The organism is Streptomyces sp. NPDC030143 (assembly GCF_055573695.1).
Genome location: NZ_JBVIAY010000014.1, coordinates 169,259 through 226,929 on the forward strand (window position 1 = coordinate 169,259; position 57,671 = coordinate 226,929).

Genomic DNA, 57,671 nt, shown 5'->3' on the forward strand with positions numbered 1-57,671 from the left:
ACTTCGCCGACGACCCGGCCGCCTACGTCGCGCTGGTCACCGGCGAGATGCTCGACGCCTGCGCCCCCCACGCCCGCTGGATCGACGTCTTCTGCGAGAAGGGCGCCTTCGACGGCGACCAGGCCCGCGCGATCCTCACGGCGGGCAGGGCCAGGGGCCTGCACCCCCGCATCCACGCCAACCAGCTCTCCTACGGGCCCGGCGTGCAGCTCGCCGTCGAACTCGACGCCGCCAGCGCCGACCACTGCACCCATCTGACCGACGACGACGTGGACGCGCTCGCGAACGGCGACACCGTCGCCACGCTGCTGCCCGGCGCGGAGTTCTCCACCCGCGCCGAGTGGCCGGACGCCCGCCGCCTCCTCGACGCCGGTGTCACCGTCGCCCTGTCCACCGACTGCAACCCGGGTTCGTCGTTCACGTCGTCCGTCCCGTTCTGCATCGCGCTCGCGGTCAGGGACATGCGGATGACCCCGGACGAGGCGGTGTGGTCGGCGACGGCGGGCGGGGCGGCGGCCCTGCGCCGGGACGACATCGGCCGCCTGTCCCCGGGCGCCTACGCCGACCTGACCCTCCTCGACGCCCCCAGCCACGTCCACCTGGCCTACCGCCCGGGCGTCCCGCTGGTGTCGCAGGTGTGGCGACGGGGAGTACGGCTGACCTGACCCGACCTGACCTGACCCCGGATCCATACCCGGCCTCGGAACCGGACCCGCCTTCGATGAACCCGGACCCGACCCCCACCCGGCTCCGGGCCCGACCCCCATCGCCCCGGACCGGCCTCGGCCCCGGACCCGGAAAACCTGGATCCGGTCCCCGACCACCTCCCGGGCCCGGACCCGGCCCCCAATTCCGCCCCGCGACCCAAAGCCGGATCAGGCCCCGGCCTCGGACCCCACTTCGGCCCCGGACCCGGACCCCACTTCGGCCCCGGACCCGGACCCCACTCCGGCCCCGGACCCGGGCGTCCCCCCGGGTGTGAGGTGGCGTTCCCGCTCGTCCCCGCGGGCGGGTTCCGTCCCGCGCTCGCGCTCGCGCCCGTGGTCCGCCACCGCCCGGCCCCACCCCGTTCCGACGAGGACGAGGGCCGCGCCCGCCAGGCCCCACCACCCCGGGCGGTCCCCGGCGAGGACGATGCCGACGACCGCCGCCCACACCGGCTCCGTGCCCAGCAGCAGGCTGACCCGCGAGGGGGAGGTCCGGCGGACCGCCCACATCTGTACGAAGAACGCGAACAGCGTGCAGAAGACCGAGAGGTAGACCAGCCCCAGCCAGTCCCCGGCGTCGAAGGCGGCCGCGGCGGCCCACGGTGAGGCGCCGGTCCCCGGCACCGCCGCCAGCACCGCGAACACGGCCACCGCGCCGCCCAGCTGGACCGTCGTCAGCGACAGCGCGTCCGCACCCCGCACCGACTCCATCCGCGCCATGGCCAGGACGTGCACCGTGCGGGCCACGGCCGCCGCCAGCATGAGCAGATCGCCGAGGGACGGGGCGGTGAAGCCCGCGCCCTGTGTCAGCAGCGCCACGCCGAGCACCGACAGGCCCGCGGCGGCGAGGAACGACCCGGGCAGCCGCACCCCGCGCGCCCGGCTGTCCGCGAGCGGCGTGAACACCATGGTGAGACTGATGATCAGCCCGGCGTTCGTCGCCGAGGTGTGTACCACGCCGTACGTCTCCAGCAGGAAGATGCCGGCGAGGACCAGGCCGAGCAGACCGGCGCCGCGCAGCTGCCGGCCGCTCAGTGAGCGCAGCCGCCGCCATCCCGCGAGCACCAGCACCGGCAGTACGACGGCGAACCGCAGCACCAGCACCGCGAGGACGGTGTCCGCCGTGGTGACGCCCTTCGCGGCGAGATAGCTGGAACCCCACACCACGGCGACCAGGAGGACGGGAAGGTCGGCGAGCCGGCCGAGGCGGGCAGGGGTGACGCGCATCGGGCTCCTCATGAGCAGATGACGTGGCTGGCCCAGCGGCTCTGCTGGTCAGAGGGCTGGGCCAGAGTAATCGCCCGGGCGGGAGCCGGCCGGGGTTTTCACGATGAGGACACGGTGGGCGCCGCGGGAAGGGCCGTGCCGGCGGCGAGGAGGCCACGGCAGACCCGTGAGGGAGGGGCTGCGGCGTGCGGGCGGGCGCTCGGCACAAAGCCCGCCCGGTGAGCGGAGTCCGCTCACCGGGCGTGGCCCGCACTGGTCTTCGCAGCGGAGGTGCGCCGTCCGCCGCCTCACTCCTCCAGGGTCAGCCCCTTGCGCAGTCGCACGAGGGTGCGCGACAGCAGGCGGGAGACGTGCATCTGGGAGATGCCGAGCTCCTCGCCGATCTCCGACTGGGTCATGCCGGCGACGAAGCGGAGCGAGAGGATCTGCCGGTCCCGGGGCTGCAGCTCGGCGATCAGCGGCTTCAGCGACTCGACGTACTCGATGCCCTCGATGCCGTGGTCCTCGTAGCCGATGCGGTCGGCGAGGGCGCCCTCGGCGTCGTCCTCCTCGGGCTGGGCGTCCAGCGAGGCGGCGGTGTACGCGTTCGACGCGGCCATGCCCTCGACGACCTCCTCGTTGGAGATGCCGAGGCGTTCGGCCAGCTCCGCGACGGTGGGCGCGCGGTCGAGCTTCTGGGCCAGTTCGTCACCGGCCTTGGCGAGGTCGAGACGGAGTTCCTGGAGCCGGCGCGGGACCCGCACCGACCACGAGGTGTCGCGGAAGAACCGCTTGATCTCGCCGATGATGGTTGGCATCGCGAAGGTGGGGAACTCCACACCTCGGCTGAGCTCGAAGCGGTCGATCGCCTTGATCAGGCCGATCGTGCCGACCTGGATGATGTCCTCCATGGGCTCGCTGCGGGAGCGGAAGCGGGAGGCGGCGAACTTGACCAGGGCGAGGTTCAGTTCGACGAGGGTGTTGCGCACGTACGAGTACTCGTACGTGCCTTCCTCCAGCGACTCCAGCCGCTCGAAGAGGGTCTTGGACAGGGCCCGCGCGTCGACGGGACCGACCTCGTCGAACGGGGGGATCTCCGGGAGCCCGATGAGACCGTCGGCGGGATCGCTGTCCTGCGTGAAGGGATTCAGATGATCCGGTGGGGGTGTCGACGGCGCCCTGTGGGTATGCGGAGCGTCGAGCCGGGATGACATGATGTCCTCCATCGTTCTCGGCATATGGCTGCCGAAGCCAGTGCGTGCACTACGGTGTGCGGCGCCTCCAAAGCCGGCCGTGTCGGGTACGTGTTCCATCTAGCCCTACCCGCTTTACTCGACCGATCGCAAGTGCATTTTGTTCGATTGTGTCCGTTTGTGGGTGATTGTTCGGCTGTCGGAGTGCGTATCGAAGGCGTAGTGTTCGAGGGCGTCAGCAAGCAGTTACGACCTCGGGAGAAGAGACGGCATGGACCGCGGGACGGTCGGCAGCGCACAGTCTGGCCGGCTTCTGGTGGAGGTGCGGGAAGAGGGCTCCAGCGCCGTCGTGACCCCCGCCGGTGAGTTGGATCACCATACGGCCGATTTGTTGCGCGAGCCTCTGGAGGAGTGCCTCTCGGCGGGGCTGAGCCGGCTGGTCGTCGACTGCACCCGGTTGGAGTTCTGCGACTCCACGGGGCTCAACGTGCTGCTCGGCGCGCGCCTGAAGGCGGAGGCGGCCGGTGGCGGAGTGCATCTGGCCGGCATGCTGCCGGTGGTGGCACGGGTCTTCGAGATCACCGGGGCGGACGCCGTCTTCACCGTGCACGACACGGTCGAAGCGGCCTTGGCGGACGCCGGCGGCGACCGGGAAGGCTGACCGGTGGGCAATCGGTGGGCGACCGGCGGCACGCCTCCGGCCGTCCCGTCGGCCTGTCCGGGTCCGGACCGGGACGGTGCCCGTCCTGAGCGCCCCGCCTGCCTCGCCGGTCCCGTGAGCCCCGCCGGCCGCGGCGCCCGCGGCGGTCACCGTGCGTCACGGCACTCGTGGGTGGACGGGATGGGGCACATACGGGCGAACGGGGGGTGTTCCGCCGGTTCCGTCGGGCAGGAGAACATCCTGAACATGTCGGTGGCACAGTACGAGAAGGGGGGCGGGATGCGCAGACCGACCGTGCGGCGGTGCGTGACCGTGTGTACTGAGATGTGTGTGACTGAGTCCTTCATTGGTGAAGTTCCCCTCCGTGGGCAACGTGAACAGGTGAATCGGTGAGGTGAAGCGCTGATGAGCACCACCCGGCCTTGCTCGCCGGGCGACCGCGGCCCGGAGCCCAGCGGCGCTTCGGGGGCGTCGGCGGGTCGTCAGGTCCGCAGGCTGAGCTTCGACGGCGAGAGCGGAGTCGTTCCGCTCGCCCGCGACTTCGCCCGTCAGGCGCTGTACGCGTGGGGATGGCTGCCCGCCGCCGGCGCCGACCAGCGGGCAGCCGCCGAGGACGTGCTGCTCGTCGTCTCCGAACTGGTCACCAACGCCTGCCTGCACGCCGAGGGCCCCGACCAGCTCGTCCTCGGCTGCGACAACAAGGTCATCCGCGTCGAGGTCTCCGACCGCGGCACCGGACAACCGGCCCCCCGCACCCCGCACCGCGCGGGCCGCCCCGGTGGACACGGCATGTTCATCGTGCAGCGGCTCTGCCTGGACTGGGGGGTCGTCCGCAACCCCGGTGTCGCGGGCAAGACGGTCTGGGCGGAACTGGGCGCCCCCGCGTGAGACGGACGGCGCCGGCGGCCCTGCCGGAAATTCGTTTCTCCCCGTGCGTCGCGGGCGCCTACGCTCACCTGCAACGCGCTGACGGAGACAAGTAGCCCGGACCCCGCGAGTCGAGAGAGCCGCCGGTAGCTGGAAAGGCGGCCTCGCGCTCCGAGGCGAATCCCCTCCCGAGTGCGGGGAGGCAATGCCCCGCCGGCCGGCCCCCGTCATCGGGCCCGAACGAGACCGTCGCACGCCGTGCGGCAGCCGGGTCCGCCCGCGCACGGCACACGGCGGTGAAGGCGTGGTGGCACCGCGAGCACCCTCTCGCCCACGCCCCGAGGGGCCACCCCGGGGCGGCCACGTCCGTCCCGATCGACCGGACGGAGCGTGTTCCGGTGCTCGACGTCACCCTCATCCGCACCCATCCCGACCAGGTCCGCGAGGCGCTGCGCAAACGCGCCGTGGACTTCGACGTACCGGCCTTCCTGGCCCTGGACACCGCCTACCGCGAGGCCCGCGCGACGGTGGAACACCTGCGCGCGCAACGCAACCACCTCTCGGCCCGCATCGCGGCCCACCGCCGGGCCGGGGCGGAGGGCGGGGCCGCGGCCGCTGTTCGCCCCGGCCCTGCGCCGGACGCCGCGACCGGGGCCGGCCCCGACACCCGCCCTGCGCCCATCACGGGGAGCGCCCCGGCGCCGGACGCCGACACCGGCCCCGCGCCGGACGCCGACACCGGCCCTGCGCCGGACCCAGGCACCGGCCCCGCGCCGGACGCCGACACCGACACCGGCCCTGCACCCGACGTCGCGCGCGCGACCGGGACCGCGCCCGACACCGCCACCGAAGCCGGCCCCGACACCCGCCCTGCGCCCATCACGGGGAGCCACCCGGCGCCGGACGCCGACACCGGCCCCGCGCCGGACCCAGGCACCGGCCCCGCGCCCGCGACCGGGCCCGCGACCGACGCAGCCATCGGGGCCGGCACCGGCACCGTCCCTACCCCCGAAGACCTCCGTCGGCAGGCCGCCGATGTCGGGGTTCGGCTGGCGGGGGCCGAGGCGGAGCTCGCCCGGTTGGCCGCGCGCCATCGGGCTTTGCTCGACGGCCTGCCGAATCTGCCGGACGACGACGTGCCCGCCGGCGGGAAGGAGGCCAACGAGGTGGTCCGGGTGACCGGACTACGGCCCGCGTTCGGGTTCCGGGCGAAGGACCACGTGCGGCTCACGGAGGAACTGCGGCTGGTCGACCACCGGCGCGGCACGGCCCTCGCGGGCAGCGGGCACTGGGTCTACCGGGGGCAGGGCGCCGCCCTCGAGTGGGCGCTGCTCAACCACTTCCTCGACACGCACCGCCGGGCCGGCTACGAGTTCGTGCTGCCGCCGCACGTACTGACGTACGAGGCCGGATACACGGCGGGGCAGTTCCCCAAGTTCACCGACGAGGTCTTCGTCACCGAGCGCGGCGAGGACGGCCGGCCCGCGCGCTTCCTCCTGCCCACGGCCGAGACCGCGCTGGTGAACCTGCACCGCGGCGAGACGCTCGACGAGCGTGACCTGCCGCTCAAGTACGTGTCGTACACGCCCTGTTACCGCAGGGAGGGGGGCGCCCACCGGACGGCGGAGCGCGGCACCCTGCGCGGCCACCAGTTCAACAAGGTGGAACTCGTGCAGTTCGTCCGGCCCGAGGACTCGGAACGGGCACAGCTCGACCTCCTCGCCCGCGCCGAGGAACTGGTCACCGGGCTCGGCCTGCACCACCGCGTCACCCGGCTCGCCGCCGGGGACACCAGCCCCGCGCAGGCGAAGACGTACGACGTCGAGGTGTGGCTGCCGAGCCTCGGGGCGTACGCGGAGGTCAGCTCGGTGTCGAACGCCCGGGACTACCAGGCCCGGCGCGGCGGCATGCGCTACCGCCCGGCGGACGGCGGACGCTCGCGGTACCTGCACACCCTCAACGCCTCGGGCCTGGCCACCAGCCGGCTGCTGCCCGCCCTGCTGGAGCAGCACCAGCGGGCCGACGGGACGGTGGCCGTGCCGGAGGTGCTGCGCCGCTGGGGCCTCCCGGACGTCCTGACGGCCCCGTGACGAGCCCCGGAGGCCTTCCTGAACGGGCCACGGAGGCCCTCTGACGGCCGACGGCACGCGCGCCGGGTCCCGCGAACTCCGGCGCGCACCGTCTCTTCCTTCCTCACGGCCCCGGGCGTACCTTGACGGCTCGGTCACCCGATCTGATGCATCGTCAGTAATGGTCGGCGACGCATCGTCAGGAACTGTCAGGAAGGAGGGGACCGTGCCCCACGGGAAGCGAAGCGCCGCGCTCGCGACCGCCACGGCCCTGGCCGGCGCGGCCGTGTGGACGGCCGCCCCGCCGGCCGCGGCCGAGGCCGTCGACGTCAACTACTCCTGCAAGACGCCCATCGGCGACAAGAGCGCCGTCTCGCCCATCGACATCAAGGGCGTCCGCAGCGGCGCCGGCTACCGCATCACCATGTCCTGGCAGAAGGGCGTCTCCTCCAGTCCGGTCGAACTCGGCAAGGGCTCGATGAACCCGAGCGCCACGATCAGGCTCGGCGGCGCCGACAGCGGGACCCTGACCGTCACCGGCCCCGCCAACCAGGCGGCCGTCCCGGCCGACACGCCCATCAAGATCAGCGACCTGAGCGGCACGTACACCCCGGAGAAGACCGGCAAGGTCACCTTCACGGCCGGTGTGCTCACCATCAAGGCGCTCGGCACCACGACGACGTGCACCCCCACCAACAGCCCGGGACCCTCGCTCACCCTCGACGTGACGGCCCCGGGCGGCGGCGGGTCCGGCGGAAGTGGCGGAAGCGGCGGAAGCGGCGGAAGCGGCGGTGCGGGCGGGAGCAAGGGCGACGGCGGCACGCTCCCGCAGACCGGCCCGGAGGACTCCGCGATCGCCCTGGCCACCTTCGGCGGAACGGTCCTGCTGGTCGGCGCCGCGGGCACCCTGTGGCTGACCCGCAGACAACGCCCGCACTGACCGACGCGACGCCCTCCGCACCGAGCCGCGGAGCCGCGACTGCGCACCGAGCCGCACCCTTCCGCACCGAGCCGCGGAGCCGCGCCCTCCGCACCGAGCCGCGGAGCCGCGGAGCCGCACCCTCCGCACCGGAACGCTCAGCCGCGCCCCCGCGCCGAGCCCGTGGAGGCGCGATCCTCCGCACGAGCCGCACCCAGCCGCTGGAGCCGCCGATGCCGCCCACGCCGTACGCCGCCGTCTGTGCCCTGCTGCTGGCCCTGCCGCTGCTGCCGGCCGCAGCCGAGGGCCCGGCCGCCGGCAGTCGGTCCGCCCACGGCCGGCCGGCCGACGGCTGGTCCCTCGCGCCCACCGGTGGCGGGCGGCCGTCCTTCTACGCCGAGGGGGTGCCCGGGGCGGTGCTGCAGGACACGCTCGCCGTCACCAACCGGGGCAGCCGGCCGCTCACCGTCCAACTGCGCGCCACCCGTCTCCCGGCCATCCTCGCCAGGACCACCGTCCGCGTCCCCGCCCGCACCCGGGCCGAGATTCCGTTCACCGTCGCCGTTCCCCCGGACGCCGCCCCCGGCGACCGCGCGGGCACGCTCGTCGCCCGGGACTCCGCCGGTCGCGAGGCGAGCGTGGGGATGCTGCTGCGGGTCGGCGGGCCGCGGCTGGCGGCGCTGACCGTCGAGCACGTCGCCGTGCGCGCCGACCGCATCACGTACGAGCTGGTCAACCGGGGTACGACGGCCCTGGTGCCGCGGCTGGCGGTGCGTGCGGACGGCGTTCTCGGCGCCATCCTCGACCGCGCACCGCGTGCCCTGCCCGTCCGTCTGCCCCCGGGGCACCGTCTGCGGCTCAGCGAACCCTGGCCGGACCGTCCCGTCCTGGACGCCGTCACCGTCCGGGTGACCGTGACCGCCTCCGGCGGCGCGCACGCCACGGGTGAGGCGTCGGCGCGGTTCGTGCCGTGGGGCACGGCGGCCGGTGCCGCGGCCGGCACCCTGCTGGCCGGCGCGCTCCCCGTCGCCCTGCACCGCCGCCGACGGCGCGGAAAGGACACACGCCGGGAGGCGACGCGCCCGGAGGACACGCGTCCGGAGGGATCGCGCGGAGAGGACACGCGCCGGGAGGTGGCTCACGGCGCGGACGCGCGCCGGGAGGCGGCCGAGGAGGTGCGGCCGGCGTGAGCGGCGAGCTGCGGGTCCCGGTGCGGGCGGTCCTGCGGGCGGTCCGGGCGGTCGTGCTGGCGGTCGTTCCGGCGCTGCTCCTGGTGCCCTGGGCGGCGGGGCCGGCCGCCGCGGCGGGCCCCCCGACCGTCCGTCTGTCGGCCTCCCAGGCGGGGACGGGCGGCTCGATCACTATCAGCGGCAGCGGCTGGCGGGCGCGCGCGCTGCTGATGCTGCTGATCTGCGGGCAGGCCGACCCGTCGAAGGGGATCGTCGGCGGCACCAACTCCTGCGCCAACGCGGACGGCCGGGCCGTCACCACCGACGCCGCCGGCACCTTCAGCCGTGCCCTGCCGGTGTCCGAACCGCCGGTGCCCTGCCCCTGCGTGGTCCACGTGACCACCGCGACCGGGCCCAAGGCGCAGGCCGACGCGGTGTTCCAGGTGGCCGGGCACCCCGTCGAACCGCTGCCCGCCGATCGGGCGGGCGGACGCCTGTCGGTGCTCGCCGGCCCCCGTCTGGAGGGCTCTGACGGGCTGCTGACCTGGTTCGGTGCCCCGCCTTCCCGCACCCTGGTCGTCACCGTGGGCAACGTGGGCACCGCGGAGGTGCGCGACCCCGTCTTCCAGGTGGGCACCGCCCACGGCGTGTTCGCCCCGCAGTGGGACGAACGCCGCTGGCGCGGCACCATCGCGCCCGGCGCCAAGGCCCGTGTCACCCTGCCCGTCGAGCTCACCGCGGGCGCGCACGGCGCCTACACCGTCTCCCTGAAGTACGGCGGAAAGGTCCTCGCCGACCAGCCGTGGGGTGTGGACCGGCCGTGGGGCGTGACCCTGTTCTGGATCCTGCTCTGTCTGGTCGTCCCGGCGGCGGTGTTCCGCATCGGGATGGCCGTGGTGGACAAGGTCCGCCCCCGCCCGCCCACGCGGGCCTCCCGCCCGCGGCCGCGCGCCCGCACCACCCGCGCGTCCCGGCCCCGGCCGCACCGGCGCGCCACCCCCGCCTCCCGGCCCCGGTCCGTCCGCCTCCCGTGGCGCCGGGCCGACGTCCTCGAGGAATCGCCCGCTCCGGACGCCACCCCCGCCTCGACCCTGCCGTGGTTCACCCCGGACCGCGTTCCGGGCCCGGCGGGCCGGCTCTCCGCACCGCACGACGACCACCCGACCACCCCCACGACTCCCGGCAGGAAGGGAACCCCGTGAGCAAGCGCGACAGACGCGAGAGAGCCGTACCCCGGGGGCGGCGCGGAGCCGCCGCGGCGGCGGCCGCCGTCCTGGCCTGCGGGACCACCGTCCTGCTGACCGTGGCCGTGCCGCAGGCTCGGGCCGCCGAGGTGTCCTACGCCACCCGCTGCATCCCGCCCGCCGGCGTCGGCCTGCCCGAGGTCGACGGCACCACGGAGGTCGAGATCACCGCCCCGGCCGCGGCGAAGGTCGGCGACACCGTCGACGTCGTGTGGACGTTCACCCGGGCCGCCTCCAAGAACCCCGACCTCATCGACCTGCCCGCGAACTCGGTGCAGCCGTCCGGGACGCTGAAGGCGGCCGGGGCGCAGACGGCCGACGTCGCGATGCGGGGCCCGCGCGAGAACCCGCCGATCCCGAAGGGCGGCACGATGGTGCTGGCCGCGATGAAGGGCTCCCTGAAGCTGACGACGGCGGGGCAGGTGACGCTGACGCCGGACGCGTACGTCGTCAACGCGCTGTCGACGGACACCAGGTGCGCGCCGAAGGAGCCGGTGCAGCCGGCGGCCACCATCACCGTGACGGCGGGGGAGGGCGGCCCGTCGAGCGGTTCCCCGAGCCCGTCCACGTCCCCGTCGCCGTCGCCGTCGGCCTCACCGTCCCCGTCCGGGTCGCCGTCCGCCTCCGCGAGTCCGTCCGCGTCGCCCTCGCCCTCGGGAAGCGGTGGGGGCCGGACCGACTTCACCGGCAAGGTCGTCGACATCCCCTACACCTGTGCCTCGCCCATCGGCGAGAAGAAGGCGACCTCACCGGTGCAGATCGACGCACGCAGGAACGGCGGGAGCTACGACCTCACCGTGCAGTTCAAGAAGTCGGTGATGAACAGCCCCATCGACATCCCCGCGAACGCGGTGAAGCCGTCGATGCAGATCGTGATCGGCGGTGCCGACCGGGGTGCGGTGCGGGTGGAGGGCCCCACCAACGCGGCCCCGTTCACGTCGGGCGCCCCGATCGAGATCCCCGACCTGACCGGCACGTACAAGCCGGGCGCGACGGGTGAGTCGACGCTCTCGCCCGGCGTCCTGACCGTCGAGGCCCTCGGCACGACCACCACCTGCACCCCCGACCGGACGCAGGTCTCCCTCACCCTCGACACCACCGAGCAGGCGAGCGGCGCCTCCGGCGGCGGCAACGGCGCCGCAGGCGGTTCGTCGTCCTCCACAGGCGGTGCGTCGACCGGCGGCGGCCTCGCCGAGACCGGCGCCGACGACCACGGCACCCTGAAGGCCCTCGGCCTGGTCGCCGGCACGGCGATCCTGCTCGGCGGGGCCGTGTTCACGTTCCTGCCGGGACGACGGCACCCGCACTGAGCGCAGCGAGCACGAACCACGGCACCGGCGCTGAGCGGACGGAACGCGCGGAGGGCCGCCGCGACCAGGTCGCGGCGGCCCTCCGGGAGCGTCGGACGTCAGTGGGCACCCATGGCCGTCAACGGACGACGGCGGCCGTCAGTGGACGTCGCCCATGAGCTCTTTGACGCGCTTGCGGTACATCCACACCGCCGTACCGGCGACCACGGCGAGCACGGCCTCCAGGGCCACGACGCCCGTCCGGTTGAGGTCGACGCCGGCGATGGAGAGCAGACCGGTCGTGGCGTCACCGGCGGTGACGGCCAGGAACCAGACGCCCATCATCTGCGAGGCGTACTTGGCCGGCGCCATCTTCGTGGTGACCGACAGGCCGACCGGGGAGAGCGTCAGCTCACCGACGGTCTGGACGAAGTAGATGCCGACCAGCCACATCGCGGCCGCCTTGTGACCGCCCTCGGCGATCGACAGCGGGGCGAGGAACAGGAGGAAGGACGCGCCGATCAGGACCAGGCCCATCGCGAACTTCACCGCGGTGCTCGGCTCCTTGCCGCGCCGCGCCAGCGCCAGCCACGCCCAGGCGAAGACCGGGGCCAGCGCCATGATCATGACCGGGTTGACCGACTGGTACCAGGAGACCGGGAACTCCCAGCCGAAGACGCTGTTGTCGGCCGAGGCCTCGGCGAACAGCGAGACGGTCGAACCGCCCTGGTCGTAGATCATCCAGAACACGGCCGCGGCGACGAAGAACCAGATGTACGCGGACATCTTCGACTGCTCGGCGCGGTCCAGCTCCTTGTCCCGCTTGATGCGGGCGATGACCATCACCGGGATGACGAGACCGGCGACGGTGATCGGGACCAGCAGCCAGTTCAGCGTGTAGTGGCCGGAGAAGCCGACGATCGCGTAGAACACGGCGGCGACGGCCGCCCACAGCGCCGACTTGCGCAGCGTGGCGGTCTTCTCGGCGGCGGTCATCGGCGTGGGGACGATGTCCGAGCGGGAGCTGAGGTGGCGGCTGCCGAACAGGAACTGGGCGAGGCCCAGCGCCATGCCGAGCGCGGCGAGCGCGAAGCCCAGGTGCCAGTTGACGTTCTCGCCGACCGTGCCGATGACCAGCGGGGCGGCGAAGGCACCCAGGTTGATGCCGATGTAGAAGACGGTGAAGCCGCCGTCACGGCGCGGGTCGTCCGGGCCGTCGTAGAGGTGGCCCACCATCGTGGAGATGTTGGCCTTCAGCAGGCCGGACCCGATCGCGACCAGGCCGAGGCCGGCGTAGAAGGTGCCGGAGTTCGGCAGGGCCAGGGTCAGGTGGCCCAGCATGATGATCGCGCCCGCGACGGCGACCGTCCTGCGGGGGCCGAGCACGCGGTCCGCGAACCAGCCGCCCGGGAGGGCGAGCAGGTACACGAGGGACAGGTACACCGAGTAGATCGCGGTCGCGGTGGCCGCGCTCAGGTGCAGGCCGCCCGGTGCCACCAGGTACAGCGGGAGCAGAGCCTTCATGCCGTAGTAGGAGAACCGCTCCCACATCTCGGTCATGAAGAGAGTGGCCAGTCCGCGGGGGTGGCCGAAGAAGGTCTTCCCGGAGCCGGGGGTGTCCGGATGGACCGAGTCCTTCGTCAGGCTGGACGCCATGGTCGTTCCTTGCTGGTCGGGACGCACGGTGTGGAGCCGGTGGATGTCGGCCCGCACACAGAAGAGACCCCCAGCGTCGAACGGCCGCCGAAGGTCGCTGCGTGCTACATGCGTCTTTCACCATAGGGCAGGACACTGCCGGATATAGAAGGACTTGAGACAGGCATCACAGGCGATCATGGAACCGTATGCCCGGTTTCCAAGGTCCATACCAGGATGACATCCCGTGACCGCAGGTCCGTACCAAGATCCCGGCGGGACGCGGAGCCGGTTGTCCGGCATGTCCACAGGTAAGAAAGAGCGGCCGCCGTCACACCTCTGGGTGCGCCCCACCCGGACTACCATCGGCTCATGACCCGTGTACTGCTCGCCGAGGACGACGCGTCCATCTCGGAGCCGCTGGCCCGCGCACTGCGCCGGGAAGGGTACGAGGTCGAGGTGCGCGAGGACGGACCGTCCGCGCTCGACGCCGGAATGCAGGGCGGTGTCGACCTGGTCGTGCTGGACCTCGGCCTGCCCGGCATGGACGGCCTGGAGGTGGCCCGCCGGCTGCGCGCCGAGGGCCATGCCATTCCGGTCCTCATCCTGACCGCGCGCGCCGACGAGGTGGACACCGTCGTCGGTCTGGACGCGGGCGCCGACGACTACGTCACCAAACCCTTCCGCCTCGCCGAGCTCCTCGCCCGGGTCCGGGCCCTGCTGCGGCGCGGTGCCTCGGAACCGCAGCAGCCGCCCGCCACCCACGGCGTGCGCATCGACGTCGAGTCGCACCGCGCCTGGATGGGCGAGGAGGAGCTCCAGCTCACCGCCAAGGAGTTCGACCTGCTGCGGGTGCTCGTGCGGGACGCGGGGCGGGTCGTCACCCGCGACCAGCTGATGCGCGAGGTGTGGGACACCACGTGGTGGTCCTCGACCAAGACGCTCGACATGCACATCTCCTGGCTGCGCAAGAAGCTGGGCGACGACGCGGCCAACCCCCGGTACATCGCCACCGTGCGCGGGGTCGGCTTCCGGTTCGAGAAGAGCTGAACGCCGTCGCGGGCGGACCGGCCCCGGGTGGGCCGCACCCACCCGTCCCGTAGAAACACCGTCCGGAGAAGCCCGTGCGCCGCCGTCTGATCCAGTCCACCCTCGCCGTCGTGCTCGTCGTGATCGCCGTGTTCGGGGTGTCGCTCGTCATCGTCGAGACACGCACGATCAGCAACAGCGCGCAGGAGCGGGTGGAGCTGGAGGCGGCGCGGCTGGCCAGCATCGTGGACAGCCGGCTGCTGGGCGAGGAGACCGTGAACGCCGAGGTGCTGAGCGACCAGGTCACGCAGGAGCGGTACGCCGTCATCCGCATCCCCGGTCAGCGGGCCATCGAGGTCGGCTCCCGGCCCGAGGGCGACGTCATCAGCGGTGATGCCACCGGCGAGAAGGGCGAGACCGTCGTCATCGAGGAGCCGCGCTCCTCCGTGACCCGGGAGGTCGGCCGGACACTGCTGATCATCGGACTGGTGGCGCTGCTCGCGGTGATCGCCGCGGTCCTGCTGGCCATCCGCCAGGCCAACCGGCTCGCCTCCCCCCTGACCGACCTCGCCGAGACCGCCGAACGCCTCGGCTCCGGCGACCCCCGCCCCCGCCACAAGCGGTACGGCGTCCCCGAGCTGGACCGGGTCGCCGACGTCCTCGACGCCTCCGCCGAGCGCATCGCCCGCATGCTCACCGCCGAGCGCCGTCTGGCCGCCGACGCCTCCCACCAACTGCGCACCCCGCTGACCGCGCTGTCGATGCGGCTGGAGGAGATCACCCTCACCGACGACCCGGACACGGTGAAGGAGGAGGCGACGATCGCGCTGACGCAGGTGGAACGCCTCACGGACGTCGTGGAGCGGCTCCTGACGAACTCCCGCGACCCCCGCACCGGCTCCGCCGTCACCTTCGACCTCGACGAGGTCATCCAGCAGCAGCTCGCCGAGTGGCGCCCCGCCTACCGGGGGGTGGGCCGCGCGATCGTCAGCTCCGGCAAACGGCACCTGGAGGCGGTCGGCACGCCCGGCGCGGTCGCCCAGGTACTGGCGGCACTGATCGAGAACTCCCTGATGCACGGCGGCGGCACGGTCGCCCTGCGCACCCGTGTCACCGGCAACCAGGCCGTCATCGAGGTCACCGACGAGGGCCCCGGCGTCCCCGCCGACCTCGGCGCCCGGATCTTCGAGCGGGCCATCAGCGGCCGCAACTCCACCGGCATCGGTCTCGCGGTCGCCCGCGACCTCGCGGAGGCCGACGGCGGGCGGCTGGAGATGCTCCAGGCACAGCCCCCGGTCTTCGGCCTGTTCCTGTCGAGGACGCCACCGGAGAAGAAGGGGTCGCAGGCCGAGGAGCCGACGGTCAGGTGACCGTCAGCCGACCCGCTGCGGCGGCTTCGGCTTGCGCGACTCCGCCTCCAGCATCGACTGCGCCCCCGCCACGGCTTCCCGCACGGGCAGCGCGCGGAACACCCACGTCCGGTACGACCAGAACCGGAACAGCGTGGCGACGCCGATCCCGATGAACTTGAACACGTTGCTCTGCAGCGGGCTGTCCCACCCGAAGCCGTACGTCGCCAGGAACAGGAGCCCGTTCTCGATGACCAGACCCACCGCGCTGAACAGCAGGAACAACGTCATCTCGCGGGTACGGCCGCTCTTGTCCCGATCGCGGTAGGCGAAGTAGCGCAGACCGACGTAGTTGAAGGCGATGGCGACGACCGTCGCGATGACGCTGGCCCGCACCACCTGGAGGTCGGTGACGTGCCGCACGAGGTTGAACACACCGAGGTTGACCAGCAGCCCCGCTCCGCCCACCGCACCGAACTTGGCGAGCTCACGGGCGAGCCTGCGCAGCCTTCCGTCCGCCGAGGAACCATGTCCCATGGTCGTACAGGCCCCCGTCCGGGTGTCGGTTTCGTCAACCCAGCCATGCTAACCACCCCTCCTGAAGGTTTCCTGTGCTGCGGCTCACGGCCGGGCGGCGGCTCGGTGAGAAGCCGGGAAAGCGACGGTATGAGGCAGGAAAGAGGCGGGTGAGAGGCGCGGGACCGGGCCGGTCCGCGGCGGCCGATACCCTAGGGGCGTGACGTTCCCGGTAGTCGGCATGGTCGGCGGGGGCCAGCTCGCTCGTATGACACACGAGGCGGGCATCCCGTTGGGCATCAGGTTCAAGCTCCTCAGTGACACCCCTCAGGATTCCGCGGCCCAGGTGGTGAGCGACGTCGTCATCGGCGACTACCGCGACCTGGACACGCTGCGTGACTTCGCGCGCGGGTGCGATGTGATCACTTTCGATCACGAACACGTACCCACCGAGCACCTCAGGGCACTGGAGGCGGACGGCATCCCCGTCCGCCCCGGCCCCGACGCGCTCGTGCACGCCCAGGACAAGGGCGTGATGCGCGCGAAGCTCACCGAGATCGGCGTGCCCTGCCCACGCCACCGCATCGTGACCGGCCCACAGGACGTGGCGGCCTTCGCGGCGGAGGGCATGCCCGAGGGCGCCGCGGGCGACGGCTTCCCCGTCGTCCTGAAGACGGTCCGCGGCGGTTACGACGGCAAGGGCGTGTGGGTCGTCGGCAGCGCGGCCGAGGCGGAGGAACCCTTCCGGGCCGGCGTGCCCGTCCTCGCCGAGGAGAAGGTCGACTACGTCCGCGAGCTCGCGGCCAACGTCGTCCGCTCCCCGCACGGCCAGGCCGTCGCCTACCCGGTGGTGGAGTCCCAGCAGGTCGACGGCGTCTGCGACACCGTGATCGCCCCGGCGCCCGACCTCGACGAGGCCCTCGCGCTCAAGGCCGAGGAGATGGCCCTGACCATCGCCAAGGAACTCGGCGTCGTCGGCCACCTGGCCGTCGAGCTGTTCCAGACCCGCGACGGCCGCATCCTCGTCAACGAACTCGCGATGCGCCCGCACAACTCGGGCCACTGGTCCATGGACGGCGCGGTCACCAGCCAGTTCGCCAACCACGTCCGCGCGGTCCTCGACCTGCCGCTGGGCGATCCGCGCCCGCGCGCCCCGTGGACGGTCATGGTGAACGTCCTCGGCGGGGACTACCCGGACATGTACTCCGCGTACCTGCACTGCATGGCCCGCGACCCCAGGCTGAAGATCCACATGTACGGCAAGGACGTGAAGCCCGGCCGCAAGGTCGGTCACGTCAACACCTACGGCGACGACCTCGACGACGTGCTCGAGCGCGCCCGTCACGCTGCCGGCTACCTGAGAGGCACGATCACCGAATGAGCCCGGTTGTAGGCATCGTCATGGGGTCCGACAGCGACTGGCCCGTCATGGAGGCCGCCGCCAAGGCCCTCGACGAGTTCGAGATCGACTACGAGGTCGACGTCGTCTCCGCGCACCGCATGCCGCGCGAGATGGTCGCCTACGGCGAGCAGGCCGCCGACCGCGGCCTGAAGGTGATCATCGCCGGCGCCGGGGGAGCGGCCCACCTGCCGGGCATGCTCGCCTCCGTCACGCCGCTGCCCGTCATCGGCGTGCCCGTGCCGCTGAAGTACCTCGACGGCATGGACAGCCTGCTGTCGATCGTGCAGATGCCGGCCGGAGTGCCCGTCGCCACGGTCTCGGTCGCCGGCGCGCGCAACGCGGGCCTGCTGGCCGCCCGTGTCCTCGCCACCCACGACGAGGACCTGCTCGCCCGCATGCGCGACTTCCAGCAGGACCTCAACGACCAGGCCACCGAGAAGGGCAAGCGACTGCGCACCAAGGTCGAGGGGTCCGCCGGCGGCTTCGGCTTCGGGAAGTGACGCCGATGACCCGGCTGGACGAGGCCCGGGAGCTCCTGCGCGCGTTCCCGGTCGTCGACGGACACAACGACTTGCCCTGGGCGCTGCGCGAACAGGTCCGCTACGACCTCGACGCCCGCGACATCGCCACCGACCAGCGCGCCCACCTGCACACCGACCTGCCCCGCCTGCGCGCGGGCGGCGTCGGCGCCCAGTACTGGTCGGTGTACGTCCGCGCGGACCTGCCCGACGCGGTCCCGGCGACCCTGGAGCAGATCGACTGCGTACGGCGGCTCGTCGAGCGACACCCGGCCGATCTGCGGGCCGCGCTGACCGCCGCCGACATGGAGGCGGCGCGCGCCGAGGGCCGTATCGCCTCGCTGATGGGAGCCGAGGGCGGCCACTCCATCGCCAACTCGCTGGGCACCCTGCGCTGTCTGTACGCGCTCGGCGTGCGGTACATGACGCTCACCCACAACGACAACGTGGACTGGGCGGACTCGGCGACCGACGTGCCCAGGGCCGGCGGCCTGACGGCGTTCGGCCGCGAGGTGGTCCGGGAGATGAACCGGCTCGGCATGCTGGTGGACCTCTCCCACGTGGCGGCGACCACCATGCGTGACGCGCTGGACGCCTCCACCGCCCCGGTGATCTTCTCCCACTCCTCCTCGCGGGCCGTGTGCGACCACCCGCGCAACATCCCCGACGACGTGCTGGAGCGGCTGCCCGCCAACGGCGGCGTCGCGATGGTGACGTTCGTGCCGAAGTTCGTGCTCCAGGCGGCCGTGGACTGGACGGCCGCGGCCGACGAGAACATGCGCGCCCACGGCTTCCACCACCTCGCCACCACCGCCGACGCGATGCGCGTCCACCGCGCCTTCGAGGAGCGGCACCCGCGTCCCGTCGCCACGGTCGCGACGGTCGCCGACCACCTCGACCACATGCGCGAGGTCGCCGGCATCGACCACCTCGGCATCGGCGGCGACTACGACGGCACGGCCTTCACCCCCGAGGGCCTGAACGACGTCTCCGGCTACCCCAACCTCGTCGCCGAGCTCCTCGAGCGCGGCTGGTCGGCGTCCGACCTCGCCAAGCTGACCTGGCAGAACGCGGTACGGGTACTGGGTGCGGCGGAGGACGTGGCGCGCGGCCTTCAGGCGACGCGCGGGCCGTCGGACGCGACGATCGAGTCCCTGGACGGCTGACCGTCCTCGTGCAGGGCGGGGAAGCCGGCACAGCCGTCTCCCCGCCCACGTACATCGGATGCCGCTCCCGCACCTCAGGGTGCGAGCCCGTGGGGAGGGGACGCGGATCGGCGAACCGGCCCGGCGCACGGACATCAGCGAGCGCTCCAGGCGCCACCACGAGCCCCAGGGGCCGCTGCGCGCCGACCGCACGCCCGGCGGGCACCGCGCGTACCCGGAGCCGGCCGCGGACCGACTCCTGCGGATCCAGGTGACGCGGGGCGGCCGACCGGCTCGCGCGTACCCCCGAACGCGCCACCCACCAGGAAGGCCCCCGCCCGTCGTGCGACCGTGACCGTACTGCTGACCGACGTACGGAGACCGCCATGGCCGACCTCCAGGACGCACTGCACACCACTCCGGAAGTCGGCGAGCTGCCCCCCGCGGACGCCCTGGCCGCCGAACCCCGCGCCCCCGCCGCCCTCGGCCCCGTACCCGGCGCCCCCGCCGCCGCCCTCGGCCCCGACGCCGCACCCCGCGCCCCCGTCACCGCCCTTGGCCCCGACATCGACGTCGACATCGCACCCGACGCTCCCGCCCCGGACTCCACCGCCGTACCCGGCGCTCCGGCCAGGGGCTCCACCGCTGTACCCGGCGCTCCCGTCCTGGATTCCGCCGCCGTACCCGGCGCTCCCGCCCGGGACTCCGCCGCTGTACCCGGCGTCCCCGCCCCGGACTCCGACGCCGGACCCAGCCGCCCCGCTCTCGAACGCGACGCCGACCCCCTGGACCGGGCCCGTGCGCTGCTGGCCGCCCACCCCGTCGCCGACGGGCACAGCGGCCTGGCCCGCGCCCTGCGCCGCCTGCCCTGGTACGAGCTCCAGCTCGGCGAGAGCGCCCTCGCCACCGACCTGCCCCGCCTGCGCGAGGGCCGGGTCGGGGCCCTGCTGTGGTCGCTGCACCGGCCCGAGGACCTCGCCGCCGACCGCGCCCTCGGCGCCACCCTGGAACAGCTCGACCTCGGACGGACGGTGATCCGCGCGCACCCCGAGGCGCTCCAGCCCGCCCACAGCGCCGGGCAGGTCCTCGACGCCCGCAACCGGGGCCGGATCGCCGTCCTGCTGGGCCCGGCCACGGCCGCCGCGGTCGACGACTCCCTCGCCGTCCTGCGCGTCCTGCACTCCCTCGGCCTGTGCGCCCTCACCCTCGCCGGGACCTCCTGGGCGAGCGAGGCGGGGCTGAGCCGGTTCGGCGAGGAAGCGGTGCGGGAGATGAACCGGCTCGGCGTCCTCGCCGACCTCTCCGGTGCCTCCGACGCCACGATCGCCCGCGCCCTCACCGTCTCCCGCACCCCGGTCCTGTGCACCCGCTCCGCCGCCCGCGCGCTGCGCCCGCACCCCGACAACCTCTCCGACGAGCTGCTCGTCGCGCTCGGTGCGGCCCGGGGCCTGTGCATGGTGCCGCTGACCGCCGACCAGAGCGGACCGACCCTGCGGGACGTCGCCGACCACCTCGACCACGTCCGCGCCACCGCGGGCCCACAGTGCGTCGGCCTGTCCGGCGCCTTCGACACCGGCGCCGCCCACCCGCGGGACCTCGCCGACGTCTCCACCTACCCGCACCTGATCGCCGAGCTCCTGCGCCGCGGCTGGCCGGAGACCGACATCGCCCTGCTGACCTGGGGGAACCTCCAGCGTGTGCTGCGCACCGCGGACTTCACCGCCCGCGCGGCCCGGGAACGCCGGGAGCCGTCGACGGCGACGATCGCGGAACTCGACGGCTGAACCGCCGAACTGCGGCCACCCACATCCCCGGCCCGCGGCAGCGTCAAGGGTGCTCGATCCGGCACAGGCAGAACGGGTGTCCCGCCGGATCGGCGTACACCATGAAGTCCTTCTTCTCCCGGTCCTCCAGGTCCAGCGGCCGGGCCCCCAGCGCCAGCACGCGCTCGTGCGCCGCGTCGACCTCCTCCCAGGTCGCACCCGCGTCGAAGTCGAGGTGGAACTGCTGGGCGTTGCGGTCGGAGCGGGGCCACTCGGGCGGGGTGAGACCCTCCGCCCGCTGGAAGGCGAGCCGCGGCCCGTCGGGGACGAGCAGGACGACCCACTCGTCGTCCTCGGCCACGGGCGTGCCGCCCGCGACGGCCGCGTAGAAGTCGGCCAGCGCGTGCGGGTCGGGACAGTCGATCACGACGTTGCGCAGACGGGCGACGGGCGCCATGCGGTACCTCCTCGTACTCGGAAAGAGCACGAGTGCCCGGCCGTGGGCCCGCCGAACCCACGGCACCGCCCGCCCCGGTACGGCAGAATGCCCCCAGACGCCGGTTCGGCCGACTGAGCCTCGGCCGAACCGGCGTCGTCCGCTTCCACCGCCCGTTCGCCGGGGCCCCGGGGCCGCCTCAGGCGGTCGGCCGGCCCATCGCCCGGTAGGTCCAGCCGGCCTTGCGCCACAGCTGGGGATCGAGGGCGTTGCGGCCGTCGAGGATGACCTTCGCCGCCGCGACGTCGCCGAGCGCCGCCGGGTCCAGCTCGCGGAACTCGCGCCACTCGGTGAGGTGCAGGACGACGTCGGCGCCGCGGACGGCCTCCAGGGCCGACTCGGCGTAACCGAGGGTCGGGAAGATTCGGCGGGCGTTGTGCATGCCCTTCGGGTCGTAGACCGTCACCTGGCCGCCCTGGAGGTGGATCTGCCCGGCGACGTTCAGCGCCGGCGAGTCCCGTACGTCGTCCGAGTCGGGCTTGAAGGTCGCGCCGAGCACGGCGACCCGCCGGCCCAGGAAGGGACCGCCGCCGAGGGCCTCGCGGGCCAGCTCGACCATCTGGCCGCGCTGGCGCATGTTGATCGAGTCGATCTCGCGCAGGAAGGTCAGCGCCTGGTCGGCGCCCAGCTCACCGGCGCGGGCCATGAACGCCCGGATGTCCTTCGGCAGGCACCCGCCGCCGAAGCCGATCCCGGCCCGCAGGAACTTCTTGCCGATCCGGTCGTCGTAGCCGATGGCCTCCGCCAGCTTGGCGACGTCACCGCCGGCGGCCTCGCACACCTCCGCCATCGCGTTGATGAAGGAGATCTTCGTGGCGAGGAAGGAGTTCGCGGAGGTCTTCACCAGTTCGGCGGTCGGGAAGTCGGTGACGACGAACGGCGACCCCTGGGCGATCGGCGTCGCGTACACCCGGCGCAGCAACTGCTCGGCCCGCTCGCTGCGCACGCCGACGACGATCCGGTCGGGGCGCAGCGTGTCCTCGACGGCGAACCCCTCCCGCAGGAACTCCGGGTTCCAGGCCAGCTCGGCGTCCTCCCCGGCCGGCGCGAGCAGGGCGATCGTCCGGGCCAGCCGGTCGGCGGAGCCCACCGGTACGGTCGACTTGCCGACGACGAGCGCGGGCTCGTGCAGGTGCGGCGCGAGGGAGGCGACGGCCGACTCGACGTAGGACATGTCACAGGCGTACTCGCCGTGCTTCTGCGGCGTGTTCACACAGAGGAAGTGGACGTCGCCGAAGGCGCCCACCTCCGCCCAGTCCTGGGTGAAGCGCAGCCGTCCGCTGGAGCCCTCGAACCCGGGCACGTGCCGCCGCAGCAGCTCCTCCAACCCCGGTTCGTACATGGGGGCCTCGCCCCGCTCCAGCTTCTCGATCTTCTCGGGCACGATGTCGAGGGCGAGCACCTCGAATCCCAGCTCGGCCATGGCCGCGGCGTGCGTGGCACCGAGATAACCGGTGCCGATCACGGTGATCTTGAGGGCCATGTGGCTGCTCCTGGGCTGGACGGGGACCGGATGCGCGGCACGAGCATAGTCGGGGCGTGGGCCCGTCCCCGACAGGGCAGTTCTCCTCTGCGATTCCCCCTTGTCACCAACCTCACGTATCACTGAGGTGAGGGGGGCCTCTAAAATCAGAGTTACTTAACGGTAATTAGCGAGATCGTCCCGCGAATCACCCCAGTGTTTTGGAGCGTGAGAGACCTTGGCCGGATCGGCTGACTTCGACCTGTACCGCCTGTCCGAGGAGCACGACATGCTCCGGGACGCCGTCCGCTCCCTGGCCGAGGCGAAGATCGCGCCGTACGCCGCCGCGGTGGACGAGGAGGCCCGCTTCCCGCAGGAGGCCCTCGACGCGCTGGTCGCCAACGACCTGCACGCGGTGCACGTTCCCGAGTCCTACGGCGGCGCCGGCGCCGACGCGCTCGCCACGGTCGTCGTCATCGAGGAGGTGGCCCGCGCCTGTGTGTCCTCCTCCCTGATCCCGGCGGTGAACAAGCTGGGCTCGCTCCCGGTGATCCTCTCCGGCTCGGAGGACCTGAAGAAGAAGTACCTGGCCCCCCTGGCCAAGGGCGACGCCATGTTCTCGTACTGCCTCTCCGAGCCGGAGGCCGGTTCGGACGCGGCCGGCATGAAGACGAAGGCGGTCCGCGACGGCGACCACTGGATCCTCAACGGCGTGAAGCGCTGGATCACCAACGCGGGCGTCTCCGAGTACTACACGGTCATGGCCGTCACCGACCCGGCCAAGCGCTCCAAGGGCATCTCCGCCTTCGTCGTCGAGAAGTCCGACCCGGGGGTGTCCTTCGGCGCGCCGGAGAAGAAGCTGGGCATCAAGGGCTCCCCGACCCGCGAGGTCTACTTCGACAACGTCCGCATCCCCGCCGACCGCATGATCGGCGAGGAGGGCACCGGCTTCGCCACGGCGATGCAGACCCTGGACCACACCCGCATCACCATCGCCGCCCAGGCTCTCGGTGTCGCCCAGGGCGCCTTCGACTACGCCCGCGGCTACGTCCAGGAACGCAAGCAGTTCGGCAAGCCGATCGCCGACTTCCAGGGCATCCAGTTCATGCTCGCCGACATGGCCATGAAGATCGAGGCCGCCCGCCAGCTGACCTACGCCGCCGCCGCGAAGTCCGAGCGCGGCGACCGCGACCTCACCTTCCAGGGCGCCGCCGCCAAGTGCTTCGCCTCCGACGTGGCCATGGAGGTCACCACGGACGCCGTACAGCTCCTCGGCGGCTACGGCTACACCCGCGACTACCCGGTGGAGCGCATGATGCGCGACGCCAAGATCACGCAGATTTATGAGGGTACGAATCAAGTGCAGCGCATCGTCATGGCGCGCAACCTGCCGTAGAGCTTCGTCGGCGCCGCTGTCGCCCCCGCCCGGCCCCGCGAGGTTCGGGACGGGGGCGGCGGTGCGTCCAGGGGCGCCGGGGCGGCCGGGCTCCCCTTTCTGTCCGGAGCCCTCAGGGGCGCCGGGGCGGCCGGGCTCCCCGGCTCCCCTCTTGTTCGAGCTCTTAGCCGAGCAGCGGACCCAGCGCCCGCTCCAGGTCGGCCGCCTCGCGGAAGTGCACGGCCGTCATCCCGAGCGCGGCGGCCGCCTCGACGTTCTCCGGGGTGTCGTCCACGAACAGACAGCGCTCGGGCCGCACGTGCGCCCGGGCCGCGGCCAGGGCGAGGATGCGCGGGTCGGGCTTGACGATGCCGACCCGGGCGCTGCTGACGACGTGGTCGGCGAGATCGGCCAGACCGAGGGCGTCCAGATCGCGCTCCAGGCCGAGCGTGGCGTTGGAGACGAGGACCAGCGGCACCCGGACCCGGGCCCGCCGCAGCAGCGTCACCACCGCCTCGTCGGCGTGGAACGGCGACTCCAGCAGCGCGGTGCCCAGGGCCCGGCCCGTCTCCTCGTCGACGAGCCCGGTCAGCCCCTCGGCGATCGCCGCCACCCACTCCTGCTCGGTGATCCGGCCCAGCAGCACCGGCCCGTCGACCTCGGGGGCGAACGCCACCTTCCTGGTGGTGCCCTCCGCCAGCCCGGCCGCGCGCTCCAGCGCCTCCAGACGGGAGGAGTCGAAGTGCCGTACCACGTTGTCGACGTCGCACAGGACCGCGTCGAACGGCGGTCTGCCACCGGTGTGGTCAGCCACCCGTCACCGTGACCTTCTCGTCGTTCTTCAGTTCGCTCACCAGCTGCTTCACCTTCGTCTTGTCCCAGACGAGGTTGCTGCCGGAGGTGCCGGAGATCGGCATGTTCATCGACTTGCCGTCACCGCCGCTGACGCCCTTCATCGCCCAGAACATCGACGCCAGGTCGTACAGGCCCATGTCCTTGTCGACGATCAGCGAGTCCAGGCCCGCACCCATGGTCGGGTACAGCGTGAACGGGTTGAGGATCGTGCCCGGGGTGGCCACCTGGTTGGCGAGGGCGGAGAGGAACTTCTGCTGGTTCTTCGTGCGGTCCAGGTCGGAGCCGGCGAGGGCGTAGCGGGTGCGGACGAAGGCGAGGGCCTCCTCGCCGTTCAGGGTCTGCTTGCCCTTCTTGAAGTCGGCGCCCGACTTGGTGTCCTTGATGTCCTGCGGGATGTCCATCTCGACGCCGCCGACCGCGTCCACGATGTTCGCGAACCCGGCGAAGCCGATCTCGACGTAGTGGTCGATGCGCAGTCCGGTGTTGAACTCGACCGTGCGCACGAGCAGCTCCGGGCCGTCCTCGGCGTAGGCGGCGTTCAGCTTCACGTGCCGGCCCGTGCCCTTGTAGGTCTTGCCGGACTCGGAGCCGACGAAGCTCGGGATCTCGACGTCGGAGTCGCGCGGCAGCGAGATCAGCGTGTCGCCGTTGTCGCCGACGTGCAGGATCATCATCGAGTCGGTGCGCTTGCCGTCGGCGGAACCGGTGTGCAGTTCCTTCTTCTCCTCGGCGGACATGCCCTCACGGCTGTCGGAGCCGACGATGAGGTAGTTGGTGCCCTTGCCCTGCTCGGGCCGGTCGATGACCTTCGACAGGTCGACCTCGCGCTGGAGCTTGGAGTCGGCCCAGAAGTAGGTGGAGACGGTCGTCACCACCAGGACGGCCGTGACGGTGATCGCCGTCCACTTGATCCGGCGCCGCCAGTCCGGCGCGGGCCGCGGACCACGGCCCCCCGGCCCGTCGGATCCGCCGCCGTAGACCCGGCCCGTGCTGAAGCCGCTGTCGTAGCCGGTGTTGCGGGCGTTCGTGAAGTCGCCGCCGCCGTATCCCTGGCCGTTGACGTACGACGGCTGCTGGGGGACGCCGGGGCTGTGCGGCGGGGCCGCCTGGCCGCGGCGGACCTGGCGCATGACGCGCGCGCTCTCGGGCTGCGCGCTCGCGCTCCCACCGCCGTACCGGTTGCCGCGGTTGTCGTCGGACCGCCCCTCGGGCCAATCGTTCATGCGCCCCAGTGTGCCGGTCAGGGCCGTGCGGCTTACAGGGGCGTCGGAAAATCAGGGCCCCGCTGTTGCCAAGCTGACACAAAGTCCCGGCTTGTCCCCCTCGGCATAAGGTGGAGGACATGACAGACCAGGTCACCGCAGTGGAGTCGGGCACCTCGGACATCCCCGGCAAGCCCACCTCCGCGTCCCGCACCACGCTCAGCCACATCATGACCCACAACGACACCAACCTCCTGGGCACGGTGCACGGCGGTGTGATCATGAAGCTCGTCGACGACGCGGCGGGCGCCGTCGCCGGCCGGCACTCCGGCGGGCCCGCCGTCACCGCCTCCATGGACGAGATGGCGTTCCTCGAGCCGGTCCGCGTCGGCGACCTCGTCCATGTGAAGGCCCAGGTCAACTGGACCGGGCGTACCTCGATGGAGGTCGGCGTCCGGGTCCTCGCCGAACGCTGGAACGAGTCCGCGCCGCCCACCCACGTCGGCTCCGCCTACCTCGTCTTCGCCGCCGTCGACGCCGACGGCAAGCCCCGCCGCGTCCCCCCGGTCCTCCCGGAGACCGACCGCGACCGCCGCCGCCACCAGGAGGCGCAGATCCGCCGGACCCACCGCCTGGCCCGCCGCCGGGCCATCCTCGACCTGCGGGCGACCCGGGCGGCGGAGGGCCTCACGGACTGACCCCGCCCGGCGTGGTCGGTCACGCCCCGCCGCGGCCGGCTACGAGCCGCACCCCACCTCGTCGCCCCGCACCACTCCCGGCTCCGCCGGAACCACCGGCGCGTGTCCCACCTTGCGCACCTGGTGGAAGTCGGCGCCGACGGTGACCCTCAGGGTGGCGCCCATGCCCCTCACCGGGCGCAGTTCGCTCCCGGGCAGGGCGGTGGACAGGGACTGCGCGGAGCGGTCCCAGCGGGGGTCGTAGTGGATGACCGTGCGGCGGGCCGAGCGGTCCGCGGCGGGGGTGGGGTGGCCCGACGTGCGGAAGCCGAGGGCGGCCAGGGCCGCGTCGGCCCGCTTGGCGAGGCCGGGGGTGAGCGTTCCGTTCTCGACGTGCACGCGGATCCGGCGCGGGTCCACCTCCACCTCGGCGACGGTGCTGCGCGGGCGGGGCCGGGGGGTGGCGGCGAGCGGCTTGTCGTCGCGCAGGGACCGGAAGAGGCGCTCCGCCTTGACCGGCTCCCACTTCACGGTCGAGCCGATGCCCTTCACGACGTGCCCCAGCTGCCCGATCGGCACGGTCGTGAACTCCGACGACGAGGGGGAGAACGTCCGCATCGCACGGCCCAGTGCCAGGAACTCGTCGACGCCGAACTCGCGGTCGGCGCGGACGGAGCCGAGGACCGCCCGCGTCACGTCCCGGAACCTCAGCGGGTTCAGCAGCACCCCCGACGACGTCACCCGGTCGATCAGCGCGGCCAGGAACCGCTGCTGGCGCTTCATCCGCCCGAGGTCGGAGGAGGCGTCGGCGTGCCGGGACCGCACGTACTGAAGGGCCGCGCCGCCCTTCAGGGTGTGCGTGCCGGGCGGCAGGTCGAGACCGGTGTACGTGTCCTTCAGGGGCTCGGCCGTGCAGACCTCGACGCCGCCGAGGACGTCGACGGTCTTCATGAAGGTGGTGAAGTCCACCTCCAGGTAGTGGTCGATCTTCACGCGCGTCATGTGCTCGACCGTCCGCACGGTCAGCTGCGGCCCGCCCTCCGCGTACGCGGCGTTGATCCTGATCGGGTGCCCGTGGTGCTCCCGGCCGGTGACGCGGTCGGTGTGCGGCGGCGTCTCGGCGTAGGAGTCGCGCGGCAGGCTCACCACACTGGCCCGCTCCCGGTCTTCCGAGATGTGCACGATCATCAGCGTGTCGGTGCAGTGGCAGGGCGCCCCGCCGAGCCGGTAGCGCCGCCGCTCGGCCTCCGAGATCCGGTCGCGGCCGTCGGTGCCGACGAGCAGGACGTTCATGCCGTGCCCGGCCCGCGGGCGGTTCTTCATGTCCTTGAAGGCGTCGACCCGGGCGATGCCGGAGTCCAGGCTGCTGACCACCGAGTGACCGATCCCGGCCGACGCCAGCACCACGACCGACAGCGTCATCGTCGCCCGCACGGCCCAGCGGGGACGTCTCCTTCGAACCGGTGACCGCACCGGGCGGTGCGGGGGCCGCGAGGGGCGTGGGGGCCGGGAGGCGGAGGACCGGGGCGGGGTGGGGGGCATGCGGGTCACCTCCGGGCGACGGCCGTACGAGGGGGAGCCGTAGCACCGTAGGCAGATACGATCTGTCGCCCGCTGCACCCCACCGGCGGGGCGCACCGGTGTCCCCCGTTCGCGGTAACGTGAGCCCCCTATGAACGCCAAGTCCGACGTGCAGCTCCCCGCCGTGTCCGTCATCATGCCCGTCCTCAACGAGGAGCGGCATCTGCGCGGAGCCGTCCAAGCGATCCTCGCGCAGGAGTACGCCGGCGAGATGGAGGTCGTGATCGCCCTCGGTCCGTCCGCGGACCGCACGGACGAGATCGCGGCCGAGCTCGTCGCCGAAGACCCGCGCGTACACACGGTCCCCAACCCGACGGGGCGCACGCCCGCCGCGCTCAACGCCGCGATCAAGGCCTCCCGCCACCCGGTCGTCGTCCGCGTCGACGGGCACGGGATGCTCTCGCCGAACTACATCGCCACCGCCGTACGCCTCCTGGAGGAGACCGGCGCGCAGAACGTCGGCGGCGTCATGCACGCCGAGGGCGAGAACGACTGGGAGCAGGCCGTCGCCGCCGCGATGACCTCGAAGATCGGCGTGGGCAACGCTGCCTTCCACACGGGAGGCCAGGCGGGCCCGGCCGAGACCGTCTACCTGGGGGTCTTCCGGCGTGAGGCGCTCGAGCAACAGGGCGGCTACAACGAGGAGTTCATCCGCGCCCAGGACTGGGAGCTGAACTTCCGCATCCGCGGGGCCGGCGGGCTGATCTGGTTCTCGCCCGAGCTGAGGGTGTCCTACCGCCCGCGGCCCAGCGTGAAGGCGCTCGCCAAGCAGTACAAGGACTACGGCCGCTGGCGGCACGTCGTCGCCCGCTACCACGAGGGATCCATCAACCTGCGCTACCTCGCCCCGCCGACCGCGGTGTGCGCGATAGCGGCGGGCCTGGTGGTGGGCGCCGCGGTGACCCCGCTCGGGTTCGTGATACCGGGCGGCTACCTCGCGGCGATCGTCGCCGGGTCCGTGCCCACCGGCAGGGGGCTGCCGCTCAAGGCGCGCCTGCAGATCCCCGTGGCGCTCGCCACCATGCACATGTCGTGGGGCTGGGGCTTCCTGACCAGCCCGAAGTCGCTGGCGCGCAGGGTCATCGCCTCCCGCCGCCCCGCGGTCCTCAGCCCCGAAGCGAGCTGAGGGGTCCGCGGGGAACCGGACGGACCCCGCACCCCGGCTACCAGGTGAAGTCGGGGTTCACCTTCATGCACTGACCGGTGTCGGAGGCGTTCATCGCCTCCGCCGACTCGGGCGTCGTGTCGTCCTCGGCGGGCGCCTCGTACGTCGTCCCCGAGCGCCAGTCGGCGCCCACGAAGAGCGTGACGCCGGAGACGTCGGTGGACTTCTGCACCGCGCTCGCCGGCAGCCCCAGGGCCTTCGCCACCCGCTGGGCGTCGCCCTGGAGGTCGGCGCTCGGGTAGCGCACCACCGTCGTCTTCTCCGAGGTCGCCGGGGCGTTGTCCGACACCGCCTCGGTGAAGCCCTTGCCGACCAGCAGGTGCGCCACCGTGGTGGCCCGGCCGCGGGCCGCGCCCAGCTCGTCGGTGTAGGTGCCGTTGTGGACCTGGACCGCTATCTCGCCGTCGGCGGCGGCCGAGTCGGTGGGGGAGGGCGAGGCGCTCGCGGGGGCGGCGGGCTTCTCGGTGTCCCTGCCGTCCAGGGCGATGTCCTCGCGCACCAGCCGGAACAGCTGGTCGGCGTCCTCGGTGGGCTCCACCCGGCTGCCGACGTAGCGGTTGGGCATCGTCGTCATGGTGATGCGGTCGGTGGGCACCTTCTGCAGCTCGGTGGCCAGGTCGTACATCTTCTTGATGCTGTCCAGGCCGTCGTCGACGGTGATCGCCTCGGTCGCCGCCTCGGCGAGCCTGCGCAGGGCGTTCGGATTGGTCAGCCTGGCCTCGGAGCGCAGCTGACGCACCATCGAGTTCATGTACATGTGCTGCGCCTTGGCGCGGGCGAGGTCGGTGCCGTCCTCGAAGCCGTAGCGGGTGCGCAGCCACTGCAGGGCCTGCTCGCCCCTGACGTCGTGGGTGCCCTTGGCCAGCTTCAGACCGGAGCCCTTGCCGTCGCCGGTGTGCGAGTACACGTTGGCGTCGACGCACACCGGTACGCCGCCGATCGCGTCCGCCATCGACACCACACCCGCGAAGTCGATCATCATGAAGTGGTCGATGTGGATGTCGGTGAGCTTCTCCCACGTGGCCACCGTGCAGCCCGGGCCGCCACGGCTGAGCGAGCGGTTCGTCATCTGCCGCGTCAGCGCCGGGTACACGTGCCCGTCGTCGGGGTCGGTGCACCTGGGGATGTCCAGCAGGGTGTCGCGGGGCATGCTCACGACCGACATGTTGCTGCGGTCCGCCGAGAGGTGCAGCAGCATCTGGACGTCGGCGAGCGGGGGGCCGTCGAAGGTGTCCTTGGCGCCGCCGAGCTTCTGGTTCTCCTCGGTGTCGCGGGCGTCCGAACCGATCAGCAGGATGTTCATCGCCTTCTGGCCGGCCGCGTTCGCCTTGGTGTCGGCCGCCCGGTCCCTGGCGTCACCCAGATTCAGGTCGTCGCTCTTGATGTTGGCGTTGAGGCGCTCGTAGTAGAGGTAGCCCGCCCCCGCGCCGCCGAGTATGACCAGCGCCAGCACGGACGCCGACCAGCGCAGCGCACGCCGTCCGCGCTGTCTGCGGCCGGGACCGCCGGTGCCGCCGGAAGCGGATCCGCCGGTGCCGTCACCGTCGCCGTCACCGGCCTGCTTCCGCCGCCCGTCCTTCGAGGCGCCCCTGTTCCGCCGGTCCTTCGACGTGCCCCTGCCGTTCCGCCCGTCCCCCGGCGAGCCTTTGCCTCGCCCGTCGTGCGACGGGTCCTCGTTCTGCCCGTCGCCCGCGGCGCCCGAGCGCTGCCCGTCCTCGGACGCGTCTGCGCGCCGGGCGCCGCCCGACGCGTTCTCGGGCTGCCCGGCGCCCGGCGTGTCCGGGCCCTCGCCCGGTGTGTCCGGGCCCTCGCCCGGCGCGTCCGCGCCCCGCTGCCCGTCCGGGGCGTCCGCGCCCCGCCCTTCGGCCGGCCTTTCCTGCCGCTGCCCGTCGCCGGGCCCGCCCTGTCTCTGCTCCTCACCGGTCGGGCCCTGTCTCTGCCCGTCACCGGTCGCCTCCCGCTGCCCCTTCGGTGCGTCCTGGTCCCGTTCCGCCGTGGATGTCGTGTCCTCGGTCCCGGGAGCCTCCCCCCGCACACTGCTCCGCGCCATGTCCCCTGCCCTCCCCGCCCTGCGCCTGACACGGGCCCGTCCCGCGCCGAGTCAGACGCGCGACGGGCCCGCAGGGTTACCTGTTTGGTGATTACTTGGCGCACTCGACCTTGTCGGCCGTGGACTTGTCGACCGAGTCCGGCACCTTCGTCGGAGCGGTGAGCGAGACTCCCGCGCCCTTGAAGTCCTTGCCCAGCGTCAGGGTCATCGTCGGCAGACCCTGGGCGTTGGTGACGCTCTCGCCCGGCTTGAGCGCGGTCCCCGGCAGCTCCATGACGGCGGCGAGCTTGCGTGCCTGGGCGGCCTGCTCCGGCGCGTACTCGAGCGTCGTCCTGGCGAGTTGCGCCGGCGCGTTGCCCGCGTTCTCGGACTTCGTGATGCCCTCTTCGTTCTGCAGCCAGCTGAGCGTCTCCTGCGCGCTGCCGGGCGGGGCGCCGCCGTTCATGACCCGCACCCGCACCTCGGAGGCGGCGGACTGGGTGCCCTTGAGACGGGCCGCGGCGGCCGCGGCGGCCGCGTTCCTCGACGCCTGCTGCTGCTCCTTCACCGCGGTGAAGGAGATGTCGTCCCTGATCATCTGGAAGACCGTCGGCGCCGTCGCGTTGTTGAGGATGACCGTGGCCTTCACCTTCTCGGCCGGGTTGTCGACCACCGGCACGGTCGCGAAGGTCAGGTTCTTCGTGTCGAGCTTGCCCAGCTCCAGACCCAGGTCCTTCAGCTTGCCGATGCTGTCCAGCTGGGAGTCGACGGTCAGCGCCTTGGTGCCCGCCTCCGCCAGCTTGATCATCTTGTTGGGGCTGGTGAGGGTGTCGTTCGACTTCAGCTTGCGCATCAGCGCGCTGAGGAACTGCTGCTGGATACCGATGCGGCTCAGGTCGCCGCCGAAGCCCACCGAGTGCCGCGTGCGCACGAACGCCAGCGCCTGCTCGCCCTCGATGGTGTGCGTGCCCTTCGACAGCTTCAGGTGCGAGTCGGGGTCGTCGATGTCCTTGGCCAGGCACACCTCGACACCGCCGACCGCCGTCGTCAGCGTCTTCACCGCGTTGAAGTCGGCGACCATGAAGTTGTCCGGGGTGATCCCGGTCAGCTCGGTCACGGTGCGCATGGTGCAGCTGGGCGTACGGCCGTCCTGGCCGAGGCTCGTGTTGAACCGCTCGCCGTCCGTGCCCGGGATGACCTTCTTGGTGCCGTCCTCCTGCGTGGTCTCGCAGTCCGGGATGTTCACGATCAAATCGCGCGGGATGCTCAGCGCGGTCGCGTTCGTCCGGTCCTTGGAGACGTGCAGCAGGATCGTCGTGTCGGCGTGGCCGACGCTGCCGGAGTCGCCGTAGCCCTCGTTGCCGGAGCCCGTGCGCTTGTCGGTGCCGATCAGCAGCAGGTTGATCGCCTTGTCCTTGCTGAAGCCGCCCGTGCTCGCGCCGTCGTCGGAGACCGAGTTGATGTTGTCGTTGAGGTGCTCCAGATAGAGGTAGGCCGCGCCGGCGGTGCCCACCAGCACGAGGGCCATGGTGCCGCCGGTCCACAGCAGGACCTTCTTCGCCTTCGACTTCTTCGGCACCGGCTGCCGGCGACCGCGCCGGCCCGGCAGCGGATCCTCCGGCACGCCCCGGCGGCGGCGCGGACCCGGCACCTCCGGGGTCCCCCCTACCGGCGCCTCGGTACGGGCGCCGCCCGGTGTCATCCTGCGGCTCTCCGGCGCCGTCGTCCGGCCGCGGCCCGCGCCTGCGCCGCCCGCCGCGCGGGACGAGGCCCTACGGGGTCCGGGCACCGCCGACTGCGGTGCGGAAGGAGTCAGTCGCAGTTCGTATTCGCCGGTGTCCGGATTGAGCACCCACTGGTCTGCGGGGTCGATGTTGTCCGCCCGCCCACGGCCTTGCGCGTCCACGGTTGTTCGAATCCTCCGTCGGGGCCACGCGGCACCTTTCCCCCTCAAAAGGCGCTCGGGTCGTCTCGGTCACTCAGTCGGTCAGTGCACGACCCCAGGACGGACCTCGTGGCCGGGTGCACCGGATCGCTCACACTATCCGCCCAGTTCAGCGCTGGGCGACGACGGTGACAAATTCCACGTCCCTACAACAGGGCAATTCGCCCTATTTCATTGAACTGGAGTTCGCCGGTCGGCCAGGAAGGGCCTTCGCTTGGCAAGCGCTTTACCCGCAGGTGTCCTCGGCGGCCGTCGTACCTCGGAAGGTCGGCGGCGGGGTGGGACGCGGGGACGCGTACCCCGGGTAGTCGCGCGGGTACGCGGAGGCGGGGCCCTGGGCGGTTCTCGGCGCGATCGGCACCGGCGCGTCGCTGCGCAGCAGTTCGAAGAGTTTCTCCGCCTCGGGCTCCACGAGCTGGTCGCGATTGGAGTTGTACACGTACGACTCCCGCGGAACGGTCAGGAACCGCACCTGGTCGGTGGGAATGTCACGCACTCCGCGCACGAGGTCGAAGAGCCCGCGCAGACTCGCCAGGTCCGGGTCGGTCGTGAGGGACGACGTGGCCGCGTCCAGCACCGGATACAGCTTCGCGGGATTCAGCAGGACGTCGTTGCTCTGCACCTTGTTGACGAGCGCCGCGAGGAACCGCTGCTGGCGCTCCATGCGGTCGGTGTCGCTGCCGTTGCCGAGGGACTTGCGGGCGCGGACGTACCCCAGGGCCTGTTCGCCGTCGAGCCGCACCCGTCCCGCGGGCAGCCGCAGCCGGGCGTCCTCGTCGCGGACGGGTTCCCTCAGACACACCTCGACCCCGTCGACGGCGTCGACCATCTTCTTGAACCCGCGGAAGTCGACGACGACGTGGTGGTCCATCCGAATACCCGTCAGCTTCTCCAGCGTGCGGATCGTGCAGGCCGAGCCGCCGGTCTGGAAGGCGTAGTTGAGCATCGCGAACATCGGTTCGGTCCGGGTCCCGTCCGCCCGCCGACAACTCGGCACGTCCACCATCAGGTCCCGGGGCAGCGAGACGGCGGTGGCGCTGCCCCGGCCGGCGGACAGGTGCAGCAGGATCGTCGTGTCCGACCGTTCGGTGCCCGTGTCCCGTCCGTAGGGGCGGTTGCCCGAGCCGGCGCGCGTGTCCGAGCCGATCAGCAGGATGTTCCGGGCGTCCTTCACCAACGCGGTCGGCCGCTCCTTCGCATACCGCTCCAGCTCCGCCGCGGCGGCCTCGTCGGGCGTGATGTTCCCGTCGAGCTTCGCGTACACCGCCCACGCCGCCACCCCGGCCCCCGCGACGACGACGGCGACCGCGACCGCCCCGTACCGCACCCAGCGCCGCCGACGCCGGCGCAGGTGCCCCGCGCCGGACGCGGAGGCCCCCGCCCCCGGCCCGTGGGGCCGCCCGGCAGCGCCCGCCGTCTCGCTCACGCCTGGACCACCCCTCCCTGCACACCGTGGGAGCGCACGACACCGCACACCTCCCGCTCCTTCGACGATGGCGCGGGAGGCGGCGTGAGTGGGGGTGGAGGGGGACCGAACGGGTGAAGAGTGCCTCTGCGTGCCCTGACGGAGGGGGCGAGGTTTCCTTCGACGGGGGGTGGACGGCGGGCGCCGGGTGCCGGGGGCGGGGGCCCGGGGCGGGGCGTCGGGCGTCGGGCGAGGGTGGGGGGGCGGGTGTCGGGCAGGGGCGTGGGGTGGTGGGCGTCAGGCGCGGGCGTCGGCGGCGGTGACGGCCGGTGCGGGTGGGCGGGAAACGGGCCCGGGCGCCCATGAGAGCCGGCCCGGGCGGAACGCCGGCCCGGGTCGGAAAGCGGGCCCGCGGGGGAAAGCCCGCCGGGCGGGAGAGCCGGCCCGGGGGCTCGGGCGGGAAAGCGGGCCCGCGTTGGATCGCCTGCCGGGCGGGAGAGCAGGTCCGGGCGGGAGAGCCGGCCCGGGGGCTCGGAGTGGGAATGCCGGCCTGGGCGGGATGGCAGGTCTGGGGAGAGCAGCCCGCGTCGGAGGGCCCGCCGGGCGGGAGAGCCTGCCTGGGGGGGGCCGGGGTGGGAATGCCGGCCCGGGCGGGAGAGCCGGCCCGGTGGCCCGGGCGGGAAAGCGGGCCCGGGACGCCCGGGAGAGCCGCCGGGGACGGCCGGCCCGGGTTACCGGGCCGTCGCCGTCACCCGTTCGCTCTCGATGCGCTGCGTCACCGTCTCCTCCGTCGCCTGGTCCAGGTTCCGGCACAGGACCACCGAGCCACCGCTGGCCAGCGGGGCGTACAGGCCGGCGCTCAGCCCTTCCCAGGTGTCGTACGGCAGCGCCGACAGCAGCCGGGAGCCGGGGCCCGTCAGGCCGAGGCCCGCCGCGTCCGCCCGGGCCCGCTCGGTGATCTCGGCGCCCGTGTACTCCGCCCCGGCGACGATCAGCGCGGGCTCCTCGGGATCCACCGGCGCGTACGCCACGAAACGGTCCCCGTGGCTCGGCACGTCCACCGCGTAGTCGGCGTACCCCTCCGGCGGCCCCGGCACGAACCGCCGGCCGAGCGGAGCCAGCGACAGCGCGTACCGCTCGCCCCGGCACGCCAGGCCCGCCTCGAACCGTCCGGGCCCGGCCACCACGAAGTCCGCGCGCGCCGGGTCCCCGTCGACGTCCGCGACGACCCCGACCGACGCGCACGCCAGCAGCCACGCCGCCGTCTGCCAGTGCGCGGGAAGCAGCAGCGCGACCCGGTCGCCGGGCTCGGCGGACATCCCGTCCTGCAGGAGGTTCGCGGTCTTGGCCACCCAATTGGCGAAGGTGGCCACGGACAATTCGACCCGTTCGCCGGTGGCGTCGTCGTAGAAGGTCACCAGCGGGCGCGCGGGATCCGCGGCGAGCGCGGAACGCAGCAGGTCGGCAGGGGTGCGATCGGTGGCGTTCACTCGCGCAAGCCTACGCGTCGCCGTCCCCGAACACCCCTCACGGGGCCACCGGTTCGGCGGAACGAACCCGACGCCACGTCAGTTGCCCGATGTGCGGACCGGTGTGGGCGGTGCCCACGATCAGTGGCATGCGTGGATTGCTTGCTTCCTCGATCGGCGTCACCTGTGCGGCGGCTCTCGCCCTCCCGCTGACGCCCCCCGCCACCGCGGCGACGGTGAGGCCGGCGCCGACCGCGGAGTCGGCGACCGCCGCGGCCCGGGCCGCCGCCCCCGCCGCCCTGTCCGGCAGCACCCGGTCGCTGCCCCTCACCCCCCTCGCCGGCGACCGCTCCGTCGGCCCCACCGCGACCGAACAAGGCCTGCCCCGCCGGGACGTCCAGCGCTTCTCCCTCCTCGGCGTCGTCTGGGACGACCCCGACGCCGAACTCCACGGCCGGGTCAGGGTCCGCACCCGCGCCACCGCCACCGGCGCGTGGTCCCCCTGGCAGGACGTCGAGACCCACAACGCCGACCACGGCGCGGACCCCGGCAGCGGCGAACGCGCCTCCGGCCGTGTCCGCGGCGCCACCGCCCCCCTGTGGGTGGGCGACTCCGACGGCGTCGAGGTCCGCGTCAGCCCAGCGACGGAGCACCGTGGGGAGGGCGCCGCCCCGGACACCCGTACGGTGTCGGCCGCCGCCGCGCTCCCCGCCGGCCTGCGCCTGGAACTCGTCGACCCGGGAACCACCCGGGCCGCCCCGGCCCACGCCCCGGTGGGCGCGCCGCGCACCCGCGCCCTGCTGGGGGACGCCGCCGTCCCGGTGTCGCCGCTCCCCGGAGCGGAGCTGACGAGAAGTCACCGCGGGAAGCCGTACATCGGCCCGCGTCCGACCATCGTCAGCCGCCGCGGCTGGGGCGCCGACGAGAAGATGCGCGAGGCGGGGTTCCGCTACACGACGACGGTCAAGGCGGCCTTCGTGCACCACACGGCCACGGGCAACAACTACACCTGCGCCCAGGCCCCGTCCGTCATCCGCGGTATCTACCGCTACCACGTCAAGAGCATGGGCTGGCGGGACATCGGCTACAACTTCCTCGTCGACAAGTGCGGAACGCTGTACGAGGGCCGGGCCGGCGGTGTGACGAAGGCGGTCCTGGGCGCCCACACCCTGGGCTTCAACAGCAACAGCATGGGGATCGCCGCTCTCGGCACCTACACCACGGTCAAGCCGTCCGCCGCGACCGTCACGGCCGTCGCTCGGCTGACGGCGTGGAAGCTGGGTCTGTTCGGGGCCAATCCGAGCGGAAAGACATACCTGAAGTCCGGTGGTGGCAATCTCTACCGAAAAGGTAAGAACGTACGACTGAACGTGATCTCCGGACACCGGGACGGCTTCGCCACGGAATGCCCAGGACGGCAGCTCTACGGCAGGCTCGGCTCGGCCCGTTCGGCCGCGGCGCTCTACCAGGGGCGCTGAGGAGCCGTCACCGGAAACCGTGACTCCGGGGCCCGGGGAGGCCCCGGGGACACGTCCGCGTTCGGCGGGGGGCACATTCACAGCCGTCGGGGGGACAGCGCGTGGACGACGCACGCGACACCGCACGGCCACCGAAGTTGCCACACAAGGGTCTGCATACACTGGCCGGCCGAAAGACAGTTCGGCCGGTCCCGGCAGGAAGCAGAGACGAAGGTGACAGAAGCGATCCTCCTGGTCGGCGGCAAGGGCACCCGGTTGCGCCCGCTCACGGTGCACACGCCCAAGCCCATGGTCAGGGCGGCCGGAGTGCCGTTCCTGACGCACCAGCTGGCGCGGGCGAGAGCCGCGGGCGTGGACCACATCGTCCTCGCGACGAGCTATCTGGCGGAGGTCTTCGAACCGTACTTCGGCGACGGCTCGTCGCTCGGCCTGCACATCGAGTACGTCACCGAGGAGGAACCCCTCGGCACGGGTGGCGCGATCCGCAACGTCGCCTCCCGCCTGCACTCGGGCCCCGACGACCCGGTGCTGGTCTTCAACGGCGACATCCTCACCGGCCTGGACATCCGCCGGCTGGTCGACACCCACAGGTCGACGGGCGCCGACGTCTCCCTGCACCTGACGAAGGTGACGGACCCGCGCGCCTACGGCCTGGTCCCCACGGACGACACGGGCCGGGTCCTGGCCTTCCTGGAGAAGCCCCAGACCCCCGAGGAGATCATCACCGACCAGATCAACGCGGGTGCGTACGTGTTCCGCCGCTCGGTGATCGACACGATCCCGCAGGGCCGTCCGGTGTCGGTGGAGCGGGAGACCTTCCCCGACCTCCTCTCGGCGGGAGCGCACCTGCAGGGCATGGTCGACTCGACGTACTGGCTCGACCTCGGCACCCCGGCGGCCTTCGTCCGCGGCTCCGCCGACCTGGTCCTGGGCCGGGCCCCCTCCCCGGCGGTCCCCGGCCGCTGCGGCGACCAGCTCGTCCTGCCGACGGCCACCGTGGCCGCCGACGCCAAGCTGACCGGCGGCACGGTGGTCGGCGAGGGCGCGTTCGTCGCCGAGGGCGCGCGGGTCTTCGGCTCGACGATCCTGCCCGGCGCGGTCATCGAGCCCGGCGCGGTGATCACCGACTCCCTCATCGGCACCCGCGCGCGCGTGGGCGAACGCTCCGTCCTGACCGGCACGGTCATCGGCGACGGCGCGGTCGTCGGCCCCGACAACGAACTGCGCGACGGCGCACGGGTGTGGTGCGACGCGAGGATCCCGGCGGGCGCGCTGCGCTTCTCCTCGGACCAGTAGCCGCGCTTCTCCTCGGACCAGTAGCCGTTGTCGTCCTCGCCACCCTGCCGCCCCGCCGCTGACCCCGGCCCTGCCGCCCCCGCCGCCATCCCGCCGACACCATCGCGGTCGTCGTCCTCGGGCGGCACGGTCGGCGGGCGTCGAGTCGGGTGACTCGTGCGGGGCGCCGAATCGTGCGGGGAGCCGAATCGGTCGGGGCGGCGGGTCCGCGGGTGGCGCAGGACGGCGGGTCGTGCAGGTCGGAGGGTCTGCGGGCCCCCCACGACCCGTCGACTCGCAGAGCCCGCGGACCCCCACGACCCGCCGTCCTGCGCCGACTCCAGGGGCGGCGAGGCACCCTGGCGCCCCCGTGCGGGACCTCACAACCGTCCGATGTCACCCCGGGTCATCCGCGGCGCCCGCCGCGCCGGCACCCGTCCGCTCAGGAGCACCAACCGGGCCGCCCGATGCCGCTGCCCCGCATAGGGCTCCAACAGCTCCAGCATCACGGCGTCGTCCGCGTGCCGGTCCCCGGCCAGCGCCCATCCCACGATCCCCGGCAGATGCAGGTCCCCCACGGTCACCGCGTCCGCCGCACCGTGACTGCGCTGCACGGTCTCCGCCGACGTCCACGGCCCGATCCCGGACACGACCTCCAACCGGGCCTGCGCCTCGGCCGGCGCCATCCCCATGGCCTCCTCCAGCCGTCCCGCGACCCGCACCGCCCGCAGGATCGTCGACGCCCGCTTGTCGTCGACGCCCGCCCGATGCCACTCCCACGACGGGATCAGCGCCCACGTCCGAGGCGTCGGCATCACGTACAGGGGCCGCTCACCGGATCCGGCGGGCCCGGGCGCCGGTTCCCCGAACCCGCGCACCAGGAGCCGCCACGCCCGGTACGCCTCGTCGGTGGTGACCTTCTGCTCCAGGATCGACGGGATCAGCGACTCCAGCACCAGCCCGGTCCGCGTCAGCCGCAGCCCCGGCCGCCGGTGCCGTGTCACCGCCACCACCCGGTGCCGCGGCACGAAGGCCTCCGGATCGTCGGCGGCGCCGAGCATCTCCGGCATCCGCTCCAGCAGCCACTCGGCACCGGGCCCCCAGGCCTCGCCGCGCACCGCCGCCCCGCCCGGGTCCGTGCGAACCCGCAGCGTGCCCGGTCCGGCGGGCGTCCGGCTGGCGCGCCACACCGACCCGTCGGGCGTCGCCCGGAACGTCGGATCCCCGGGCCCCCGCCGCAGCGGCCCCAGCACCAGCCCGAGCTCGAGCGGCCCCTCCGGCACCCAGGTCCGCACCCGCCCCGAGACCGGTGCCGTGCCGGCGCGTGCCCCGGGCACGGCGACATACCCACCGCGTACGGTCGTCCGGGTGGGCCGGGGAGCGAAGCGTCCTGCCACGGAGAAGTCCTGGAGCTGGGGGCCGGGGGTGAGGTGGACCGGGGCGCTGGGGCCCGGCCGGGAGGCGAAAGCGGAAGCGGAGCACCGACAGTCTTCCAGGGGGTGTCTCGAAAGTGCTGTGCGGTGCCCGCGGTGTCCGGTGTGTGCGTGCTCTCGGCGTGCCGGACGAAAGCGCTCGTACTGGGTGTAATCGGGCTTTCGGCCGGTGCGGCGAGAGGGCGTGCCGGGCGCCGCGGGTGCTGCGCGGGATTCTCGAAACACCCCCTAAGAGACTAGGCCCCCGCCCGCCCGCCCGGCCCCCGCCTCACCGCACCTCGATGAACGCCCCCGCGTCCCGCTCGGGGCGGGCCCGCGGTTCCTCCGCCGGACACCCGACCGCCACCGCCCCCATCGGGTCCCAGTCCCGCGGCAGCTCCAGGACCTCCCGCACGACGTCCCGGCAGAACATCGTCGACGACACCCATGCGGAGCCCAGCCGCTCCCCGGCCAGGGCGACCAGGAAGTTCTGCACCCCGGCCCCGACCGCGACGACGAACATCTCCCGCTCGGCCGCGTCCCGCCGCGGGTCGCCGTAGGTGTGCGACCCGTCCATGACCAGGCACGGCACGACCAGGTAGGGCGCGTTGCGCAGTACGTCGCCGCGCCGCACGCGCCGGACGATCGACTCCTCGCTCCGGCCGTCCCGGCGCAGGTCCGCGACCCACGCGTCGCGCATGGCGTCCAGCAGCCGGGTCCGCGCGGCCTCCGACTCCAGCAGCACGAACCGCCACGGCGTCGTGTGGTGCGGCGCCGGAGCCGTCACGGCCGCGGCGACCGCCCGCCGTACCGCCCCGGGGTCGACGGGGTCGTCCGTGAAGGAGCGCACCGTGCGCCGCTGGGTGACGGCGAGGCGGACGGCCTCGGAGGTGCCGAGCCGGAACATGTCGTCGCGCGCACCGCGCACCATGGCCCGGGCGTCCTCCCCGTCGCCGTCCGTCACCGCGTGCGGCAGGCCGCGCACGACGGCGACGGGCAGCCCGGCGGCCTTGCCCTTCACCAGGTCGCCGGCGGCGGCCAGCTCGTCGGCGGTCGCCACGACGGTCGCACCGAGCGGATTGCCGTACGCGTCCGTGCCCCCGCGCAGGTCGTCCAGGACCCGCACGCCGGCGGCGCCGATCGCCACGTCGGTGAGCCCCGCCCGCCAGGGCCGGCCGAAGGTGTCGGTGACGACGACGCCCACCCGGACGCCCAGGGCGTCCCGCAGCCCGTCGCGGATCGCGCGCGCGGAGGCGTCAGGGTCCTCCGGCAGCAGCAGCACCGTCCCGGCGGGCGTGTTGGAGGCGTCGACACCGGCGGCGGCCATCACCAGGCCCTGCCGGTTCTCCACGATCCGCAGGGTGCCGCGCCGGGCCACGACCCGGACGGTCTCGGCGTCGATCGCCGCCTCCCGGTCGTCCGCGCGGACCAGCCGCCCCTCCGCCTTGGACACGATCTTGGAGGTGACCAGCAGTACGTCCCCGTCGACGAGCCCCGGCTCGGCGGCGGCGATCAGTTTGGCGAGGTCGTCCCCGGCCCGCACCTCAGGCAGGCCCGGCACGGCCCAGACCCGGTAGCCGGGCTTCCGTGCGTCGCTCACGCCGCGCGCACCTCCTCCGCCAGCGCCAGCGCCTCCCGGGCCATCCGCGCGGCCGCGTCGACGTCGGTCATCATCAGCGGGACGGCACGGCAGCGGATCCCGGCGGCCTCGACCCGCTCCACGGCGCCCGCGTCCACGGTGTCGACCAGCCAGCCGTCGAGGAGGCCCGAGCCGTAGTGCTCGGCGACCGCCGCGGCCGTCGACTCCACACCGATCGCCGCGAGCACCTTGTCGGCCATGCCGCGCACGGGCGCGTCCCCGACGATGGGCGACAGACCCACCACCGGAACCCCCGCGTTCGCGATCGCCTCGCGGATGCCGGGCACGGCGAGGATCGTGCCCACGGAGACGACCGGGTTGGACGGCGGGAAGAGCACGACGTCGGCCGCGGCGATCGCCTCCAGGACGCCGGGCGCGGGCTTGGCCTGCTCGGCGCCGACCGGCACGATCGCCTCGGCCGGCACCGACGCCCGCAACCGCACCCAGTACTCCTGGAAGTGGACGGCCCTGCGCTCGCCGGAGCCGCTGTCGGGCAGCGTGACGGCGACATGCGTCTCGACCCGGTCGTCGGTCATCGGGATCAGCCGCACGCCCGGCTTCCACCGGTCGCACAGCGCCTCGGTCACCGCGCTGAGCGGGTATCCGGCGGCGATCATCTGCGTACGCACGATGTGCGTGGCGAAGTCACGGTCGCCCAGCCCGAACCACTCGGGCCCCGCGCCGTACGCCGCGAGCTCCTCCTTCAGGTGGAAGGTCTCGTCGGCTCTGCCCCAGCCCTGCTCCTCGTTGATACCGCCGCCGAGCGTGTACATCACCGTGTCGAGGTCCGGGCAGACCTTCAGCCCGAAGAGGTGGATGTCGTCGCCGGTGTTGCCGATGACCGTGACGTCCGCGTCCGGCACGGCCCGCTGAAGACCGCGCAGGAACCGGGCACCGCCGATGCCGCCTGCCAGAACCACAATGCGCATGGGGAAAGTCTGGCAGGCGGGTACGACAACGCGTCACGCGGTCACGGCGTCCGTCACGCACCGGGGAGTGTGCAGGGGCATCTCGGTGAGCCCCGGGAAGTACACGTGCAGGCTGACCGCCGGCTCGAGCGCGTCGTTGACGACCTCGTGCACGTACCCCGGCGCGAACACGCGCTGCGCGCCCTCGCCCAGCACGCGCTTGTCGCGCTCGGTGCGCTCGGTCAGCTCGCCGTCGAGGACGGTCAGCACCCCGGAGGAGGGGCCGTGGTCGTGCAGCCCGCTGCCCTGTCCCGGCACCCAGGACAGCAGCCACACCTCGTAACCGGGACCGGTGCGCAGCCGGTGGTACCAGCGGCTGGTCGCGTCGTACCGGACGAGGTGCTCCCACGCGGAGCGGTCGGCGGCGATCGAGCGGGCCAGGCCGACGAACTCGGCGACGGTGGCCGGGTGCTCGCGCGGTGCCTGGAGGAGGTGCGGGACTTCGAGGATGTCGCCGGCGATCTGGAGGTCGCTGTCGCTGTTCATGGCTGGGTTGGTTCCTCGGGGGAGAGGTGAAGACGTGGGGGGCCGGGTGTCGCGTACCGTCGCCCGGATCTCGGGCGGGAGGGGTGCCCGGGTCGGGGCGGGGGACAAGCAGCCGAGTCGCGGTGGACTCAGGGGAGACGGCCGGAGCGCGTGGGGCTCAACAGCCGGAACAGCAACAACAGCTACAGCGAGCGCGGGCAGCACCGTGGGACCCGGCGGTGCGGGTCGAGGTGAGTGCCGAGTTCGCGAGCATGCCCACTAGGACACCGGTTCACACCTTCGCTGTCAACTCGGCACCCGCGACGCGGGACGCGTTCACCTCATCCGGTTCATCTGTGAGGTGAAAGGTTTGTGCACGCGGTTGCCGGGACACATGGCGCACAAGCCGGGCGCGCAAACCCCGTTGTGATCTCGTGATCCGACTGTGATCAGGTTCGCTTCCACGCGCGTGTCGGAACGGGATCGAACCCGAGGGCGTCCTTCCCCGTGCAGGTGCTGCGCGGGGGCCGGGTGCCCTCGGGCCCTCAGCTGCGTGTCAAGGTTTATGCCGATTTGAACACTTACCGCATGGCCTTGGTTCCGCAGAGTGAATCAGGGGCCCAATAGCAGATCTCGGCTTGACTCGCCCGGAGCAGCACACTTGTAATTTCACTCGTGTCGTTCAGCCGACATCGGTAACGGCAACGTCACGGGGACGCGAAAAAGACAGAGCGAGGGGCGCACATGACCGAGCTGGTGCAGCAACTGCTGGTCGACGACGCGGATGAGGAACTCGGCTGGCAGGAGCGCGCCCTGTGCGCCCAGACCGACCCCGAGTCCTTCTTTCCCGAGAAGGGCGGCTCCACCCGCGAGGCCAAGAAGGTCTGCCTCGCGTGCGAGGTCCGCTCCGAATGCCTCGAGTACGCCCTCGCCAACGACGAGCGCTTCGGCATCTGGGGCGGCCTGTCCGAGCGGGAGCGCCGCCGGCTCAAGAAGGCGGCCGTCTGAGGGGTCCGTGCACGACGAGCGGGCGGCGCGCCGCCGGGCGTCGGCCGGACACGCCCTCGGGCGTCAGCGGGGCACACGCGGCCCGTCGCAGGTGGGTTGTCCACAGGCGGCGGGCCGCGGTCATGCCCAGCCGATAGTGTGGGCGCTCGTCCGAGAAGCCCCGCCGCCCCCACGCGGCGCAGGCGTCCACCACAGTCCACCGAACCGGGGCCCGTACCTCGATGTCCGTGCACAGCCACTCGGCAGCCCAAGACGCCGCTGCCACACCTGAGTTCCCGCGTCATGTCGTCACCGCGGTGCTCGTCTCCCACGACGGAGCCCGCTGGCTGCCCGACGCGCTCGCCGGGCTGCTCGGCCAGGAGCGCCCCGTCCAGGCCGTCATGGCCGCCGACACCGGCAGCGCGGACGACTCCGCCCAGCTGGTCACCGACGCCCTCGGCCCCGACCGCGTCCTGCACCTCGCCCGGCGCACCGGATTCGGCCAGGCCGTCGAGGAGGCCCACCGCACCGCCCCGGCCCTCACCCCCGAGGAGCTGCCGTACCTGAAGCGGCCCAGCGGCTGGGACCCCGTCACGCGCACCTGGCGCGACGACACCTACGACCTGCCCGAACTCCCGTACGGCGAACCCGTCCAGTGGCTGTGGCTGCTCCACGACGACTGCGCCCCCGAACCCGACGCCCTCGCCGAACTCCTGCGCGTCGTGGAGAACGAACTGGAGCTCGGCCGCGACGACGTGGCGATCGTCGGCCCCAAGCTGCGCGGCTGGTACGACCGCCGCCAGCTCCTCGAGGTCGGCGTCACCATCGCCCACTCCGGCCGCCGCTGGACCGGCCTGGACCGCCGCGAACAGGACCAGGGCCAGCACGACCACGTCCGCTCCGTGCTGTCCGTCTCCACCGCCGGCATGCTGATCCGCCGCGACGTCTTCGAGGAACTCGGCGGCTTCGACCGCAGCCTCCCCCTCATGCGCGACGACGTCGACCTGTGCTGGCGGGCCAACTCCGCCGGCCACCGCGTCCTCGTCGCCCCCGACGCCGTCGTACGACACGCCGAGGCCGCCTCCCGCGAGCGGCGCACGGTCGACTGCGCGGGCCGCACCACGGCCTCCCCCCACAAGGTCGACAAGGCCGGCGCCGTCCACACCCTCCTCGCCAACAGCCGTGCCGCGCTGCTGCCCTGGATCCTGGTCCGCCTCGTCCTCGGCACGCTCCTGCGGACCGTCGCCTACCTCGTCGGCAAGGTCCCCGGACAGGCCGTCGACGAGATCCGCGGCCTGCTGGGCACCCTGTTGCGCCCCGAGCGGATCGTCGCCGCCCGCCGCCGACGCGGCAGGCCCCAGGTCGACAAGGACGAACTGCGGCCCCTGTTCCCGCCGCCCGGCGCGACCGTCCGCGCCACCGTCGAGCAGATCGCCGGCAGCCTCGTCGGCGCCTCCGAATCCGAGACCGCCCCCGGCGCCGGCCGGCACGGCGGCGCCATCGAGTCGGGCCCGGGCGGCGACGACGCCGACTTCCTGGAGATCGAGCAGTTCACCCGCCTCAAGCGCGTCGCCCGCAAGCCCGGCCCGGTGCTCTTCCTGGTCCTGCTGCTGGTCTCCCTCGTCGCCTGCCGCAACCTCCTGGGCGGCGGCGCCCTCGCCGGCGGCGCCCTGCTGCCCGCCCCGGCCGACGCCTCCGACCTGTGGTCGCGCTACCTGGACGCCTGGCACCCCGTCGGCGCCGGCGGCACCCCCTCCGCGCCGCCCTACCTCGCCGTCGTCGCCCTACTGGCCTCGCTGATGTTCGGCTCGACCGGCCTCGCCGTCACCGTCCTGCTGGTCTGCTCGGTGCCGCTGGCCGGCTTCACCGCCTACTTCGCCTCCCGACCGCTCGTCGAGTCCCGCCTCCTGCGCGCGTGGGGAGCGGTCGTCTACGCCTTCCTGCCCGCCGCCACCGGCGCCCTCGCCGGCGGCCGCCTCGGCACCGCCGTCCTCGCCGTCCTGCTGCCGCTCATCGCCCGCGCCGGCATCGCCGCGAGCGGCCTCGCCCACTCCTCCGGCGCCCGCGGCAGCTGGCGGGCCACCTGGGCGTACGCGCTGCTGCTGACGATCACCACCGCCTTCACCCCGATCGTCTGGCCCGTCGCGCTCGTCTGCGGCCTCGCCGTCCTGGCCGTGCGCCGCACCGAACTGCCCGCCTACGGCCTGCGCTTCCTGGCCCAGCTCGGCACACCCCTGCTGCTCCTCGCGCCCTGGTCGCTCAGCCTGCTGCCGCTCGGGTTCTTCACCGAGGCCGGCCTGGAGTACGGGCCTTCGGCGGCCACCGCGCTCGACCTGCTCGGCGCCAGCCCCGGCGGACCCGGCACCGTCGACGGACTGATGCTCATCGGCGTCGTCCTGGCCGCGCTCGCCGCCCTGCTGCGCTCCGAGCGCCAGTCCGGAATCCGGACCGCCTGGGCGGTCGCCCTGGTCGGCCTCGTCTTCGCGGTCCTGTCCAACAGCTCCACCTGGGCCGGCCCCGCCACCCTCGTCTACGGCATCGCCCTCCTCGCCGCCGCCGTCATGGGCGCCGACGGAGCACGCGCCCGCGTGGCCGAGCAGAGCTTCGGCTGGCGCCAGCCCGTCGCCGCCCTCATCGCCTTCGCCTCCGCCGCCGGCCCGCTGCTCGTCGCCGCCGGCTGGATGATCGGCGGCGCCGACGGCCCGCTGGAGCGCCGCGACCCCGTCCAGGTGCCCGCGTTCGTCGCCGAGGAGTCCGGCACCCGCGACCAGGCCCGCACCCTCGTCCTCGACAGCGACTCCGCCGCCCACGTCGGCTACATGCTGGTCCGCGGCTCCGGCGCCCGCCTCGGCGACGCCGAACTCGCCGCCGCCGACGGCGAGAACACCACGCTCGACAAGGTCGTCGCCAACCTGGTCGCCGGCTCCGGCGCCGACCAGGCCGACCAGCTCGGCAAGTTCGCCGTCCGCTACGTCCTCGTCCACAAGGGCGCGCCGCGCGAGATCACCCGCGTCCTCGACGCCACACCCGGCCTGTCCCGGCTCAGCCAGCAGGACGGCAGCGCCCTGTGGCGCGTCGACCAGGAGGTCTCCCGCGCGGCCATCGTCACCGCCTCGGGCAAGGGCACCCCGACCGCGGTCGCCGCCGGCCCCGTCGACGTCCACACCACGATCCCCGACGGCTCCGACGGCCGGATCCTGCGCCTGGCCGACGCCGCCGCCGACGGCTGGACGGCCACCCTGGACGGCGAGCCGCTCACCCCCACCACCGTCGACGGCTGGGCCCAGGGCTTCGAGCTGCCCGCCACCGGCGGCACCCTGGACATCACCTACGACGACCCGTTCACCCACACCGCCTGGCTGTGGGCCCAGGGCTTCCTCGCCCTCGTCCTCGTCGTCCTCGCCCTGCCCGGCCGCCGCCGCGACGTCGACGACGACCTCCCCGAGGAGGAGCCGGTCCCGGCCGAGGCCGTCGCCGGCGAGGGCCGCCGCGCCCGCCGTCTGCGCGCCCAGGCCGAAGCCGGGGAACCCGGCCCGGACGAGCAGCCCGCACCCGCGCAGGAGGGCGCCCCGGCCCCCGTCCCGCACCAGGCGTCCTACGCCGACTGGGACACCGCCGGCCACAGCGGCACCGGCTACGGCGACGAGCAGTATCAGGGTGCCCCGCAGCAGTACCCGGCGGGCACCTACGACCAGGCCTACGACCCCTACCAGGCGGGCCGGTACGACCCGTACGCCTACCAGGGCCAGGGCCAGGATCAGGATCAGGGGCAGGGGCAGGGGCAGGGGCAGAACCCGGGCGCGTACGACCCGACGGCCTACCAGCAGGGCTACGACCCGTCGTCCTACGGCCAGGGCGGCTACGACCAGGCCTACGACCCGTCCCCCCATCCCCACGGCACCGGCAGTGAGCGCCCCGACGGGAGCCAGCAGTGAACCGCACCACCCTGTCCCTGATCGCCGGCACGGCCGCCCTCGCCGCCGTCACCGGCTTCGCCGCGCTCAGCGAGCCGGCCGCCCCCACCGCCGCCGGTGGCGCCAAGGCGGCGGCCGTCCTGCCCGTGGAGCGCACGAGCCTGCTGTGCCCGGCACCCAGCGCCTCCGACCTCGCCGAGACGACGTACACGTCGTTCACCCCCGTCACCAAGGGCACCGGCAGCGACGGCACGGCCCAACTCCGGCCCGCCGCACAGCGGTCGGGGAACGCCGGGGCGGGCACCGCCGACGACAAGAAGAAGACGCCCGCCAAGCCCGTCCTCACCCCGAAGGCACCCGGCACGCCCGTCACCGGCGACACCACCGGCGGCGACAGCCCCGCGCTCGTGGGCACCGCCGACGGCCGGTTCGCGCCCGGCTGGACGGTCCAGGAGACCACCCGGGTCGCCGCCGGCACCGGCCGCGGCCTGCTCGGCGTCAGCTGCACCGAACCGGACACCGACTTCTGGTTCCCCGGCGTCAGCACCGCCGCGGACCGCACCGACTACCTGCACCTGACCAACCCCGACGACTCCGCCGCCGTCGTCGACGTCGAGCTGTACGGCAAGGACGGCGCCGTCGCGACCACCGTGGGGGAGGGCCTCACCGTCCCGCCGAACTCCGGCGAGCCGATCCTGCTGTCCACGCTCACCGCCGAGAAGCAGGACGACCTCACGGTCCATGTGAACGTCCGCAGCGGCCGCGTCGGAGCAGCCGTACAGGCGCTGGACGACAAACTCGGCGGCGACTGGCTGGCCGCCTCCACCGAGCCGGCGGGCAGCCTCGTCGTCCCCGGCATCCCCAAGGACGCCACGGCCGTCCGCCTGGTCGCCTTCACCCCGGGCGACGCCGACGCCGACCTGAAGGTCCAACTCGCCTCCGGCTCCGGCCTGATCACCCCGGCCGGGAACGAGACGCTGCACGTCAAGGCCGGCATGACGACCGCCGTCGACCTCGGCGACGTCACCCGCGGGGAGCCCGGCTCGCTGGTCCTGACACCCACCGACCGCTCGGTGCCGGTCGTCGCGGCCGTCCGCGTCGTGCGCGGCAAGGGCGACCGGCAGGAGTCGGCGTACATCCCCGCCGCAAGCCCCGTCGGCACGCGCGCGTCCGTCGCCGACAACACCGCCAAGAGCTCCACGCTCTCCCTGACCGCCCCCCGCGGCACCGCCAAGGTCAAGGTCACCGCCTCCGCCGGCAGCCAGGGCGGCACGGCCGCGTCCCAGACGTACACGATCAGGTCCGGCACCACCCAGGACGTCCGACTCCCCGTCCCCGCCGGCCTCAAGGGCACCTACGCCCTGACCGTGGAACCCCTCACCGCGACCCCCGTCTACGCCTCCCGCACCCTGACCGCCACCGCGGACGACACCCCGGGCTTCACCATCCAGACCCTCCCCGACGACCGCGGCACGGTGTCGGTACCGGAGGCGGACGAGGACCTGAGAGCCCTCCAGAAGTAGGCCGCAGCCGTCGATCCACGGGCAGGCGCACCACTGGAGGCGGCGTGAGCGCGCGACTTCGGGGCGGGCGCGGCTGTGGGGCCGGTGCTGCTTCGGGGCGGGTGCTGCTCCGGGGTGAGTACGGCGCGCGGAGGGGTGCGGCGGCGCGGACGGGTAATCGCGGCGCGGACGGGCGCGGCTTCGGGGTGAGCGCGGCGGCGCGGATGGGTTCGGCCTGGCGGGTGAGCGCGGCGGCCCGAGTGTCGGGCGCTGCTTCGTGGTGAGCGCGACGCGTACGGGGGTGGCCCGGCGGGTGAGCGCGACGGCGGACGGGGGTGGCCCGGCGGATCAATGCGGCGGCGCGGAGGGTGCGGCTTCGAGTAGGCGTTCGGCGCCACAGGTCGGTGCGGCTTCGCGTGGGGGTTCGCGCCACAGGTCGGTGCGGCTTTGCGTGGGGGTTCGCGCCACAGGTCGGTGCGGCTTCGCGGTGAGTGGGGCTTCGCGGGTGAGCGCGGAGGCGCGGACGGCCACCGACACGAACGGTCGCGGCGGCACCCCGTCGGCGCCGGGCGGCGCGAGTCAGCTGGGCCCATCACCCCACCGGGTACCGCGCAGGCACCGGGTCACCAGACCTCCGCGCCGGAAGAACCCCGCTCAGTCCTCCCCGTACCGGGGGTCCACCGTCTCCGGAGTGAGCCCCAGCAACTCCGCCACCTGTTCGACCACCACCTCGTGCACCAACGCCGCGCGCTCGTCCCGCCCCTTGGTGCGGATCTCGACCGGCCGTCGGTACACGACGACCCGCGCACGACGCCCCTCGCGCGCCGCGATCGTCCCCCCGAGCGGCACCGCCTCGTCGTTCCACGGCCCTCCGCCCCCGTCCAGCCGGGGCACCTCGAGCACCAGGAAGTCGATCTCGGCGAGCTGCGGCCACCGCCGCTCCAGCCGCTCCACGGAGTCCTGCACCAGATCCGCGAACACCTCGCCGCGGCTCGCGGCCAACGGCACCTGCGGGGGCGCTATCGGCCCCCGCATGCCCCGGCCGTGGCGATCACGTCGGCGGGGCCCGGGGCCTGCGGCACGGGGCGGTACGGGGCTGTCCATCACTACTGAAGCGTAGTCCCCGCCACCACCGGGTGCCCCGCCCCACGCGCAACCCGGACGCCGTCCGGCCGCTTGGCGCCGCATGTCGCGGGATGACCATTCCAGCCAAGGTTGGGCTCGATTCCGCATCTCTCCGAGACCGTCGAGCTCAAGGCAATTGATGGGGTTTGTACGGCCAGACGACAGGATCCGTCAGCCTTACTCCCCTCAAGGACTGGTGTCCGTGCAGGTCAGCGCGGTATGACTGGTGTGGTCTGTGGGGCGTTTCACAACACGACACGGTGGAGTGACCTGGTGGAGAGTCGTCGCGGCCCGCTCAAGAGTGCGGTACCGTCCAACGTCGTGAGCCCTGTACGTCGCTGTTCGCGAACCGCCTGCGGCCGACCCGCCGTCGCGACGCTGACGTACGTCTACGCCGACTCGACCGCGGTCCTCGGCCCGCTCGCCACCTACGCCGAACCCCACTGCTACGACCTGTGCGCCGAGCACTCCGAGCGCCTCACCGCCCCGCGCGGCTGGGAAGTCGTCCGGCTCCTCGACGGCTCGGCCCCCGCCCGCCCCAGCGGCGACGACCTCGAAGCGCTCGCTAACGCGGTCCGCGAGGCGGCCCGCCCGCAGGAGCGCGCGGCCGGAGCCGGCGGCGGAGGCCGTGGGGCGGATCCGATGGAGGTCGCACGCCGCGGCCATCTCCGCGTCCTGCGCTCACCGGACAACTGACCCTCGCCCGCCCCGGCGTGCTGACGTACACCGCTTGACGCGGCCCCCTCGCACCCCTTGTCCTGGTCGGCCCGGTGGACGGCCGGCGCGGTGCGACTGCGCGACACCTGGCCGCCCGCCCTCACCCCGCCTGGGAGCGGCCTTCACACTCGCCGGGTTCGCCGCCTCACGGTGGCCGGCGTTCCCCGCGCCGCCGTGGCCTCGCCGGCCGCGCGGGGCGGCCCGCCGCACAGGGCCCTGCCCCGAAGCCTCGGCCTGCTGTCTCGCGATGCGCCTGATCGTCGTCGCCCGGAGCTCGCCGATACTGGACCGGATGCTTCCGTAAGACGCCTCTGACCTGAGGTTACGGCCGGCTCATGTCTCGGGGTCCGACTCGGTGTACGCACAGCGCGCTGCCGGTCGCTCCGGGTAGTTTGTGGTGACTCACAGGACTTTCAGGAAGGTTTGGTCGTGGCTGCTGATCTGTCGCAGATCGTGAAGGCGTACGACGTACGCGGGGTGGTCCCGGACCAGTGGGACGAGTCGCTGGCCGAACTCTTCGGGGCGGCGTTCGCCCAGGTCACCGACGCCGAGGCGATCGTCGTCGGCCATGACATGCGCCCCTCCTCGCCCGGCCTGACCACGGCCTTCGCGCGCGGCGCCGCCGCCCTCGGCGTCCACGTCACCGAGATCGGCCTGTGCTCCACGGACCAGCTGTACTACGCCTCCGGCGCGCTGAACCTGCCGGGCGCCATGTTCACGGCCTCGCACAACCCCGCCCAGTACAACGGCATCAAGCTGTGCCGCGCCGGGGCCGCCCCCGTCGGCCAGGACACCGGCCTCGCCGAGATCCGCGACCGCGTCGAGCGCTGGACGCGGTCGGGCGCACCGGAACCGGCCCCCACCCCGGGAACCGTCACCCGCGCCGACACGCTGACCGACTACGCGGCCCATCTGCGCTCCCTCGTCGACCTGACCGCCGTCCGCCCCCTGAAGGTGGTCGTCGACGCAGGGAACGGCATGGGCGGCCACACCGTCCCCACGGTCTTCGCCGGCCTGCCCCTGACGCTCGTCCCGATGTACTTCGAGCTCGACGGCACCTTCCCCCACCACGAGGCCAACCCGCTCGACCCGGCCAACCTCGTCGACCTCCAGAAGCGGGTCCGCGAGGAGGGCGCCGACCTCGGCCTCGCCTTCGACGGCGACGCCGACCGCTGCTTCGTCGTCGACGAGCAGGGCGAACCGGTCTCCCCGTCCGCGATCACCGCCCTAGTCGCCGCCCGCGAACTCGCCCGCCACGGCGGCAGCGGCACGGTCATCCACAACCTGATCACCTCCCTCGCGGTCCCCGAGGTGGTGAAGGAGAACGGCGGCACCCCCGTCCGCACCCGCGTCGGCCATTCCTTCATCAAGGCGGAGATGGCCCGCACCGGCGCCATCTTCGGCGGCGAGCACTCCGCCCACTACTACTTCAAGGACTTCTGGAACGCCGACACCGGCATGCTCGCCGCCCTCCATGTCCTCGCCGCCCTCGGTGGCCAGGACGGGCCCCTGTCCTCCCTGGTCGCCCAGTACGACCGCTACGCGGGCTCCGGCGAGATCAACTCCACCGTCGACGACCAGGCGTCCCGCATCGCCGCGATCAGGAAGGCCTACGAGGGCACCGACGGCATCACCCTCGACGACCTCGACGGCCTCACCGTCTCCGCCGCCGACTGGTGGTTCAACGTCCGCCCCTCCAACACCGAACCCCTCCTCCGCCTCAACACCGAAGCCCGCGACGAACCGACCATGCGCCGCATCCGGGACGAGGTCCTCCACCTGATCCGCGACTGACCGACCCGGGAGACGGCCCACCCCCACCCGACCCAGCGACTCGTGGAGCAACCTGCGGCTCCCGGCGGTGGCTCGCGGCACCGCGCCGGCGCCGCCCCCGACGGTCGCCGAGAACCCGGGCAGCGAAGACCCTCCCCGGCGACCGCTCAGGGCTGGCCGACAGCTGCCGTGCCCGGCCCGGCGCCGACGGGGGATCCCGCGAGCCCGACGGCCCGAGGGCCGGCCTCCGCGACCGTGCCGGCCGGAGCGCGCGGCCCCGCAACCCCGGCCACACGCCTGCCGACCGGCAGCCGACGCTCTCCGGCGGCTCGGCCGAGCCGACGCGGCCTGTCCGGCAGGGGCGGCTTGGCCGGGCGTTCGGGCACGGCCGCCGGCGCGAGCTTGCAGTGTGCGCTGGCGCGGCGTGTCGGGTACGGGCGGCTTGGCGGGGCGTTCGGGCACGGTCGCCGGCGCGAGGTTGCACAGCGCGCGATGAGGCGGCCGGAACCCGGTGAGCCGGCCCACGCCGCAGGCCCCGCAGCGGCAGCGGTCGAGGGGAACAACCACCACCACCCCGCCCCGGGGCGAAGGGCCGAGCCTCTGGCTCCGCCCCGGGGCCGAGGGGGCGAGCCCCTGGTTCGGCGACGCGCCCCTGGTTCGGCGAGGCGGCGACGCGCCTCTGGTTCGGCGAGGCGGCGAGGCGGCGAGCCCCTGGATCCGCGACGGGTCGAAGGGCCGAGCCTCTGGTCCCACCGCGGGGTCGAGGGGCGTAGCCCTTCGGGACGGGACGGGAACGGGCGAGAGCGGCGGGGGCGAAACCCCCCAACGACCACCCCAACACCCCACCCCCACCAGCGGTACGCTGACCAGGCACATCCGCATACACCCCTACCCCAGCCCCCACCCGCCCCGAAAGGACACCCCATGCCGCTCGAAGCCGGCCTCCTGGAGATCCTCGCCTGCCCCGCCTGCCACGCTCCCCTCAAGGAGCAGGACGCGGAGCTGATCTGCACCGGCCAGGACTGCGGCCTGGCATACCCCGTCCGCGACGGCATCCCCGTCCTCCTCATCGACGAGGCCCGCCGCCCCTCGTGACCGGCGCGCCCACCCCCAGGGGCACCCCGAGGGCATAAACACCCACATCCCGGGCACCCCCACCCCACACCCGCGCCCAAGGCACGACGCCACCCGACCCACCCCCACACGCCACCCCGCCTCCCGGCGCCCCGAACAGACCCCCGCCAGCCGCACCCCCGGCGATCGGAGACTGAGACGCCATGCTCGACGAATCGCTGCTCGACACGCCGGAGGCCCTGGCCGAGGCAGACCACCGCTCCCTCCTGCGCGGAGCGGCCGAGGCAGGCGCGCGCGTCCGCACCGCCGCCCGGCATGCCGTCGAAGCCGGCGTCCCCGGGCTCAAACCCGACGGCCGCCCGCGCGCGATCCTCATCGCGGGCCCCGGCGCCGCCGCCATCTGCGTCGCAGACCTCCTCGGCACCCTCGCCGGCGCCGCCTGCCCCGTCACCCGCCTCGCCCCCACCGGCGTCGCCCCCGCCGCAGGCGCCCTCCGCTGGGAACTCCCCGGCTGGGCCGGCTCCGTCGACCTCCTCCTCATCGCCACCCCCGACGGCTCCGAACCCGGCCTCTCACTCCTCGCCGAGCAGGCCTACCGCCGAGGCTGCACCGTCGTCGCCGTGGCCCCCGCCCGCGCCCCGCTCACCGAAGCGGTCAGCGGCGCGCACGGCATGTTCGTTCCGATGGCGACCGCGCCGTACGAGCAGGACGAGCAACCGCCCGTCGCCGCGTCCGCCCCCGGCGTCCTGTGGGCGCTGCTCACACCGCTCCTCGCCCTGCTGGACCGCATCGCGCTGCTCTCCGCCCCGCCGGACGCGCTCGAGAAGGTCGCCGACCGCCTCGACCAGATCGCGGAACGCTGCGGCCCCGCCATCGCGACCTACAGCAACCCCGCCAAGACGCTCGCCGCCGAACTCGCCGACGCCCTGCCCGTGATCTGGACCGAGGGCACCTCCGCCGGCCCCGCCGGCCGCCGCTTCGCCGCCGCGCTCGCCGAACTCTCCGGCCGCCCCTCCCTGGTGGCCGAGCTCCCCGAGGCCCTCGCCGAGCACAGCGCCCTGCTCGCCGGCCCCCTCGCCGCCAGTGCCGACCCGGACGACTTCTTCCGCGACCGCGTCGAGGAACCACCCGCCCTGCACGCGCGCGTGGTGCTGCTGCGGGACCGCCCCATCGGCGGCCTCACCGCCGCCCCGGCCGCCCGTGAGCTGGCCCTCAGCCACGACACGCCGATCAGCGAACTCGAACCGGAGGACGGCGACGACCTCGTCTCTCTCGCCGAACTGATCGCCGTCACGGATTTCGCCGCCGTTTACCTGGCACTCGCCTCGGGATCCTGAGCCAACGACAGCGAGACCCCCGCACCCAGCACGAGACCGCCGACACGGCAGCCGCGACCACCGGCCCGCCGGGCCCCCACGCGTCCGCGACCACCGCGACGCCCGCGCCCACCGCCAAGCCGCGACACACCACCGCCAAGCCGCGACACACCCCCGTGAAGCCGCGACAACGCCAGGAATCCGCGACACACCGCCACCACGGACAGCCGGACAGCCGGAAAAGACAGTCAGAAAGACAGCCAGACAGACAGGCAGGCACACACTCCATGGACCGCCTCGACAACACCGTCCGCCCCTACGCCTGGGGTTCCCCCACCGCGATCCCGCGCCTGCTCGGCGTCGAGCCGACCGGCGAACCCCAGGCGGAGATGTGGATGGGCGCCCACCCCGGCGCCCCCTCCCGCACCGACCGCGGCACCCTCGTCGAGGTGATCGACACCGCCCCCGAGCAGGAGCTCGGCCCGGCGTCCGTCGCCAAGTTCGGCCCCCGCCTCCCCTTCCTCCTCAAGATCCTCGCCGCCGGCGCCCCCCTCTCCCTCCAGGTCCACCCCGACCTCCACCAGGCCGCGGAGGGATTCGAGGACGAGGAACGCCGCGGCATCCCCGTCGACGCCCCCCACCGCAACTACAAGGACGCCAACCACAAGCCCGAACTCATCTGCGCCCTCACCGAGTTCGACGGCCTCTGCGGCTTCCGCAGCCCCGCCCACGCCGCCGACCTCCTCGACGGCCTCGGCGTCGACTCCCTCAAGCCGTACGTCGACCTCCTGCGCGCCCACCCCGAGGACGCCGCCCTGCGCGAGGTCCTCACCGCGATCCTCACCGCCGACCCCGAGGAGATGGCCCGCACCGTCACCGAGACCGCGGCCGCCTGCGACCGCCTCGGCGGCGACTACGCCCCCTATGCCGGCATCGCCCACCACTACCCCGGCGACCCCGGCGTCCTCGCGGCCCTGCTCCTCAACCACGTCCGGCTCCAGCCCGGCGAGGCCCTCTTCCTCGGCGCGGGCATCCCCCACGCCTACCTCAGCGGCCTCGGCGTCGAGATCATGGCCAACTCCGACAACGTCCTGCGCTGCGGCCTCACCCCCAAGCACATCGACGTCCCCGAACTCCTGCGCGTCGTCCGCTTCGAACCCCGCGACCCCGGCGTCCTGCGCCCCGAGGCCACCCCCGACGGCGAAGAGGCCTACGACACCCCCATCGACGAGTTCCGCCTCTCCCGGTACGTCCTCCCCGAAGGCACCGCCTCCCACGACCTCACGCTCCCCACCCCCCAGATCCTGCTGTGCACGGCAGGCTCCGTCCGAGCGGGCGAGCACACCCTGACCCCCGGCCACTCCGTCTTCGTCCCCGCCGGCGAAACAGCCGAAGTGTCCGGAGCCGGCACGCTCTTCCGCGCAACGGTCGTCGCCTGACGCATCCCACCCCGCGCACCGGGCACACGCACCACCGTCCGGGCTGCAACAATGGCCCACCGCAAAGGACGGGCAAAGCCGACGACGACACGGCGACGGCACGAGCGCCCCGAGGACGACCCCAGGACGAAGGGACAACGCGAACACATGAGCGCGTCAGGCGGCACCAAGGCGATCGTGGCGGCACTCGCCGCCAACCTTGCGATCGCGGTATCGAAGTTCGTGGCGTTCGCCTTCAGCGGCTC

46 protein-coding genes (2 of these 46 running past the window's edge) are annotated in these 57,671 nt (G+C 73.4%); 28 read left to right on the plus strand and 18 right to left on the minus strand.

The genetic code is table 11. The annotated features are described in order from the left end of the window. Window positions 1-665, plus strand: partial view of an imidazolonepropionase gene (hutI, locus tag ACZ4YY_RS23910; protein ID WP_468293633.1) — the 3' portion only. 511 nt of this gene lie to the left of the window's left edge; only the last 665 of its 1,176 coding nucleotides appear in the window; its start codon lies beyond the left edge, outside the window; its stop codon occupies window positions 663-665. A gap of 210 nt (window positions 666-875) precedes the next feature. Here hutI and ACZ4YY_RS23915 read toward each other — a convergent pair whose 3' ends face one another. After that, window positions 876-1,934 (minus strand): DMT family transporter, encoded by a 1,059-nt coding sequence (locus ACZ4YY_RS23915; RefSeq protein ID WP_468293636.1) that lies wholly within the window; start codon window positions 1,932-1,934, stop codon window positions 876-878. A gap of 287 nt (window positions 1,935-2,221) precedes the next feature. Then, window positions 2,222-3,139, minus strand: coding sequence for an RNA polymerase sigma factor SigF (locus tag ACZ4YY_RS23920; RefSeq protein WP_468293638.1), 918 nt, complete (start codon window positions 3,137-3,139; stop codon window positions 2,222-2,224). Between the two features lie 238 nt (window positions 3,140-3,377). Here ACZ4YY_RS23920 and ACZ4YY_RS23925 point away from each other — a divergent pair, with 238 nt between their 5' ends. The 7 genes from ACZ4YY_RS23925 (at window position 3,378) to ACZ4YY_RS23955 (ending at window position 11,345) form a co-directional block, all read left to right on the plus strand. Next, entirely contained in the window at window positions 3,378-3,767 is a 390-nt protein-coding gene (locus ACZ4YY_RS23925; protein WP_468293641.1) for an STAS domain-containing protein, read from the plus strand. A 405-nt stretch (window positions 3,768-4,172) separates the two neighbouring features. Then, on the plus strand, window positions 4,173-4,655 hold the full coding sequence (locus tag ACZ4YY_RS23930; protein ID WP_468293644.1) for an ATP-binding protein: 483 nt from the start codon (window positions 4,173-4,175) through the stop codon (window positions 4,653-4,655). A 377-nt stretch (window positions 4,656-5,032) separates the two neighbouring features. After that, entirely contained in the window at window positions 5,033-6,724 is a 1,692-nt protein-coding gene (gene serS / locus ACZ4YY_RS23935; RefSeq protein WP_468293647.1) for a serine--tRNA ligase, read from the plus strand. A gap of 205 nt (window positions 6,725-6,929) precedes the next feature. Further along, window positions 6,930-7,643 carry an LPXTG cell wall anchor domain-containing protein gene (locus ACZ4YY_RS23940; RefSeq protein ID WP_468293650.1) on the plus strand — a complete coding sequence of 238 codons (714 nt, stop codon included), beginning with the start codon at window positions 6,930-6,932 and terminating at the stop codon, window positions 7,641-7,643. Between the two features lie 212 nt (window positions 7,644-7,855). Further along, entirely contained in the window at window positions 7,856-8,812 is a 957-nt protein-coding gene (locus tag ACZ4YY_RS23945) for a COG1470 family protein (RefSeq protein WP_468293654.1), read from the plus strand. Between the two features lie 32 nt (window positions 8,813-8,844). Continuing rightward, complete coding sequence (locus ACZ4YY_RS23950; RefSeq protein ID WP_468293784.1) at window positions 8,845-9,993, plus strand: hypothetical protein; 1,149 nt, start codon at window positions 8,845-8,847, stop codon at window positions 9,991-9,993. A 71-nt stretch (window positions 9,994-10,064) separates the two neighbouring features. Next, a complete protein-coding gene (locus ACZ4YY_RS23955; protein WP_468293787.1) occupies window positions 10,065-11,345 on the plus strand; it encodes a hypothetical protein in 1,281 nt (426 codons plus the stop codon). A 138-nt stretch (window positions 11,346-11,483) separates the two neighbouring features. Here ACZ4YY_RS23955 and ACZ4YY_RS23960 read toward each other — a convergent pair whose 3' ends face one another. Next, complete coding sequence (locus tag ACZ4YY_RS23960) at window positions 11,484-12,980, minus strand: oligopeptide:H+ symporter (protein WP_468293657.1); 1,497 nt, start codon at window positions 12,978-12,980, stop codon at window positions 11,484-11,486. Window positions 12,981-13,331: 351 nt separating this feature from the next. Between ACZ4YY_RS23960 and ACZ4YY_RS23965 the strand changes: the two genes are divergently transcribed. After that, a complete protein-coding gene (locus tag ACZ4YY_RS23965; protein WP_468293660.1) occupies window positions 13,332-14,009 on the plus strand; it encodes a response regulator transcription factor in 678 nt (225 codons plus the stop codon). Between the two features lie 74 nt (window positions 14,010-14,083). Further along, window positions 14,084-15,358, plus strand: coding sequence for an ATP-binding protein (locus ACZ4YY_RS23970; RefSeq protein WP_468293663.1), 1,275 nt, complete (start codon window positions 14,084-14,086; stop codon window positions 15,356-15,358). Between the two features lie 3 nt (window positions 15,359-15,361). On the opposite strand, the gene ACZ4YY_RS23975 is transcribed toward ACZ4YY_RS23970, so the two are convergent. Then, complete coding sequence (locus ACZ4YY_RS23975) at window positions 15,362-15,874, minus strand: GtrA family protein (protein WP_468293666.1); 513 nt, start codon at window positions 15,872-15,874, stop codon at window positions 15,362-15,364. Window positions 15,875-16,073: 199 nt separating this feature from the next. Between ACZ4YY_RS23975 and ACZ4YY_RS23980 the strand changes: the two genes are divergently transcribed. From ACZ4YY_RS23980 to ACZ4YY_RS23995, 4 genes are all read left to right on the plus strand, one after another. Further along, window positions 16,074-17,234, plus strand: a complete 1,161-nt coding sequence (locus tag ACZ4YY_RS23980) for a 5-(carboxyamino)imidazole ribonucleotide synthase (protein ID WP_468293669.1) — start codon at window positions 16,074-16,076, stop codon at window positions 17,232-17,234. Then, window positions 17,231-17,755 carry a 5-(carboxyamino)imidazole ribonucleotide mutase gene (purE, locus tag ACZ4YY_RS23985; protein WP_468293672.1) on the plus strand — a complete coding sequence of 175 codons (525 nt, stop codon included), beginning with the start codon at window positions 17,231-17,233 and terminating at the stop codon, window positions 17,753-17,755. Before ACZ4YY_RS23980 ends, purE begins: the two co-directional genes overlap by 4 nt. Window positions 17,756-17,760: 5 nt before the next feature. Further along, window positions 17,761-18,939: a dipeptidase gene (locus ACZ4YY_RS23990; RefSeq protein ID WP_468293789.1), complete on the plus strand. Its 1,179-nt coding sequence runs from the start codon at window positions 17,761-17,763 to the stop codon at window positions 18,937-18,939. Window positions 18,940-19,304: 365 nt separating this feature from the next. Next, window positions 19,305-20,702 (plus strand): dipeptidase, encoded by a 1,398-nt coding sequence (locus ACZ4YY_RS23995; protein ID WP_468293675.1) that lies wholly within the window; start codon window positions 19,305-19,307, stop codon window positions 20,700-20,702. A 43-nt stretch (window positions 20,703-20,745) separates the two neighbouring features. Here the strand turns inward: ACZ4YY_RS23995 and ACZ4YY_RS24000 are convergent, their stop codons facing one another. Together ACZ4YY_RS24000 and ACZ4YY_RS24005 are read right to left on the minus strand one after the other, a co-directional pair. After that, entirely contained in the window at window positions 20,746-21,138 is a 393-nt protein-coding gene (locus tag ACZ4YY_RS24000) for a VOC family protein (RefSeq protein WP_468293678.1), read from the minus strand. Between the two features lie 178 nt (window positions 21,139-21,316). Continuing rightward, the gene (locus tag ACZ4YY_RS24005; protein WP_468293680.1) at window positions 21,317-22,660 is read right to left on the minus strand and encodes a UDP-glucose dehydrogenase family protein; all 1,344 of its coding nucleotides are present in this window, start codon (window positions 22,658-22,660) and stop codon (window positions 21,317-21,319) included. A gap of 217 nt (window positions 22,661-22,877) precedes the next feature. Here ACZ4YY_RS24005 and ACZ4YY_RS24010 point away from each other — a divergent pair, with 217 nt between their 5' ends. After that, complete coding sequence (locus tag ACZ4YY_RS24010; RefSeq protein ID WP_468293683.1) at window positions 22,878-24,035, plus strand: acyl-CoA dehydrogenase; 1,158 nt, start codon at window positions 22,878-22,880, stop codon at window positions 24,033-24,035. Between the two features lie 163 nt (window positions 24,036-24,198). Here the strand turns inward: ACZ4YY_RS24010 and ACZ4YY_RS24015 are convergent, their stop codons facing one another. Further along, the gene (locus ACZ4YY_RS24015; RefSeq protein ID WP_468293686.1) at window positions 24,199-24,828 is read right to left on the minus strand and encodes an HAD-IA family hydrolase; all 630 of its coding nucleotides are present in this window, start codon (window positions 24,826-24,828) and stop codon (window positions 24,199-24,201) included. Beyond that, window positions 24,821-26,092, minus strand: coding sequence for an LCP family protein (locus tag ACZ4YY_RS24020; RefSeq protein ID WP_468293689.1), 1,272 nt, complete (start codon window positions 26,090-26,092; stop codon window positions 24,821-24,823). The genes ACZ4YY_RS24015 and ACZ4YY_RS24020 overlap by 8 nt, the downstream gene beginning before the upstream one ends. 119 nt (window positions 26,093-26,211) lie before the next feature. Between ACZ4YY_RS24020 and ACZ4YY_RS24025 the strand changes: the two genes are divergently transcribed. Beyond that, window positions 26,212-26,769, plus strand: coding sequence for an acyl-CoA thioesterase (locus ACZ4YY_RS24025; protein WP_468293692.1), 558 nt, complete (start codon window positions 26,212-26,214; stop codon window positions 26,767-26,769). Window positions 26,770-26,808: 39 nt separating this feature from the next. Here the strand turns inward: ACZ4YY_RS24025 and ACZ4YY_RS24030 are convergent, their stop codons facing one another. Next, the gene (locus tag ACZ4YY_RS24030; protein ID WP_468293695.1) at window positions 26,809-28,290 is read right to left on the minus strand and encodes an LCP family protein; all 1,482 of its coding nucleotides are present in this window, start codon (window positions 28,288-28,290) and stop codon (window positions 26,809-26,811) included. A 130-nt stretch (window positions 28,291-28,420) separates the two neighbouring features. Between ACZ4YY_RS24030 and ACZ4YY_RS24035 the strand changes: the two genes are divergently transcribed. Then, the gene (locus ACZ4YY_RS24035; RefSeq protein ID WP_468293699.1) at window positions 28,421-29,455 is read left to right on the plus strand and encodes a glycosyltransferase family 2 protein; all 1,035 of its coding nucleotides are present in this window, start codon (window positions 28,421-28,423) and stop codon (window positions 29,453-29,455) included. 37 nt (window positions 29,456-29,492) lie between these two features. Here the strand turns inward: ACZ4YY_RS24035 and ACZ4YY_RS24040 are convergent, their stop codons facing one another. The 4 genes from ACZ4YY_RS24040 to ACZ4YY_RS24055 all read right to left on the minus strand — a co-directional run bounded on the left by ACZ4YY_RS24040 (window position 29,493) and on the right by ACZ4YY_RS24055 (window position 36,363). After that, complete coding sequence (locus tag ACZ4YY_RS24040; protein WP_468293702.1) at window positions 29,493-31,544, minus strand: LCP family protein; 2,052 nt, start codon at window positions 31,542-31,544, stop codon at window positions 29,493-29,495. A 91-nt stretch (window positions 31,545-31,635) separates the two neighbouring features. Then, window positions 31,636-33,429, minus strand: coding sequence for an LCP family protein (locus tag ACZ4YY_RS24045; RefSeq protein ID WP_468293704.1), 1,794 nt, complete (start codon window positions 33,427-33,429; stop codon window positions 31,636-31,638). A gap of 265 nt (window positions 33,430-33,694) precedes the next feature. Next, window positions 33,695-34,894, minus strand: a complete 1,200-nt coding sequence (locus ACZ4YY_RS24050; protein WP_468293707.1) for an LCP family protein — start codon at window positions 34,892-34,894, stop codon at window positions 33,695-33,697. Window positions 34,895-35,604: 710 nt separating this feature from the next. Then, window positions 35,605-36,363 (minus strand): TIGR03089 family protein, encoded by a 759-nt coding sequence (locus tag ACZ4YY_RS24055; RefSeq protein ID WP_468293710.1) that lies wholly within the window; start codon window positions 36,361-36,363, stop codon window positions 35,605-35,607. A gap of 128 nt (window positions 36,364-36,491) precedes the next feature. Between ACZ4YY_RS24055 and ACZ4YY_RS24060 the strand changes: the two genes are divergently transcribed. Next, window positions 36,492-37,820, plus strand: coding sequence for a peptidoglycan recognition protein family protein (locus ACZ4YY_RS24060; protein ID WP_468293712.1), 1,329 nt, complete (start codon window positions 36,492-36,494; stop codon window positions 37,818-37,820). A gap of 213 nt (window positions 37,821-38,033) precedes the next feature. Continuing rightward, complete coding sequence (manB, locus tag ACZ4YY_RS24065) at window positions 38,034-39,116, plus strand: mannose-1-phosphate guanylyltransferase (RefSeq protein WP_468293715.1); 1,083 nt, start codon at window positions 38,034-38,036, stop codon at window positions 39,114-39,116. Between the two features lie 359 nt (window positions 39,117-39,475). Here the strand turns inward: manB and ACZ4YY_RS24070 are convergent, their stop codons facing one another. From ACZ4YY_RS24070 to ACZ4YY_RS24085, 4 genes are all read right to left on the minus strand, one after another. Next, entirely contained in the window at window positions 39,476-40,492 is a 1,017-nt protein-coding gene (locus tag ACZ4YY_RS24070) for a DNA-3-methyladenine glycosylase family protein (RefSeq protein ID WP_468293718.1), read from the minus strand. A gap of 304 nt (window positions 40,493-40,796) precedes the next feature. Further along, window positions 40,797-42,107, minus strand: coding sequence for a coenzyme F420-0:L-glutamate ligase (locus ACZ4YY_RS24075; protein ID WP_468293721.1), 1,311 nt, complete (start codon window positions 42,105-42,107; stop codon window positions 40,797-40,799). Further along, the gene (gene cofD / locus ACZ4YY_RS24080; RefSeq protein WP_468293724.1) at window positions 42,104-43,075 is read right to left on the minus strand and encodes a 2-phospho-L-lactate transferase; all 972 of its coding nucleotides are present in this window, start codon (window positions 43,073-43,075) and stop codon (window positions 42,104-42,106) included. The genes ACZ4YY_RS24075 and cofD overlap by 4 nt, the downstream gene beginning before the upstream one ends. A 33-nt stretch (window positions 43,076-43,108) precedes the next feature. Next, complete coding sequence (locus tag ACZ4YY_RS24085) at window positions 43,109-43,600, minus strand: cysteine dioxygenase (protein WP_468293727.1); 492 nt, start codon at window positions 43,598-43,600, stop codon at window positions 43,109-43,111. Between the two features lie 723 nt (window positions 43,601-44,323). Here ACZ4YY_RS24085 and ACZ4YY_RS24090 point away from each other — a divergent pair. The 3 genes from ACZ4YY_RS24090 (at window position 44,324) to ACZ4YY_RS24100 (ending at window position 50,003) form a co-directional block, all read left to right on the plus strand. Continuing rightward, the gene (locus ACZ4YY_RS24090) at window positions 44,324-44,587 is read left to right on the plus strand and encodes a WhiB family transcriptional regulator (RefSeq protein WP_003975777.1); all 264 of its coding nucleotides are present in this window, start codon (window positions 44,324-44,326) and stop codon (window positions 44,585-44,587) included. A 221-nt stretch (window positions 44,588-44,808) separates the two neighbouring features. Continuing rightward, complete coding sequence (locus tag ACZ4YY_RS24095; protein ID WP_468293730.1) at window positions 44,809-48,501, plus strand: glycosyltransferase family 2 protein; 3,693 nt, start codon at window positions 44,809-44,811, stop codon at window positions 48,499-48,501. Beyond that, window positions 48,498-50,003, plus strand: coding sequence for a DUF5719 family protein (locus ACZ4YY_RS24100; protein WP_468293733.1), 1,506 nt, complete (start codon window positions 48,498-48,500; stop codon window positions 50,001-50,003). Before ACZ4YY_RS24095 ends, ACZ4YY_RS24100 begins: the two co-directional genes overlap by 4 nt. A gap of 633 nt (window positions 50,004-50,636) precedes the next feature. On the opposite strand, the gene ACZ4YY_RS24105 is transcribed toward ACZ4YY_RS24100, so the two are convergent. After that, a complete protein-coding gene (locus ACZ4YY_RS24105; protein WP_468293736.1) occupies window positions 50,637-51,086 on the minus strand; it encodes a metallopeptidase family protein in 450 nt (149 codons plus the stop codon). Between the two features lie 294 nt (window positions 51,087-51,380). On the opposite strand from ACZ4YY_RS24105, the gene ACZ4YY_RS24110 reads away from it, so the two are divergent. The 6 genes from ACZ4YY_RS24110 to ACZ4YY_RS24135 all read left to right on the plus strand — a co-directional run. Continuing rightward, on the plus strand, window positions 51,381-51,803 hold the full coding sequence (locus ACZ4YY_RS24110; protein ID WP_187826098.1) for a DUF3499 domain-containing protein: 423 nt from the start codon (window positions 51,381-51,383) through the stop codon (window positions 51,801-51,803). A 450-nt stretch (window positions 51,804-52,253) separates the two neighbouring features. Continuing rightward, complete coding sequence (locus tag ACZ4YY_RS24115) at window positions 52,254-53,618, plus strand: phosphomannomutase/phosphoglucomutase (RefSeq protein WP_468293739.1); 1,365 nt, start codon at window positions 52,254-52,256, stop codon at window positions 53,616-53,618. Window positions 53,619-54,521: 903 nt separating this feature from the next. Further along, window positions 54,522-54,692, plus strand: a complete 171-nt coding sequence (locus ACZ4YY_RS24120) for a Trm112 family protein (RefSeq protein ID WP_468293742.1) — start codon at window positions 54,522-54,524, stop codon at window positions 54,690-54,692. A 182-nt stretch (window positions 54,693-54,874) separates the two neighbouring features. Further along, complete coding sequence (locus ACZ4YY_RS24125; protein WP_468293745.1) at window positions 54,875-56,008, plus strand: SIS domain-containing protein; 1,134 nt, start codon at window positions 54,875-54,877, stop codon at window positions 56,006-56,008. A 266-nt stretch (window positions 56,009-56,274) separates the two neighbouring features. Continuing rightward, window positions 56,275-57,426 carry a mannose-6-phosphate isomerase, class I gene (gene manA, locus ACZ4YY_RS24130; RefSeq protein WP_468293748.1) on the plus strand — a complete coding sequence of 384 codons (1,152 nt, stop codon included), beginning with the start codon at window positions 56,275-56,277 and terminating at the stop codon, window positions 57,424-57,426. 147 nt (window positions 57,427-57,573) lie between these two features. Beyond that, on the plus strand, window positions 57,574-57,671 hold the start of the coding sequence (locus ACZ4YY_RS24135) for a cation diffusion facilitator family transporter (protein WP_468293751.1). It continues 883 nt past the right edge of the window; 98 of the gene's 981 nt are visible here — the first part of the coding sequence; it begins with the start codon at window positions 57,574-57,576; its stop codon lies off the right edge, out of view.

What these genes read in the sequence shown, in the direction of transcription:
- ACZ4YY_RS24040 (WP_468293702.1), bottom strand. Translation starts at nt 31,544, where the DNA reads ATGGCGCGGAGCAGTGTGCGGGGGGAGGCTCCCGGGACCGAGGACACG.
- ACZ4YY_RS24020 (WP_468293689.1), bottom strand. Translation starts at nt 26,092, where the DNA reads ATGAACGATTGGCCCGAGGGGCGGTCCGACGACAACCGCGGCAACCGG.
- ACZ4YY_RS23920 (WP_468293638.1), bottom strand. Translation starts at nt 3,139, where the DNA reads ATGGAGGACATCATGTCATCCCGGCTCGACGCTCCGCATACCCACAGG.
- purE (WP_468293672.1), top strand. Translation starts at nt 17,231, where the DNA reads ATGAGCCCGGTTGTAGGCATCGTCATGGGGTCCGACAGCGACTGGCCC.
- cofD (WP_468293724.1), bottom strand. Translation starts at nt 43,075, where the DNA reads ATGCGCATTGTGGTTCTGGCAGGCGGCATCGGCGGTGCCCGGTTCCTG.
- ACZ4YY_RS23960 (WP_468293657.1), bottom strand. Translation starts at nt 12,980, where the DNA reads ATGGCGTCCAGCCTGACGAAGGACTCGGTCCATCCGGACACCCCCGGC.
- ACZ4YY_RS23975 (WP_468293666.1), bottom strand. Translation starts at nt 15,874, where the DNA reads ATGGGACATGGTTCCTCGGCGGACGGAAGGCTGCGCAGGCTCGCCCGT.
- ACZ4YY_RS23930 (WP_468293644.1), top strand. Translation starts at nt 4,173, where the DNA reads ATGAGCACCACCCGGCCTTGCTCGCCGGGCGACCGCGGCCCGGAGCCC.
- ACZ4YY_RS24025 (WP_468293692.1), top strand. Translation starts at nt 26,212, where the DNA reads ATGACAGACCAGGTCACCGCAGTGGAGTCGGGCACCTCGGACATCCCC.
- ACZ4YY_RS24095 (WP_468293730.1), top strand. Translation starts at nt 44,809, where the DNA reads ATGTCCGTGCACAGCCACTCGGCAGCCCAAGACGCCGCTGCCACACCT.
- ACZ4YY_RS23990 (WP_468293789.1), top strand. Translation starts at nt 17,761, where the DNA reads ATGACCCGGCTGGACGAGGCCCGGGAGCTCCTGCGCGCGTTCCCGGTC.
- ACZ4YY_RS24090 (WP_003975777.1), top strand. Translation starts at nt 44,324, where the DNA reads ATGACCGAGCTGGTGCAGCAACTGCTGGTCGACGACGCGGATGAGGAA.
- ACZ4YY_RS24105 (WP_468293736.1), bottom strand. Translation starts at nt 51,086, where the DNA reads ATGGACAGCCCCGTACCGCCCCGTGCCGCAGGCCCCGGGCCCCGCCGA.
- ACZ4YY_RS23995 (WP_468293675.1), top strand. Translation starts at nt 19,305, where the DNA reads ATGGCCGACCTCCAGGACGCACTGCACACCACTCCGGAAGTCGGCGAG.
- ACZ4YY_RS24060 (WP_468293712.1), top strand. Translation starts at nt 36,492, where the DNA reads ATGCGTGGATTGCTTGCTTCCTCGATCGGCGTCACCTGTGCGGCGGCT.
- ACZ4YY_RS24035 (WP_468293699.1), top strand. Translation starts at nt 28,421, where the DNA reads ATGAACGCCAAGTCCGACGTGCAGCTCCCCGCCGTGTCCGTCATCATG.
- ACZ4YY_RS23965 (WP_468293660.1), top strand. Translation starts at nt 13,332, where the DNA reads ATGACCCGTGTACTGCTCGCCGAGGACGACGCGTCCATCTCGGAGCCG.
- ACZ4YY_RS24000 (WP_468293678.1), bottom strand. Translation starts at nt 21,138, where the DNA reads ATGGCGCCCGTCGCCCGTCTGCGCAACGTCGTGATCGACTGTCCCGAC.
- ACZ4YY_RS24125 (WP_468293745.1), top strand. Translation starts at nt 54,875, where the DNA reads ATGCTCGACGAATCGCTGCTCGACACGCCGGAGGCCCTGGCCGAGGCA.
- ACZ4YY_RS24120 (WP_468293742.1), top strand. Translation starts at nt 54,522, where the DNA reads ATGCCGCTCGAAGCCGGCCTCCTGGAGATCCTCGCCTGCCCCGCCTGC.
- ACZ4YY_RS23915 (WP_468293636.1), bottom strand. Translation starts at nt 1,934, where the DNA reads ATGCGCGTCACCCCTGCCCGCCTCGGCCGGCTCGCCGACCTTCCCGTC.
- ACZ4YY_RS23945 (WP_468293654.1), top strand. Translation starts at nt 7,856, where the DNA reads ATGCCGCCCACGCCGTACGCCGCCGTCTGTGCCCTGCTGCTGGCCCTG.
- manA (WP_468293748.1), top strand. Translation starts at nt 56,275, where the DNA reads ATGGACCGCCTCGACAACACCGTCCGCCCCTACGCCTGGGGTTCCCCC.
- ACZ4YY_RS24005 (WP_468293680.1), bottom strand. Translation starts at nt 22,660, where the DNA reads ATGGCCCTCAAGATCACCGTGATCGGCACCGGTTATCTCGGTGCCACG.
- ACZ4YY_RS24085 (WP_468293727.1), bottom strand. Translation starts at nt 43,600, where the DNA reads ATGAACAGCGACAGCGACCTCCAGATCGCCGGCGACATCCTCGAAGTC.
- ACZ4YY_RS24030 (WP_468293695.1), bottom strand. Translation starts at nt 28,290, where the DNA reads ATGCCCCCCACCCCGCCCCGGTCCTCCGCCTCCCGGCCCCCACGCCCC.
- ACZ4YY_RS23925 (WP_468293641.1), top strand. Translation starts at nt 3,378, where the DNA reads ATGGACCGCGGGACGGTCGGCAGCGCACAGTCTGGCCGGCTTCTGGTG.